Source organism: Sphingomonas sp. IBVSS2, assembly GCF_002127225.1.
Classification (GTDB): Bacteria; Pseudomonadota; Alphaproteobacteria; order Sphingomonadales; family Sphingomonadaceae; genus Sphingomonas.
The window spans coordinates 559741-615437 of record NZ_NFUR01000002.1 but is presented as its reverse complement, the minus strand read 5'-3'; the positions used below and the strand labels follow the sequence as shown (position 1 = coordinate 615437).

Genomic DNA, 55697 nt, shown 5'->3' with positions numbered 1-55697 from the left:
GCCAGGTCGTCCTTGCTCGCCGCCGCCTTCACCGGCGCCAGGCGCTCGACCAGCGGCTGGGCATCGAGCTTCTCGGCCAGCGCCTCGTCCATGAAGCCCGCATAGAGGGTCGCCGCCTTCATCCGGTCCGGGTGCGCGGTGTCGGTGGCGCTATAGCCGGAGATCAGGGTGCGCATGCGCAGCTCGGACAAGTCGCGCAGCACCGCGAAGGCGCCATAGGAGGAGCGGTCGGCGGGGATCGCCGTGCGATCCGTCCAGGCGCCGTTGACGAAGCGATACCAGTCGTCGCCCGGCTTCACGCTCTTGTCCATGCCAGTGAGGTCGAAGCCCCAGGCGCCGTAGCGGGTCGCGCCTGCATCGGCGCCGGTGCCGGCCGCAACGGGCGCCGCGGATTGCTGGCTGAAACCGATCGCAGGCACGGCGAGCACGGCCATAGCCGATGCGAGCAGCAGATATTTCTTCAATGGAGGTCCCCCGATATTGAGACGTTAGGCGCGTCTGGGAATGGTGTGTCACGACACCGGCGGCCGCGCAATATCCTTGCGCGAGCGCATATCATTCGTTCGCCGGGCGATAGCCGATCCGCACGCCCGACACTGTTTCACGCTTCAGGAAGATGCGCGATCCGGGTGCGTATCGGACCTCGAGATGATCCGCGCGCAGCCATCGGATCTCGGCCCATGGGCCGTCCCAGGCACCCCGCCTCGCCGCGCCGTGATCGGCATCCGCGATGAAGGCATTGCCCCTGCCCGCCGGCACCTGGCCCGCGGGCAGGATCGAGACCTGGGTGGAGAAGCCCGTGGTCGCGCCGCAGTCGCGCCGGAACATCACTGCGCTCCGGGCGCCGCCGGGCGCGTCGACCCTGGAGACGACCCGGTTCCCGCAGCCATCGGAACAGGCCGCCAGCGGCACCAGCAGCGCAGCCACCATGACGAAACGGTGAAACATGGACACCCCCTTCCCGGCCGAAAAGGGAATGGCGCGCGCAAATGCAGCCATGATGCAGGCTTCGTCCTCGTTCGGCCGAGGCGAACCAAAAGGCCCGCCGGTCACCGGGACCGACGGGCCTTTGAAATGGTGGGCGCGGTAGGGATTGAACCTACGACCCCACCCGTGTGAAGGGTGTGCTCTACCACTGAGCTACGCGCCCATTGGCCAGGTCCTGAAACCCTTGCGGCCGAAATGGGAAGCGGGCCTTTAGGCGGCGCAGCCCCTGCTGTCCAGCCCCAAAGACCCTTTAAATACGGCTTAGTTCACCGCGTCCTTCAGGCCCTTGCCTGCCTTGAACTTCGGCTGGTTCGACGCCTTGATGGTCATCGGCTCGCGCGTGCGCGGGTTGCGGCCCGTCGATGCCTTGCGCTTGCTGACCGAGAAGGTGCCGAAGCCGACCAGGCGAACTTCGTCGCCCTTCTTGAGCGCGGCCTGGATGGCATCGAACACAGCCTCCACGGCCTTGCTCGCATCGCCCTTGCCCAGCCCGGAGGTGTCGGCGACCTGACCGATCAGCTCTTGCTTGTTCATTTCGTGATTTTCCCCCTCATGAATACGCAGAAATGCGCGAGTCGCGGCGGCGGGCCGAGCGATCACGTCAGCACGCCCCCGCCCGCGCTGTCAAAACGATTCAGCCCGCTTTTCCCTCGAAATGACGAAAAGGTTACGATGACTGGCGCGTTAAGCACGGGCCGCCCATCAATGATGGACGGCCTCTCCCCTGCCCGTGCTGCCCGCGGGAGGCTGGGTAGCCAGCTCGTCGGCCTCGCTCCAGTCGATCGGCGTGAGCGCCTCGGTCAGCGCCAGGCGCAGCACCTCGTCGACATGCTTGACCGGCACGATCTCCAGCCCGTCACGGATGTTCTGGGGGATCTCGGCGAGGTCCTTCTGGTTCTCCTCCGGGATCAGCACCGTCTTGATGCCGCCGCGCAGCGCCGCGAGCAGCTTCTCCTTCAGCCCGCCGATCGGCAGCACCCGCCCGCGGAGCGTGACTTCGCCGGTCATCGCGATGTCGCGCCGCACCGGCACGCCGGTCATCGTCGAGACGATCGCCGTCACCAGGCCGATGCCCGCCGACGGGCCGTCCTTGGGCACCGCGCCCTCGGGCAAGTGGACATGGATGTCCTTGCGTCCGAACAGGCTCGGCTTGATCCCATAAGCGGGGCTGCGCGCCCTGACGAAGCTGAACGCGGCCTCGACCGATTCCTTCATCACGTCGCCCAGCTTGCCGGTCGTCTTGATCATGCCCTTGCCGGGCACGGTGACGCTCTCGATGGTCAGCAGTTCGCCGCCCACCTCGGTCCAGGCCAGGCCGGTGACTGCGCCGATCTGGTTCTCCTCCTCGCCCAGCTCGTGGCGATATTTCGGCACGCCGGCGAACTCGGAGAGATTGTCCGGCGTGATCGTCACGCGCTCGGCCTTGCCTTCCAGGATCTTGCGCAGCGCCTTGCGGGCGAGCTTGGCGATCTCGCGCTCGAGCGTGCGCACGCCCGCCTCGCGCGTGTATTTCTGGATCAGCGCGCGCAGGCCCTCGGGCGTGAGGGTGAATTCGCCCTCCTTCAGGCCATGCGCCTCGATCTGCTTCTCGATCAGGTGGCGCTCGGCGATCTCGACCTTCTCGTCCTCGGTATAGCCTTCGAGCCGGATGATCTCCATGCGGTCGAGCAGCGGCTGCGGCAGGTTCAGCGAGTTCGCGGTGCACACGAACATCACGTCCGAGAGATCGATGTCGATCTCCAGATAATGGTCGTTGAACTTGTTGTTCTGTTCCGGATCGAGCACCTCGAGCAGCGCGCTCGCGGGATCGCCGCGGAAATCCTGGCCAAGCTTGTCGATCTCGTCGAGCAGGAACAACGGGTTCGAGGTGCCGGCCTTTTTCAGGTTCGACACGATCTTGCCCGGCAGCGAGCCGATATAGGTTCGCCTATGGCCGCGGATCTCGGCCTCGTCGCGCACGCCGCCCAGCGACTGGCGGATGAACTCGCGCCCGGTCGCCTTGGCGATGCTCTTGCCCAGCGAGGTCTTGCCCACGCCCGGCGGGCCGACGAGGCACAGGATCGGCCCCTTCAGCTTGTTGGTGCGGGCCTGGACCGCGAGATATTCGACGATCCGGTCCTTGACCTTCTCGAGCGCGTAATGGTCCTCGTCGAGCACGTTCTGCGCCTCGGCGATGTCCTTTTTGAGCTTCGACTTCTTGCCCCAGGGCAGGCCCAGCAGCACGTCGAGATAGTTGCGCACCACCGTCGCCTCGGCGCTCATCGGCGCCATGGTCTTGAGCTTCTTGAGCTCGCCCTGGGCCTTGGCGCGCGCTTCCTTGCTGAGCTTCAGCGTGGCGATCTTCTGGGTCAGCTCGGCGACTTCGTCGCCATCGCCTTCCTCGCCCTCATTGCCCAGCTCGCGCTGGATCGCCTTGAGCTGCTCGTTGAGATAATATTCGCGCTGCGTCTTCTCCATCTGGCGCTTCACGCGGCTGCGGATCTTCTTCTCGACCTGCAGCACGCCCAGCTCGCCCTCCATGAAGGCGAACACCATCTCGAGGCGCTTCATCGGATTGGTCTCGACGAGCAGCGACTGCTTCTCGGCGACCTTGACCGCAATGTTCGCCGCAACCGCGTCGGCAAGGCGCGAGGCGTCCTCCAGCTCGGCGAGCTGCACCGCGGTCTCCGCCGGCAGCTTGCGGTTGAGCTTGGCGTAATTCTCGAACTGGTCGACCACCGAGCGCATCAGCGCCTGGATCTCGGCGCCCTCGGCCGCATCGTCCTCGACCGGCGCGACATTCGCCGTCAGATAGGCACCGCCTTCCTCCATCGAGACGAGCACGCCGCGCTCCTTGCCGGCGACGAGCACGCGCACGGTGCCGTCCGGCAGCTTGAGCAGCTGGAGGACCTCGGCGGAGACGCCGGTGTCGTACAGATCCTCTCGGCCCGGATCGTCCTCGGCCGGATCGAGCTGGGCGACGAGGAAGATCTCCTTGTCGTCGGCCATTGCCGCCTCGAGCGCGGCGACCGACTTGTCGCGGCCCACGAACAGCGGCACGATCATGTGCGGGAAGACGACGATGTCCCGGAGGGGAAGAACGGGGTAGGAATGCTTCATGGATACTCCTGAGCCCGCACAGGGCTCCTCAGCACCATTATATGGGGGCCGGGCTGCCTGCATCAATCGCCGAACGCGGTTAGGTTGTGGAGTGTTGCTTCCCAATGCGGCACGGACAAGGTTTTTTGCGACCGCATCGGTTTGCCGCGCCACGGATTTCCCTTGCCGCCGCGCCCCAAGGCCGGTTCAATTCCGCATCGCGCCCGGCGCGCTCACCGCCTGAAGGAGGCCCGCATCCGCACGTCCCCGTTCCTCGCCGCTTCGGCCCTGGCGCTCGCCACGGCTCCCGCCGCCGCGCAGACGATCAGGCCGGGCGAACCGCCGCTGACCGCGCAGACGAGCAGCTCGGGCGGCCCGCTTGATCCGGTGCAGAAGCTGGTGCGCTTCCAGAGCGCCGACCTCAGGATCGAAGTGCTGCCCGACAGCCAGTCGATCAAGGGCGTGGGCACGCTGCGCTTCGTCGCCACCGCGCCCATCAAGACGCTGGTGATCGACCTCGACCGGAACCTGCCCGTCACCGCGATCGCGATCGACGGCAAGCCGCTCCGGTCCGGGGCCTGGAGCAATCCCGAAGGCCGCATGACCGTCCAGCTCGGCAAGACGGTGCGCGCCGGCGGGACGGTGACTGCCGCGATCACCTATGGCGGCACGCCGCACACGGCCGTGCGCGCGCCCTGGGACGGCGGCTTCGTCTGGGCGAAGACGCCGCAGGGCCAGCCCTGGGTCGCCACCGCGGTGCAGATGGAGGGCTGCGACCTGTTCTGGCCGTGCATCGACTATCCCACCTACGAACCCGACTATGTCGACCTGCACATCACCGTGCCCAAGGGCCTGAAGGCGATCTCGAACGGCGTGCTCAAGGGCACCGACACGCTGGCCGACGGCCGCTCGACCTGGAACTGGCACGTCACCGATCCGACGCTCTACGGCATCGCGCTCAATGTCGGGCCCTATGAGGTGATCTCGGGCGACTATAAGAGCCGCTTCGGCAACACCATCCCGATGTTCTATTGGTACCTGCCCGGCGAGGAGGCGCAGGCCAGGGGCCTGTTCGCGGAATTCGCCCCGACGCTCGACTTTTTCGAGACCATGATCGGCCCCTATCCGTTCGGCGACCAGAAGCTCGGCGTGGTCGAGACGCCGCACAAGGGCATGGAGCACATGACGGTCAACGCCTATGGCAACAAATACGCCAAGACCGTGTGGGGCTATGACGACCTGTTCCAGCACGAATTCGCCCATGAATGGTTCGCCAACCAGCTGACCGCGGGCAACTGGGACGATTTCTGGCTGCACGAGGGCACCGGCACCTATATGCAGCCGCTCTACGGCGAATGGCGCGGCGGCAAGGGCACCTATACCGCGATGATGCTGGAGGAGCGCCCGCGCATCCGCGCCAGGTCGCCGATCGTCACCGGCAAGCCGCAATCGGCCGAGGACGTCTATGAGGACAGGAACGGGCGCGGCGGCGACATCTACACCAAGGGCAGCTGGACGCTGCACACGCTGCGCAACCTGATCGGCGACAAGGCCTTTTTCGACGGCCTGCGGCTGGCGATCTATGGCCGCGCGGATCCCAGGCCCGGCAATTTCAAGCCGCTCTACCGAAGCACGCCCGAGTTCATCGCCTTCATGGAGCAGACTTCCGGCCGCAAGCTGCAATGGTTCTTCGACGTCTATCTCTACCAGGCCGCACTGCCCGAGCTGCTGACCGAACAGAAGGGCGATCGGCTGACGCTCAGGTGGAAGGCGCCAGGCGACAGGCCCTTCCCCATGCCGGTGGAAGTGCAGGTGGACGACCGGCTGGTCACGCTGGCGATGACGGGCGGCAGCGACACGATCGACCTGCCGGCGGGTGCGCATTACGTCGTCGATCCCTGGTCGAAGATCCTGAAGCGCTCTGCCGATATCGACGCGTTCCAGGCGTGGCGCGCGGCCCAGGCATCGCGCTAAGGAGGTTCCGATGCACTCCTATCTCCTCGCCGTCTCCGCACTCGCTCTCGCGGCCACGCCGGCCCAGGCCCAGGTCAAGCCCGGCGAGCCGCCGCTCACCCCCACGACGCAGGAATCGGGCGGCCCGATCAGCCCCGAACGCGCCGCGCTGCACCTCGACCATGCCGACCTCGCGATCGAGGTGTTCCCGGCGACGCAGCGCATCGCCGGCATCGCGACGCTGACCATCACCAGCGCGATCGCGCAGAAGGCGCTCCAGATCGATCTCGACCGCAACCTGCCGGTCACCGCGATCAGCGTCGACGGCAAGGCCCTTGCGCCGGCCGACTGGTCGAACCCCGAGGGCCGGCTGACGGTCACCCTGCCCCGCCCGCTCGCGGCCGGCGGCAAGGCGGTGGTGAAGATCAGCTATGGCGGCACGCCGCACGTCGCGGTCCGCCCGCCCTGGGACGACGGCATGGTCTGGGCCAGGACGCCGGGGCCGGATCGCCAGCCCTGGATCGCCAGCACCGCCGAAGGCTATGGCTGCGACCTGTTCTGGCCCTGCCTCGACTTCCCCAGGGGCGAGCCGGATCTGGTCGACCTGCACGTCACCGTACCCAGGGACCTGAAGGTCGCGGGCAACGGCAAGCTGATCGGCACCGACACGCTGCCCGACGGCCGCTCGACCTGGCATTGGCGCGCGCGCAGCCCCAATCCCTATTCGGTGACGCTGCAGATCGCTCCCTACAAGCTGATCCAGGCCGACTATAAGAGCCGCTTCGGCAACGTGATCCCGATGGAATATTGGTACATTCCGGGCCGCGACGAGAAGGCGAAGACGCTGTTCGCCGAATTCGCCCCCGCGCTCGATTTCTACGAGCGGGCGATCGGGCCCTATCCCTGGGGCGACGAGAAGATGGGCGTGGCCGAGACTCCGCATCTCGGCATGGAGCACCAGACGATCAACGCCTATGGCAACAACTACAGGCAATATCCCTCGGGCTTCGACGAGATCTTCCAGCACGAACTGGGCCATGAATGGTTCGGCAACCAGATGTCCGCCGGCAATTGGGACGATTACTGGCTGCACGAAGGCTTCGCGCAGTACATGCAGCCGCTCTACGGCCGCTGGCGCGAGGGAGAGGCGCGCTATGCGGTGATGATGGACGAGTTCCGCCTCCAGATCACCAACCATGCGCCGATCGTCTCCGGCAAGATCCGCACCGAGGAGCAGGTGTATGAGGAAGCGAATGGCGGGCCGGGCCAGGACATCTACGTCAAGGGCGCCTGGATCCTCCACACGCTGCGCAACCTGATCGGCGACGACAGGTTCTTCGATGCGACGCGCCGGCTGGTCTATGGCCGCCCCGATCCCAGGCCGGGCAATTTCACCCCGCGCTTCGCCACCACGCCGGACTTCATCAAGATCGTGGACGACGTGACCGGCCGCGACATGCAGTGGTTCTTCGACGTCTATCTCTACCAGGCGCCGCTGCCCGAGCTGGTCGAGGCACGCCAGGGCGACACGCTGACGCTGCGCTGGAAGGTGGCGAACGACAAGCCCTTCCCGCTGCCGGTGGAAGTCTCGGTCGACGGCAAGGTGCGCATGGTCGAGATGCCGGGCGGCACCGCGACGCTGAACGTGCCGGCCGACGCGCATGTCGTCGTCGATCCGAATGCGCGGATCCTCAGATATTCCGCTGCCGTCGAGGCCTATCAGGCCAATGCCTATCGGAGGTGATCATGATCGCGCTCGTCCATCCCGAACCCACCAGCGTCTACGCGGTCGCCGCGCTTTGCGGCAGCATGTTCGTCTGGGTCGCAGTGCTGCTCGCCGCCAAGGGCAGGCGCGGCGCGGCAGGCACCGAAGTGACCAGCAAGCGCGATTCGGGCTCGATGATCGGCGTCGCCGTGCAGGCGCTCGGGTTCCTTGCGGTGGGATTCGGCCCGCTCGAGCTGGTCCTGGGCGCACCGGACCTGGCCGCGATCGGCCAATTTGCCGCCGTCCTGGTGCTGATGGCCGGGGTGATCGCGCTGTTCGTCGCCTCTTCACGCGCCATGGGGCGGAACTGGGCGATCGTCGCGCGCACGCGCGAAGACCATCAGCTCGTCACCTGGGGCCCCTTCGCGGTGGTCCGCAATCCGATCTATGTCGCGCTGTTCGTCTGGATACTCGTGATGGCGCTCGCGCTCGGCCATTGGCGCGGGCTGATCCTGGGGATTCCGCTCTACTGGATCGGCACCTGGATGCGCGTCCGCCGCGAGGAGAAGCTCCTCCGCGCGCAGTTCGGCGCCGCCTATGACGCCTATGCCGCGCGCGTGAAGCGCTTCGTGCCGGGGCTGGTCTAGACGTGCCGGGGGTCAATCCCCGGCACGCAGCCCTATTCCGCTTCGATCACCGCGCCGTCCGGCCGCAGCACCTTGGCGAGCACGAAGCCGAAACCGATCTGCCAGGGCGTGTAGATCTTGAGCAGCTGGACCCAGTTGCCCGGGAAGGTCTCGCTGGTCGAACCGGTCGTCATGTAGAGATAGACGACCAGCGCGCCGAGGCCCGCCAGCAGCGCCGTGCCGAACACGGCGAAGATCACCGTCGCGATCCCGCGACGGCCAAGCCCGCTGCCCAGCACGAACAGCAAGGCGAGGCCCGCCCCCACGCCGCCGCCGATCAGGCCGAACCGCATCGGATCAGTGGATGCGTTGACCTGGTTCGCCAGCTGGGCGCCCGCCCAGTGCGCGAAGGTGAGGCCGATGATCAGCACGACGACCTTCATCGCCAGCTTGTGGCCCCGCCCGGCCCAGACCAGGGGCAAGGTGAGCAAGGGTGTGAGCCACACGGCCGCGTTGGCGACATTCGCCAGGGTCAGCACGCACAACCCGGCGATGAAGAACAGGTGGCCAAGGATAAGCCACTTGAATGCCGTGCCCGCGGCGGAATCGAGGGCAAGATTGAACGACGAATGATACTCGCGGGGATCTTCGTCCGCGAGGATAGCAGCATCAGACATAGGAACACTCCTCTATCCGGCCAATACACCTAGGGTGCGCCTCATCTTGAGTCGCGTCAACAAAAGTCGACCTTGCAGCGCAGCGAACTTCGCGCGACATTCCAGCCCGTTGGGCCGGCATCTTGGGGGGAAGCATGGCGGACGAAGCGCTCTGGAACACCGATCTCGCGCCGACCGGGCCCGGGCAACGCAGCTGGGCATGGTATCATTATGCCGCGCTGTGGATCGGCATGATCGTCGCGGTGCCCGCCTGGATGCTCGCCGCGGGGCTGGTCGAACAGGGCATGTCCGCCGGCCAGGCCGCGCTCACGGTGTTGCTGGGCAACGTCATCGTCCTGGTGCCGATGCTGCTGATCGGCCATGCCGGCGCCCGGCACGGCATCCCCTATGCGGTGCTCGTCCGCGCCGCGTTCGGCACCACCGGAGCACGGCTGCCTGCCCTGGCCCGGGCGCTGGTCGCCTGCGGATGGTATGGCATCCAGACCTGGATCGGCGGCGAGGCGCTGCTCACCCTGTCCGGCGTGCTGGTCCGCGCCGATCTGCGCGGCGCCCCGCTTCCCCTGCTCGGCATCGGGATCGGGCAGCTGATCGCCTTCCTCCTCTTCTGGTCGCTCCAGCTCTTCTTCGTGCGCAAGGGGCTGCTCACCATCCGCCGGCTGGAGACCTGGACCGCGCCTGCGAAGATCCTGGTCTGCATCGCGCTGGTCTGGTGGGCGGTGCAGGCGGCGGGCGGGCTCGGCCCCATCTTCCACGCCCCTTCCGCCTTCGTGCAGGGCGGGGCGAAGGCCGGGCAGTTCTGGACCGTGTTCTGGCCCGCGCTCACCGCGATGATCGGCTATTGGGCGACGCTCGCGCTCAACATCCCCGACTTCACGCGCTTCGCCCGCTCGCAGCGCGACCAGCTGATCGGCCAGTCGCTCGGCCTGCCGCCGATGATGGGGCTGATCGCGCTCGCCAGCGTGATCACCACCAGCGCCACCGTGGTGATCTATGGCGAGGCGATCTGGGATCCGGTCGCGCTTTCCGGCCGGTTCGAGGGGCCGCTGGTGCTGCTCGGGCTGATCGTGATCAGCATCGACACCATCTCGTGCAACATCGCGGCGAACCTCGTCTCCGCTTCCTATGACTTCTCCTCGCTCTGGCCGGCGCGGATCAGCTATCGGACCGGCGGCATGATCACCGCGGCGATCGCGATCCTGATGATGCCGTGGAAGCTGCTCGCGTCGACCGGCGGCTATATCTTCGTCTGGCTCGCCGGCTATTCGGCGCTGCTCGGGCCGATCGCCGGCATCCTGATCGCCGATTACTGGCTGATCCGCCGCACGCGATTGCAGGTCGACGACCTCTATCGCGCGGACGGCGCCTATGCCTATCGCCGCGGCTGGAACCCGGCGGCACTGATCGCCTTCGCGGCGGGCGTGCTGCCCAACCTGCCCGGCTTCCTCGCCACCGCCGCGCCCGGGGCCTTCGCCGCCGGGCCGGTGTGGATGGCGATCTACACCTGGGCCTGGTTCACCGGCCTGATCGTCGCGCTGCTGGTCTATCTCGCGCTGATGCGGTTCAGCCCGCGGAGCGCCGCCCCAGCCGCATGAGCCAGGCCAGGAAGAACGCCAGGCACGCCTGCCAGGGCAGATGCACGCATTCCAGCCAGAAGACGAAGCCCGCCGATTTCAACTGATAGCCATGGGCGCCGGTGAGCAGCAGCCCCTGCGCCATGCCGAGCGCGCCGAGCAGGGTGAGCGCGGCGATGCCGACCAGGATGATCGCGCGGCTGCCCGCATGGAAAGGCGCCAGGCGCAGCGGCAGGAGCAGCATCAGCGCCAGCGTGCCGCCGGCAAACCCGCCCACCGCGCCGGTGCCCAGATCCTGGACATAGGCCTGGGGATCGGGCTCGAGCGCGAAGCTGATCGAGGCGTGCCGCCAGGCGAGATAATTGGCCGCGACATGGACGAAGGTGAGCACCGCGGTGAAATAGAACAGCCGGCGCACCCAGCCGCGCTGCCGCGCGCTGGCGAAGAGATAGGGCATGCCGAACAGCGGCGTGAGGTACAGGCTGGGGCCGATCACCGGCGCCAGCACCACTTTCGGATCGGGATGAAGCAGGATCGCAAGGGCCAGCGCCACCGCATAGACCACCGCGCCGATCAGCAGCCAGACGAACGCGTGCCGGAAACGGACATGCCGGCGGCGCATCTGCGCGGCGGCGAGTCTGGCCGCTTTGCTCAACGCCGTCCCCCGATCCCCATCCGCAGCATGATGCCAGAGGTTAGTCGCAGAGCAAGTCTACCGGAGCGACGACGGGGCTAGCGCCTTTCATCCGGCACGCGCCTCACAAATCTTCGTAGTGCGCACGGACCCGAGTGAAATGCTCGAGCGTCTTCGGATTTCGCTGCTGCAGCTCGCCGATCCATCCGGAGCATTTGTCATAGACATATCGGATATTGCCGCGGAGCGTTTTGGCGATGATCCGCTCGTCGAACTCGCCATAGATGATACCGACGGAGATGAACTCGAAGAAATTCACCAGGTATCGCATGCCACGTACAGCATCGATCTTGACCGGATCACGCGAGGTAGCGAATTCGGCGACGAGTGCCTCGGTAATCTTGAGCCCGACAAAGCCCGCATTGAAATCCGCCAGCGCCTGGCTGAATGCCGGCTGCGAAAAACGCGCCGCGACGATGTCCAGCGTGTGCTTCGATCGCGTATTGCGATGTGCGACCCAGCTCGAAACGCCCCAGCCGGCAGCGGCGGCGGTAATCGCGAACAGACCGATGACGCCGTTCAGCGCGGGCGAGGCGACAAGCGCCGTCCACTCGATCGTTTGCAGAAGCGCTATCGCCGCCACGCCCGCCGTCGTCGCGAGCGCCCCCGCGAGCCAGAGGCTCGCACCAAGCGGGTTCTTTATCGAAACACGATAATATTCGGAGAAGGGCGAATGCCGCGCGATGACCCGCTGCACCATCTCATCGGCCATACGCTCATACAGCGCACGATCGATGGTAGAAACACGGTGGAGATCGAACGCCGCCTCGCCTTCTCCGCGCAGGATTGCGAGGCAGATCTGCTTTTGAATGGCGTGGCGATGCACCGGCACCGGGGCTCCATACGAAAACAGCCCCTCGCGGGGCTGTTTGGTTAAGCGTCGGTCTATGCGTCAGCCGCCAGGCACGTCTTCCATAGCAGGCTTCGCGTTCATGGTGCCACCAGCCATATGCGTCATCATATCACCTTCCCACCAAGCGCAATGCTTCAACGCCGATATAGTGCAGAGTTTCCTAACCCGCAATTATCAGCCCGCCTTTTCCTTCTTGGCATAGACGCGCACCGGCTCCTTGGTGCCGCCGACCACGTCCTTGTCGACCACGACCTCGTCCACCCCGTCCATCGACGGCAGGTCGAACATCGTGTCGAGCAGAATGCCCTCGAGGATCGAACGGAGGCCGCGCGCGCCGGTCTTGCGCTCGATCGCCTTCTTCGAGACCGCGGTGAGCGCGTCGTCGTTGAAGCCCAGCTTCACGCCCTCCATGTCGAACAGCTTCTGATACTGCTTGACCAGCGCGTTCTTCGGCTCGGTGAGGATCTTGATCAGCGCCTCGACGTCGAGATCCTCGAGCGTCGCGATGACCGGCAGACGGCCGACGAACTCCGGGATCAGACCGAACTTGAGGAGATCCTCCGGCTCGACCTGCTTGAGCATCTCGCCCGTGCGGCGCTCGTCCGGCGCGGCGACATGCGCGCCGAAGCCGATCGACTTGCCCTGCAGGCGATCGCCGATGATCTTTTCCAGCCCCGCGAACGCGCCGCCGCAGATGAACAGGATGTTGGTCGTGTCGACCTGCAGGAATTCCTGCTGCGGATGCTTGCGGCCGCCCTGGGGCGGAACGCTGGCGGTGGTGCCTTCCATCAGCTTGAGCAGCGCCTGCTGCACGCCTTCGCCCGACACGTCGCGGGTGATCGAGGGATTCTCGGCCTTGCGGCTGATCTTGTCGATCTCGTCGATATAGACGATGCCGCGCTGCGCCCGCTCGACATTATAGTCCGAGGCCTGGAGCAGCTTGAGGATGATGTTCTCCACGTCCTCGCCGACATAGCCGGCTTCGGTAAGCGTGGTGGCGTCCGCCATGGTGAACGGCACGTCGAGGATGCGCGCCAGCGTCTGCGCGAGCAGCGTCTTGCCGCAGCCGGTGGGGCCGACGAGCAGGATGTTCGACTTCGAAAGCTCGACGTCCGCGCCCTTGGCGCCGTGGTTCAGCCGCTTGTAGTGGTTGTGCACCGCCACCGACAGCACGCGCTTGGCGCGCTTCTGGCCGATCACATAATCGTCGAGGACGTCGCAGATTTCCTGCGGCGTCGGGACCCCGCCGTCCTTCTTGCTGACGAGCGCGGACTTGGTCTCTTCGCGAATGATGTCGTTGCAGAGCTCCACGCACTCGTCGCAGATGAACACGGTCGGGCCCGCGATGAGCTTGCGCACTTCGTGCTGCGACTTGCCGCAGAACGAACAATAGAGCGTGCTCTTCGAGTCACCGCCGCTGAGCTTGGTCATTCAATCCATCCTTGGTGCGCCGCGCGCACGTTACGCCACCCGCCATCCTACACGCGGGAGATTATCCGGCAAACCCGGAATCTGGCTATTACGCCAGACTCCTTAAACAGCTCCTGACGATCAGGCGGCCGCAGCCTCGCCGTCGGTCGGCATCGGCCGCTTCTCGTACACTTCGTCGACCAGGCCGAATTCCTTGGCCTCGTTCGCCTCCAGGAAGGTGTCGCGGTCCATCGCGCGCTCGATCTTGTCGAGCGGCTGGCCGGTGTACTTCACGTAGAGATCGTTCATCCGCGCACGGATCCGCAGGATCTCCTTGGCCTGGATCTCGATGTCCGAGGCCATGCCCTGGGCGCCGCCCGAAGGCTGGTGGATCATGATCCGCGCATTGGTGAGCGCCACGCGCAGGCCCGGCTCGCCCGAGGCGAGCAGGAAGCTGCCCATCGAGGCCGCCTGGCCGATGCAGACCGTGCCCACGCGCGGGCGGATGTACTGCATGGTGTCGTGGATCGCCATGCCGGCCGTCACCACGCCGCCCGGCGAGTTGATGTACATCCAGATGTCCTTCTTCGGGTTCTCGGACTCGAGGAAGAGCAGCTGGGCGGTGATCAGCGAGGCCATATGGTCCTCGACAGGGCCGGTCACGAAAACGATGCGCTCGCGCAGCAGGCGCGAATAGATGTCGAAGCTGCGCTCGCCGCGGCTCGACTGCTCGATGACGATGGGAACGAGACCGCCGGTGACGGGGTCAATGGTCATCTGACCGGAAAGCGGATGCATGGGTGAAAATCTCGTTATGTCTGTTTGCCCGGCCCAACATCGGCGCTTGGCGAGCGGAGTTCAAGCCTTGGTTATGGTTAGTCGCCACAAGGACTTTCACGGAGGGCCGCCGCGACCCGGGAATGGCGGATGCCCCGCCGGGAGCCCATGCCCCTCGACGCCCGCACTGCCTTGAAGGCGCAACGGTGCTGCCCCATGATGGCACCATGACGACACACAAGGTCCTGGTCACCGGCGGCTCCGGCTTCGTGGGCAGCCATGTCATCCTCCAGCTGCTGGCGGCGGGGCATGATGTCCGCACCACGGTCCGCAGCCTCGCCCGCGAGCCACAGGTCCGCGCGACGCTCGAGCGGGCCGGCGCCGATACCCGCCGCCTGAGCTTCGTCGCCGCGGACCTGGAGAAGGACGAAGGCTGGGCCGAGGCCGTGGCCGGCTGCGACCATGTCCAGCACGTCGCCTCCCCCTTTCCGCAGAGCCAGCCCGCGGACGAACAGGAACTGATCCGCCCGGCGGTGGACGGCACGCTCCGGGTGCTGCGGGCGGCGCGTGACGCGGGCGTGAAGCGCGTGGTGCTCACGTCCAGCTTCGCCGCGATCGGCTATGGCCATGGCCAGCGCCACAGCGACTATACCGAGGCCGACTGGACCGACGTGAACGGCCCCGCCGTCCAGCCCTATATGAAGTCCAAGACCCTCGCCGAGCGCGCGGCGTGGGACTTCATCGCGGCCGAGGGCAACGGGCTCGAACTGGCGGTGGTCAATCCCGTCGGCATCTTCGGTCCGGCGCTCAACGACGATCTTTCGACTTCGATCTGGCTGGTGAAGTCGATGATCGAGGGCAGGATGCCCGGCCTGCCCGACCTGTGGTTCGGCGTGGTCGATGTGCGCGACGTGGCCAGCCTGCAGATCGAGGCGATGACGCATGAGGGCGCGGCGGGCGAGCGGTTCCTCGCCGTCGCGGGCAAGGCGGTCTCGATTCCCGAGATGGCCGATATCCTGCGCGCCGATCTCGGCGATGCGGCCCGCAACATCACCCGCCGCCGCATCCCGAGCTGGCTGGTGCGAATCCTCGCCCTTTTCAATCCGATGGCGCGTGAAGCGGCGCCGCGGCTCGGCATCCGGGCCAATGCCAGCAACGTCAAGGCACGCAAGCTGCTCGACTGGCAGCCGCGCGGCAATGCGGAGGCGATTCTCGCCACCGCGCACAGCCTGATCGCGCTGGGACTGGTGGAAACCCGCGCCTGAGCGCTCCGGGCCGGGCCCGAGCGCGTTCGGCCCCATTGTTTCGGATCGACCTTTGCCCGCCTTCCCCTTACACGGGCACGAACCTTGCCTGGATGCGAGCCTTGGCCAGCCAATCGATGTCCGACGATCCCGTGCGCCTCCTCCTCGTCGAGGATGACGAGCCCCTGCGCCGCCTGCTGAGCGACCAGCTGAACGAGCGAGGCTATGCCGTCCAGGCGGTTGCCGACGGGCGCGCGGCGATCGGGGCGATAGGCGACGATCCGTTCGACATCGTGATCCTCGATCGGATGCTCCCCTTCGTCGACGGAGTCGACGTGCTGCGCTGGCTGCGCGAGCAGGAGGTGCTGACGCCGGTGATCCTGCTGACCGCGCTGGGCCGTCTCCCCGAGCGGGTGGAAGGGCTGGAGGCCGGCGCCGACGACTATGTCGTCAAGCCGTTCGAGACCGACGAGCTCCATGCCCGCATCCGCGCCCTGCTCCGCCGCCGCCAGGCCAATGGCGCCGACAGCGCGACGGTGACGGCGGGCGACGTCACGGTGAGCGTCGCGCGGCACCGGGTCACCCGTGCGGGCCGGCCGATCGAGCTGCACAAGACCGAGATCAAGCTGCTCGCCGAGCTCGTCCGCGAGGCGGGCACGGTGCTCACCCGGCCGCTGCTGCTCGAGCGCGTCTGGGGCTATGATTTCGTCCCCACCACCAACATCGTCGACGCCTATATCCGCCGCCTGCGCCAGCGGCTCGAACTGCCGGGCCTGCCCGATCCGATCGTGACCGTGCGCGGGGTCGGCTACATGTTCCGCGCCTGAGCCATGGCGCCGCCTCGCTCGCTACGGGCGATCGCGCTCACCTTCCTCACCGCCATAGCGCTCGCGACGATATTGACCTGCCTGGGGGTCTATCTGGCCCTTGTCGGCGCGATCGACCGGCAAGTGGACAAGCGGCTGCAGGGCCAAGCCGCCGAACTGCTCGCCGACAATCCGGACCAGCCGCTGCTGATGCACCGGATCGCGCAGGAAACGCGGCGGCGCGACAGCGGCGACATCGGCTTCCTGCTGATCGATGCGCGAGGCAGGCATCTCGCCGGCAACATCACGCCCGCGCACGGCTTCCCCCAGGGCCTCTCGACCATCGATCGCAGTGCCGGCATCCATGGCCTCACGCGCGGACGGGCGCTGGTGCACGCATTGCCGAATGGCCTGACGCTGGCATTGGCGGCAGAGAGCGAGCCGATCGATCATCACGATTCGCATCGCATGCTGATCCTCGCATCGGGCTTCGGCACGATCCTGCTGCTCGTGGCGCTGGGCACCCTCGCCCTCGGCCTCGCCATCCGGCGCAACATCGACGCGGTGCGCCATGCGGCGGAGGCGATCGTCGACGGCGATCTGCGCGCGCGCGTGCCGGTCGAGCGGGCGGGCTCCGCCTTCGGCCGGCAGGCGGAGGCCTTCAATCACATGCTCGATCGGATCGAGGCGCTGATGACCAGCCTCTCCCAGATCTCCAACGACATCGCGCACGACCTGCGCACGCCGCTGGCCCGGCTCCATGGCCAGCTGGCCCGGCTCGCCACCGAGCCCGGCGCCGATACGCTCCGCCCCAAGGTCGAGGAAGCGATGGCGCAGAGCGAGGAGATATTGGCGATGTTCGCCGCGATCCTGCGCATCACCGAAGTGGAGGGCGGCGATCGCCGGGCGATGTTCCGCCGGCTCGACTTGGCCGGGATCGCCGCCGGCGCCGCCGAAGCGATCGAGGCCCTGGCGGACGAGAAGGGGCAGACGCTGCGCCTCGGCCCCTGGGACTCCGCGCCGATCGAGGGGGACGCGCGGCTGCTCACCCAACTCGTCGTCAACCTGATCGAGAATGCGGTCAACCATACGCCGCCGGGCGCGATCCTCGCGGTATCGGTGACGCGAGAGGGCGACGGCGCCGTCCTCACCGTCGCCGATGATGGCCCCGGCATCGCCCCGGCCGAGCATCCGCTCGCGCTTCGCCGCTTCGGCCGGCTCGAGCATAGCCGGAACCGTCCGGGGCACGGCCTCGGCCTGCCCCTGGTCCAGGCGATCGCCGCGCTCCATCGCGGCACGCTCGAATTGGCGGACAACCGGCCGGGCCTGCGCGTCCGTGTCCGCCTGCCGCTCGCTCAATGAGAAACGGCCCGGACGGATAACCGTCCGGGCCGCCATTCCCGCGATCCGCTCCCCGGCTCGCCGCCGGGGACCGGGGATCAGAACTTGACGCTGGCTTCCGCGCCGAAGGTGCGCGGCGGGTTGAAATTGGCATAGTCGCCCAGGATGCCGCCATAGTTGGTCGAGACCAGGGTCGAGCCATTATAGTTGTACACCGGCGACGAGTTCGCATTCGACCGGCGATAGATATAGGTGTTGTCGAACAGGTTGCGCGCCCAAAGCGACAGGGTCACCTGCGCGCTGTCGTTCATCTTGATGTCCGCCAGCGCGATGCGGCCGTTCACGACGAAGCTCGGATCGGTCTTGGTCGGCTCGAGCTGGAAGCTGTACTGGCTGCTGGCATAGTTGGCATCGAGGTGCAGGCGCAGATTGGCGCCGTTCGCGATGGTGAGCGGCAGCACATAGTCGATCGCGCCCGACGCCGCGTTCTTCGGCGTGTAGACGATGTAGAGCTGCTGCGGCAGGCCGCCGGTGAGCGGGTTCACTGCCGAAGGCGCCTTCCAATAGGTATAGGCATAGGAAGCCGACAGCGTTAGCCCGGCCATCGGCTTCACCGTCAGATCGGCTTCGATGCCGCGGATCTTGGTGTTGCCGGCATTCTGGGTCTGTTCGATGTGCGCGCCGTTGGTCGGGTTGGGAACCGCGGTGCCGTTGGGCAGCGTGATGGTCGCGGCAGTGTCGAACAGGTCGAAGTCGAACTGCGTGTTGCTGCGGTCCATGATGTAGCCGGCGATATTGAAGCGAGCATGATGGTCGAAGAAGTCCATCTTCGCGCCGATCTCGTACGACTTCACCGATTCCGGACCGAAGGCGTTGAAGCTCTGCGAACGGTCATTGGCGCCGCCGGCGCGGAAGCCGGTCGAATATTTGGCGTAGAGATGGACGTCCTGAGTCGCATCGTACGAGATGTTGAACATCGGATCGAAGCGGCTGATGCTGTTCTCGAAGGTGAAGCCCTGCACCGCGTTGTTCACCACATAGAGCGCGCCGCGGCGCTTGTCCTTGGTGAAGCGGCCGCCGGCGGTGAAGTGCAGCCCGGTGCCTTCCGGCGAGAAGGTCAGGTTGCCGAACGCCGAGTAATTATGGTCCCAGGCCTTGCTGGCGCGGGTGATGAACTGGCAGCTGTTGGTGAACTGCGGAACGGTCGCGGCCAGGGTGTTGTTGCACGACGGCGCATAGGGCTGGTAGCCCGAATTGGCCGAGCTGATGTTCCCCGTCACCGAGCTGTCGATGATCGGGCTGCGGATGGTGTAGGCCGTGCCGGCGGCGTTCCACTGGTTGCTGAGCGGCGTCGCGGCATATTCGGTCGCGTGCTCGGTGAAATAATAGGCGCCGAGGACGAAATCGAACTGGTCGAAGCTACCGACCGCCTGGAATTCCTGGCTGAACTGGTGCTGCTTCAGGAACGAGAGGCTGTAGCGGCTGAAATTGGCGTTCGGCGCATAGGTGCTGCGCTCCGGACCGCCCGAATTGTCCCATTGATCGGTGCTGACGCCGCGCCAGGCGGTGATCGAGCGCAGCTCGAGGCCCGGGGCGACCTTGTACTTCAGGTTCGAAGTGAAGCCGTGCGTGATGTCGACGCTCGGCTGCTGCGGCACGCCGACATCGGCGACCTTCTGGCGCCCCGGGTGCACCCCGACCGCGGGCGCGAGCGGCGCGACGCAGGGGAGACGGCCGGCCGCGGCCTGGGCCACGGTGATGGTGCCGCCGCAGGCGGTGGCGGTGCCCGGCAGATACAGGGTGGTGCCGAGCGCGCCACCCGCCGGCGTATAGCTGCCGACGGTGTAGTTGTTCGGATTATAGTTGATCAGCTGGCTGAACTGCGGGGTGTTGTCGTCCTTCGCATAGTCATAGGAGAAGTCCGCGGTCAGGCCGTCGAACGGCGTCCAGCGCGCAGCGGCGCGGCCGCCCTTGCGGTCGTAATAGTTCCAGCCGACCGAGCCCGCGAGCGGGTCCTTCACCGTCGCATCCTGGTGCTGGTACACGCCGTCGAACTTCAGCGCGATGTTGAAGAACGCCGGCAGGTCGAGATGGATGTCCGCGTTGCGGCTGCCATAATTGCCGATACCGGCAGTCATGCGCGCGCCGAACTCGCCGGTGGGCGCCTTGGTGACCATCGAGAGCGCGCCGCCTTCGGTGTTGCGGCCGAACAGCGTGCCCTGCGGGCCCTTCAGCACTTCGATGCGCTCGATATCGAACAGCGCGGCGTTGAGGCCCTGGGTCTTACCGAGCGCGACGCCATCGATATAGACGCTGACGCCGCCGTCGCGGGCCGTCTGGTTCTGGTCGTAGGGGACGATGCCGCGGATGCCGATGGTCAGCGCCGACTGGCGCGCCTCGAACGTGGCGACGCGCAGCGACGGCACCGTGCCGTCGGCCAGGTTGAACAGGCTCTGGACGTGGCGATCCTGCAGCGCCTCGGTGCTGAGCACCGAAATCGAGATCGGCGTTTGCTGCAGGTTGGTCTCGCGGCGCTGCGCCGTGACGATGATCTCGCCTAGGCCGCCCTGGTCATTGCTATCGGCCTGGGCGGACGTCGTCGTCGCCGTCTGGTCCTGCGCCAGCGCGGGCATTGCGGACAGCGCGAACAAGGTCGCACCCGCGAGCAGCGACAGACGGAAGCGGGAAACATTCTGCATATGGGTAACCCCCTTCAGGTTTATTCCTGATCGAGGCGCCCCTACGCATTGCAGTTGGCATTATTGTTACATTGACAGCAGTATATAAGTAATGCTCTTTTCATTTTCGTTTCATTTAACGAAAATCAAACAATAAATTCAGTAAAATCTACAATAAATTCAATAATAATATCTACGCAGCAGGCGGCGATGGCCGAAGTTTCTTTTCCGATCAGGCGAATATTTGGAAATGTGCCCCATGGAAAACCAATCCGATAAGGAACAACCTTATCGGGTCAAATATTCAAAAAATCCTGCAAGCCTCGACTCGCCGAGAACGCCTATTTGAGCGGCCCAGGTTGCGCCAGATAGGCGAGCCGCCGCACCTCGCGCCGTCCACGCACCACCGTATCGAGGATCAGCCCGGTGAACAGGTTCAGGAAGGAGAGGATCATCAATCCCGTGGCCAGGATCGCCGTGGGGAAACGCGGCACGAGGCCGGTCTCGAACCAGGTGACGGCGAGCGGGATGCTGAGCCCCACCGCCAGCGCAGCGAACACGGTGGCGATCCAGCCGAAGAACAGCATCGGCCGCTCGATCCGGTACAGCACCGCGATCGTCTTCAGGATACGCCAGCCGTCGCGATAGGTGCTGAGCTTGGACTCCGATCCCTCGGGCCTGGCGAAGTAGCGCGTCTCCATCTCGCCCACGGGCATCTTCAGCTCCAGCGCATGGACGCTGATCTCGGTCTCGATCTCGAAACCGGCGGAAAGCACCGGGAAGCTCTTCACGAAGCGGCGCGAGAAGACGCGATAGCCCGAGAAGATGTCCGTGAAGCTGCGGCCGAACAGCTTGGCGAGGATGCCGGTCATCATCCGGTTGCCGAGCACATGCCCGCGGCGATAGGCCTCGGCCGCCTCGTGCACGCGGGTGCCGACGATCATGTCGAGCCCCTCCTCCGCCACCCGCGCCACCATGGCGGGGGCCGCGGCCGGATCATAGGTCGCATCGCCGTCCGCCATCACATAGATGTCGGCCTCGACATCGGCGAACATCCGGCGGACGACATTGCCCTTGCCCTGCATCCGCTCGCTGCGGACCACGGCCCCGGCCGCTCGCGCGACTTCGATCGTCCGGTCGCGGCTGTTGTTGTCATAGACGTAGATGGCCGCATCCGGCAGCACCTTGCGGAACCCCTCGATCGTCTGCGCGATCGCGGCTTCTTCATTGTAGCAGGGCAGGATCACGGCGACGGTCGGCTTGCTCATGCGCCCAGCCATAGGGCGGAAATGGTTACCGTTCGACAATTTTGTCCTTGCAACGGCCGCATCCGCTGACAGCCTCTCCCCAACAGGGGGAAATATGGAAATCCGCAGTCTCAAGCCTTTGATGATGCTCGTCATCATCCTGGTGGTGATCAATGCGCTCCGCACGCCCGCGATCCTGGCGCTGGTAGAACTGGCGCCCGCCTTCTTCAACGCCAACATCACGCCGATAGCGAACGACGTCGACCTCGCTGCCCGACTGTTCAAGATCGTGACGATGATCGTGTTCTCGGTGTGGATCTACCAAGCGGGTCGCAACCTGATCGCACTCGGCTACGAAGATCTGTCCTTCACTCCAGGCGCCCGCATCTGGTGGTTCGCGATCCCCTTTGCCAATCTGGTCCAACCCTATCTCGGCATGCGCGAGTTGTGGAACGCCAGTCAGGGCAACGACCAGTATGACGATACCGTGCCGCTCGTCGCCATCTGGTGGGGACTGTGGCTCGCCCACGGCTTCATGGGCATCATCCTGCAATTCTTCGTCGGCGCGGATGCACTGACAAGCCTATGGCTCCAGTCCGCGCTCGACTTCGGCCTAGCCGGCGTCGCCATTCAACTCCTGCGCGGCATCACCAACGCGCAATCGCGCCTGCGTGGCCCCGAACTCAGCCAGGTCTTCGCCTGATCCCGAAAGCAAAGGCCCCCGCTCCGCCGGGGAGCGAGGGCCTTGCATTCCTCACGAAGGAAAAGAGCCTCAGTCGGCCTTCTTCTTCGCCGGCGCTTTCTTGGCGGGCTTGGCCTCGGCCTCACCCTCGGCGTCGTCCGCCTTCTTCGCAGCAGCCTTCTTGGCGGCCGGTTTCTTGGCGGGCTCGGCCTCGGCTTCCGCCGGCTCGGCCTCGGCCTTCTTCGCCTTGGCGGCGGGCTTCTTCTCGGCCTTGGCCTCACCCTCGCCGGCTTCCGCCTTCTTCGACTTGCGCGGCTTGTGGTTGTCGTGGTCGTGCGTGTGCGTGCCGGTGTCGAAGCCGTCATCGCTCTCGATCGCGGCTTCCAGCTCTTCGCGAGTCACTTCGCGGTCCGAGATGTCGGCCTTGTCGAACAGGAAGTCGACCACCTTGTCCTCGAACAGCGGCGCGCGCAGCTGGGCGGCGGCCATCGGCTCGTTGCGGACATACTGGTAGAAGCGCTCGCGATCGTTCGGCGAATATTGCGCCGCCGCCTGGGTGATCAGCTGGTTCATCTCGTTCGGCGTGACCTCGACGCCGTTGGCGGTGCCGATCTCCGAGAGCAGCAGGCCCAGGCGCACACGGCGCTCGGCGATCTTCACATAGTCGGCGCGCTCGGCCTCGAGCTCGGCCTTGGCCGCCTCGGGGTCCGCTTCATGCTCGGCCTCGTGCTGGAGCTGGTGCCAGATCTGGTCGAACTCGGCATCGACCATCGAAGGCGGCACTTCGAAATCATGGCCGGCGGCGAGCTGATCGAGCAGCTTGCGCTTCATATAGGTGCGGGTCAGGCCGTTCAGCTGCTGCTCGAGCTGGCCCTTGAGCAGGCCGGTGAGCTGCTCGAGGCTCTGCAGGCCCAGCGTCTTGGCGAAATCATCGTCGATCACGGTCTCGCCCGCGGTCTTCACCGCGGTGATCTTGAGCGCGAACTGCGCCGGCTTGCCGGCCAGGTCGGGCACGCCGTAATCGGCCGGGAAGGCGACGTCGATCGTCTTCTCGTCGCCGGTCTTCACGCCGACGAGCTGGTCCTCGAAGCCCGGGATCAGGCGGCCGGTGCCGATCTCGACCGACATGTCGGTGCCGGTGCCGCCGTCAAAGGCGACGCCGTCGACGGTGCCGGCGAAGTCCATGGTCACCTGGTCGCCCTCGGCGGCCTTGTGCTTGGCCGGCGCATCGTTCCAGGCCTTTTGCTGGCCGGCGAGCTGCTTGAGCTGGACGTTCAGTTCGTCGTCGCTCACCGGCACGGTCAGGCGCTCGAGCTTCAGGCCGTCGATCGCGGGAGTCGGGACGTCCGGCAGGACTTCCAGCTCGACCTTGATCTCGGCATCGCCGCCGGGCGCATATTCGCCTTCCAGGCTCACCGACGGCGACACGGCCGGGCGCAGCTTGTGATCGGCGATCAGCTTCTGCACGCCTTCCTGGATCGAGCTGTTGAGCGCGTCCTGCGCGATCGCCTCGCCATGCATCTTGCGGATCAGGTTGGTCGGCACCTTGCCCGGGCGGAAGCCCGGCATGCGGACCTGCGGGGCAACCCGCTTGACCTCGGCATCGACCTTCTTGTCGATGTCCTTGGCAGTGATCTTGAGCGTGTAGGCGCGCTTCAGGCCCTCGTTCAACGTCTCGACAGTCTGCATTTTTCTCAGGCTTCCAAACTTCAAGAAAAGGAATTGGCAGGCGTCCGGTGACGCGGGAAACGAGCGGCGATGCTGGTGCGGGCGAAGGGACTCGAACCCCCACACCTTTCGATACCAGAACCTAAATCTGGCGCGTCTACCAGTTCCGCCACGCCCGCACAGGGCACCGCCGGTCGGCGGGCTCTATAACAGTCGGGGCCTTCATCGCAAGGGCGCAGGCAACTTCATCGCGACACGAAGCGTTGGTCTACCGAAACAAGGAGACCGTTCGTGCCCGTTGCGCCGCCCGTCCAGCCCACCGTGCCGCCTGCCGAGCAGCCTCCGGCGCCGCATCCGGGCCAGCCGACGAGTCCGCCGCCTGAACTCGATCCGCCGGCGCCGGACATCGACGTGCCCGCGCCGCAACCGGCCACGCCGGCGGTGCCCGCGCCCGGCCAGCCGATTGCCCGACAGGGAGAGAGAGGATGAACGACAATGATCGTGAAGACCAGCGTTCCGATCGCCCACGGATCGCCGAAACCCGCGCCGATGCCGTCAAACGGGGCGAAGCCGGCGGCAGTCATGCGCCGCCAGGGCCCCTAGCGGTATCGAGCCCTACCGGCGACGTGCGGCACCAGGATTTGGATCAGCAGTAAACCCCGGCCATCCATGATCGACAAACATTTGAAAAGGCTCCGGCTGCGCTGCGAAATCAGCGTTCCGGAGGAGGAAGCGCTGCGTGCAGCGGTGCAGGGCCCGTTCGTCCATGCGGCGGAGCAGGTGATCGTGCGCCGCGGCGAGCGGCTGAACAGCGCGATCCTGCTGCTCGACGGCCTGCTCGCGCGCTACAAGGACCTCAGCAACGGCCAGCGGCAGATCACGCACCTGCACGTGCCCGGCGATTTCGCCGACCTGCACGGCTACACGCTGGGTTATCTCGATCACAATGTGATCACCCTCACCCCCTGCCGGATCGCCCGTGCGCCGCATGCCAGGGTGACGGAGATCACCGGCCGCTTCCCGAACCTTACCCGCGCCTTCTGGTTCTCGACCAATCTCGACGCGAGCATCCACCGCGAGTGGGAAGTGTCGCTCGGCCGGCGCAACGCCATCGAGCGCGCCGCGCACCTGCTCTGCGAGCTGCAATCGCGGCTGCTCGCCGTCGGCGCGGCGGAAGGCAATGGCTTCGGCCTGCCGATCACGCAGAACCAGTTCGCCGAATGCCTCGGCCTCACCGGGGTGCATGTGAACCGCGTGCTGCGCGAGCTGCGCGAGGCAGGCCTGGCCGATTTTCGCGGCGGCCGGGTGACGATCCACGACCGGCCGGGGCTGGAATCGCTTGCCGAGTTCGACCCGCTCTACCTGTATCTCGACCGGCCGGCGAACTAGGACCCGTCTCTAGTTCGCCACCCGTCGCGCCGTCAGGATCTTCACCGGCGCCGCTGGAATCTCGCCCTTGAAATAGCCCCCCAGCGTGGCCGTGGGCGAGTTGGGGGCGTCGAAGATCTTGAGCACCACGTCCTTGCCGTCGACGACATGGGCAAAGGCCGCATAGCCGAGATTGTCGCCCGGCTTGCTCGGATCGGCGTCGAACGAAGGCTGGTCGCCCAGCAGGATGGTGAAGTCCCCGGCGGCGGTGCCGGGCGCGCGGCGCGGAGTCGAAAGCGTGAAATCCGTGTGCTTGATGCCGGTGAGCGTGGTCGGCTCATGCTTGATCGGCGGCAGCACCTTGCCCCGCGCATTGTTCACGCCGAACTGCACGAAGCCGAAATGGTCCTGCACCTTCACCACCCGGTAGAAGGGGGCGCCGTCGAGCCGCTTCTGATCGACATAGCGCAGGAAGTTGCTGCCGCTGATCGGCGCGTGGACGGTGTCGACCTCGACGACGACCGTGCCCGCGGCGGTGGTGAGTGCAACGCGCGGCAGCGCCGCCGCGGGTCTCGGCGCGGGCGCCGGAGCCGGCGCGGTCTGCGCAAGGACGGGCAGGGCGAGCAGGCTCAGCAGGCAAGCGGCGATCCAGCGCATCCTATTCCTTCTCCTCCGAACCCTCTCCCCGCGCCGCGCTCTCCCGCTTCAGCGGGCGCGACACCGGGCAGACTTCCTGCACATAGTCGTTCAGCACATTGGCCAGATGCTCGCGCACCAGCCGGTAATGGACATATTGTCCGCGCTTCTCGCTGGTGACCAGCCCCGCATTCTCCAGCACCGCGAGATGCTGCGACACCGCCGGCTTGGATATCTCGAACCGCGCCGCGATCTCGCCGGCGGTCAGTTCGGCATGGGCCAGATAGGCCAGGATCTTGCGGCGCACGGTGGACGACAGGGCTTCGAAGACGCGTTGCATGAAAAGGTATTTAAGAAATTTCTTCATTGCCTGCCAGCCCAAAGGAAGCAATAAAGTAATTGCTTAAATACCTATGAGTCGCGCCATGACGGATCCGCATGCAGTGAACCATCTCGTCGAGACGCCGGGGGCCGATCCCGTGAAGGGGCGCGTGCGCTGGGCGCCGGTCCAGTCGCTGTGGAACGGCGGCATGGCGGCGGCGACGCTCCTCCTCGCGCCCCTCACCTTCTCGCCCGCCGCGCTGGCGGTGTTCATCGGCACCACCGGCGCCACGCTGCTGCTCGGCCATTCGGTCGGCTATCACCGGCGGCTGATCCACAAGAGCTTCGGCTGCCCGACCTGGCTGGAGCGCCTGCTCGTCTGGTTCGGCGCGCTGGTCGGCATGAGCGGCCCCTTCGCGATCATCCGCACGCACGATCTGCGCGACTGGGCGCAGCGCCGTGCCGATTGCCACCCCTATCTCAGCCACGCCAACCGCCCGGCAACCGATGCCTGGTGGCAGCTCCATTGCCGCCTGGAGCTCGATTCGCCGCCGCGCTTCGACCTGGGCCGTATCGGCCGCGATCCCTTCTATCGCTTCCTGGAAGCCAGCTGGATGGCGCAGCAACTGCCGGTCGCGGCCTTGCTCTATGGGGCGGGCGGCTGGAGTTTCGTGGTGTGGGGCGTCTGCGCCCGCGTCTTCGTGTGCGTGCACGGCCATTGGCTGGTCGGCCATCTGGCCCATAATCGCGGGCCGCAGAGCTGGATAGTCGCGGATGCCGGCGTCCAGGCGCACGACGTGCCCTGGGCGGGGCTGATCACCATGGGCGAGGCCTGGCACAACAACCACCACGCCTTCCCCGGCTCGGCGAAGATCGGGCTCTATCCCGGCCAGAGCGATCTGGGCTACGCTTTCATCCGCCTGCTGGAGCGCGCCGGCCTGGCCTGGGACGTGCGGACGCCCGAATTCTCGCCCGAACGCAACCACAAGCTGCTGCGCCGGGAGAGGCCGCATGCGTAACGTCATGTCGCTCTTCCTGGCGTGCACCGCCTGCGGCACTGCGCCCCAGCCCGAAAGCAGGCGCACCGTCGCGGCATTCGAGGTCCCGCTGCACGATGCCGCCGAACGAGATGCATTCCTGGCGCTGCTGCGCCACGAGGCCGAGGCAAGCGGGTTTCACCTCGACGCCGCCACGCCGGAAGAGCTTCGCATCCTGTCCGAAATATCCCCGATCACCCTGAATGCGACGATCTGGCGAGGAAAGGCGGACAACGAGATCGTTGCCTCAGCCATGGACTATCGCGACAATCTCGGCCGCATCTGGATCAGCTTCGCCAAAGGCGAAGACCCGGAACGTTTCGCCCGGTTCCGACAGCACCTGATGCGAAGCGTGGCTCGGCGTTGGCCGGGAACGCTATCGCTGCCGATCATGCCGACGGGAGCGATCCCGCTTCCCGCCGACCTGATCCGCACGCCGTCGGGCTATGTGGTCAATCCCGCCGAGAGGGCGAGATACGACCTCCCATCTAACCGGCCAGCGCCTTCTTCAGCAGTTCGTTGACCACCGCCGGATTGGCCTTGCCGCCCATCGCCTTCATCGTCTGGCCGACGAAGAAGCCGAACAGGGCCTCCTTGCCGCCGCGATACTGCTCGAGCTGGCCGGGGTTCTTCGCGAGCACTTCGGCGATCACCGCCTCGATCGCGCCGGTGTCGCTGGTCTGCTTGAGCCCGCGCTCCTCGACGATCCTGCCCGCCGGCTCGCCCGTCTCCAGCATGATCTCGAACACCTGCTTGGCGAGCGGCCCGGAAAGCGTGCCGTCCGCGGCGAGCGCGAGCAGCTCGGCGCCCTGTTCGGGGCTGACCGGGCTCGCGTCCAGGTCCTTGCCGAGCCGGTTGAGCGCACCGTAAAGGTCCGAGAGCAGCCAGTTGGCCGCGGCACGGGCGACTTCGTTCTCGCCCTTCTTCTGCACCCGCACGCTCTCGGCGAGCAGCGCCTCGAACCAGCGCGCAGTGTCCGCATCGGCAGTCAGCGTCGCGGCATTATAGGCGCTCAGCCCCAGCGCCTGCTCGTAGCGACGGCGCTTGGCGTCGGGCAGTTCGGGCAGGCTGGCGCGGCATTCCTCCAGGAACGCATCGTCCAGCTCGAGCGGCAGCAGGTCGGGATCGGGGAAATAGCGATAGTCGTGCGCATCTTCCTTCGAGCGCATCGAACGGGTCTCGCCGCGATCGGGATCGAACAGCCGGGTCTCCTGGACGATCCGGCCGCCGCTCTCCAGCACTTCGACCTGGCGGCGCGCCTCGACTTCCACCGTCTGCATGACGAAGCGGACCGAGTTGACGTTCTTGGTCTCGGTGCGCGTGCCGAACTCGGCGCCCGGCTTGCGGACGCTGACGTTCACATCGGCGCGCATCGAGCCCTGGTCCATGTTGCCGTCGCACGAGCCTACATAGCGCAGGATCGCGCGCAGCTTGCTCAGATACGCCCCGGCTTCCTGCGGCGAGCGAATGTCGGGCTTGGACACGATCTCCATCAGCGCCACGCCGGCACGGTTGAGATCGACATAGGAGCGCGACGGATGCTGGTCGTGCATCAGCTTGCCGGCGTCCTGCTCGACATGGATGCGCTCGATGCCGATCGTCTTGACCGCGGCCTCGGGATCCTTGTCGTCCAGGCTGATCTCGATCTGCCCCTCGCCCACCAGCGGATGGAAGAGCTGGCTGATCTGATAGCCCTGCGGCAGATCGGCGTAGAAATAGTTCTTGCGGTCGAAGCGCGACCATTTGTTGATCACCGCCCCGATCGCCATGCCGGTGCGCACCGCCTGGCGGATACACTCCCTGTTCGGCATGGGCAGCATGCCCGGCATCGCCGCGTCGATCAGGCTCACCTGGCTGTTCGGCTCCGCACCAAACGTGGTCGCCGCGCCCGAGAAGAGCTTGGCGTTGGAAGTGACCTGCGCATGGACTTCGAGGCCGATCACGACCTCCCATTCGCCGGTTTCGCCCTGGATGCGGTATGTGGACTCAGTCATTCCGTGTCTTTCCAGACGGAGCGTTTCTCAACTGCTCCTTTTCGCGTTCCTTGCGCATGCGCCGACGCTCCAGCACAGGCGCGGCAAACTCGATCACCCTACCCATCAATTCGGCCAGGGGATCGAGCGCGCTCATTTCACCACCATTGCTCCGGCCGCGCCGCGAATCCCGCGCGCTGCTCGATCGCCAGGCCCGCATTCAGCACGCCCTGCTCGTCGAGCGGACGCCCGATGACCTGCAGCCCGAGTGGCAGGCCACCGGCGTCCAGCCCCGCGGGTACGCTCATCGCCGGCAGGCCGGCCAGGCTCGAAGGCACGGTGAAGACGTCGTTCAGATACATCGCCAGCGGGTCGTCCGACTTTTCCCCAAGCGCGAAGGCCGAGCTCGGCGCCGTCGGCGTCAACAGCAGGTCGCACATCGAGAAGACATTCTCGAAGTCGCGCGCGATCAGGCTGCGCACCTTCGATGCCTGGGTGAAATAGGCGTCGTAGAAGCCCGCGGAGAGCACATAGGTGCCGATCAGAATGCGCCGCTTCACTTCGTCGCCGAAGCCGGCCGCACGGGTCGCCGCGTACATTTCCTGCAGGTTCTGGCCCTCGGCCAGTTCGCGCAGGCCATAGCGCACGCCGTCATAGCGGGCGAGATTCGACGAAGCCTCGGCCGGCGCGATGATGTAATAGGCCGGCAGCGCATATTTGGTGTGGGGCAGCGACACCTCCACCACCTCGGCGCCGGCATCCTTCACCCAGGCGATGCCCGCTTCCCACAGCTTGGCGATCTCGGTGGGGATGCCGTCGATGAGATATTCGGCCGGGATACCGATCCTCTTGCCGGTCAGGTCGCCCGAAAGCGCCTCTTCCCATCTCGGCACCGGCAGGTTGAGCGAAGTCGAGTCCTTGGGATCGAAGCCCGCCATGTTCTCGAGCAGGATCGCGCAGTCGCGCACGTCGCGCGCCATCGGCCCGGCCTGATCGAGGCTGGAGGCGAAGGCGACCACACCGTAGCGCGAGCAGCGGCCATAAGTGGGCTTGATGCCGGCGATGCCGGTGAAGGCGGCAGGCTGGCGGATCGAGCCGCCGGTATCGGTGCCGGTCGCGCCGGGCACGAGCCGGGCGGAGATCGCCGCCGAGCTGCCACCCGAGGAACCGCCGGGAGCCAGCGGGGCATTGTCGCCGCCGCCGCGCCGCCAGGGCGAGATCACGTTGCCGAAATAGCTCGTCTCGTTCGACGAACCCATGGCGAACTGGTCCATGTTGAGCTTGCCGAGCATGCCGGCGCCCGCGTCCCACAATTTCTGCGAGACCGTCGACTCATAGACCGGTTCGAAGCCTTCCAGGATGTGGCTGGCGGCCGTGGTCTGCACGCCCTTGGTCGCGAACAGGTCCTTCATGCCCAGCGGCACACCGGAAAGCGGCTTGAGCGGTTCGCCCCTGGCGATCGCATCGTCGGCGGCCTTGGCGGCAGCCAGCGCGTGCTCGGGCGTCTCGACGATGAAGGCATTGAGCGCCTTGCCCTTGCTCACCTTGACGATGAACGCATCGGCGACTTCGCGTGCCGAGAACTTGCCGGTGCGAATGCCGTCGCGAAGGCTCGCGACGCCCAGATCGGTGATGTCGCTCATTCGACCACCTTCGGCACGGTGAAGAAGCCATGCTCGCCCTGCGGCGCGTTCCGGAGCACGGCCTCGCGCTGGTTGCCCTCGGTCACCACATCCTCGCGGAGGCGCAGCGTATTGGGGATGACGGCGGTCATCGGCTCGACCGACGAAGTGTCGACCTCGCCGAGCTGCTCGATCCAGCCCAGGATATTGTTGAGCTCGGGCGCAAGGCGCTCGGCATCGGCATCGCTGATCGCGATGCGTGCGAGGCTCGCCACCTTCTTCACGGTTGCGGTATCGACGGACATGGGAGGCGCCTAACAGCCGCGCCTCCCGCCATCAAGCACCGCTTATTCGAAGGGCTCGCCCACGGGGACGCCCCCGACGAAGACCTGGCGCCGCTCGACGGGGCGAATCTCCACGCGCCCCGCCGGATAGCCGGCCGCGATCTGCGCGCGCTGCTCCGCGCTCGGCACGAAGCGATCGCCGGCATCCTTCCATGCGCCGTCCGCCAGCACGAAACGATCGCCGCCGCCGCAATAGGTGGCGATTCTCCGGGCCTTGCCGTCCTTGTCCAGCATCCCCGCATAGCAACTATCGGCGAACACCACGGCCTCGGCCGGATTGGCAAGGAATATCGTGCACAGATTGCCCTGACGGCATTGATATTTATCGGCGAGCAGATCGATCAGCCCCTGGGGCGCGCTCGCCCCCTCCGGCAAGACGCGGGCATTGTCGAGCACTCCGGATTTCGGCCCCGAACGCGACGGACTCTTCTTGTCACTCACCTCGACATCCCAGCGGCTCTCCGCCTTGGCGGCTTCCGCCGCCTTGCCCCGGATCTCGGCATTCCTCGACCTGCGCAACCGTTCCAGCGCATCGCGCCCCGGCTTGCCGAAGTCGAACGCCAGCGCCCGCCAGTCGAACTTCGCCGCCGAGATCCTGCCCGATTCGAGCCGCCCCACCTGGTCATCGGTCGATATCCGGTTGAAGTTGATCAGCGGCGTGGCAAGCAGCAGCCCCAGGCCGCAGAGCAGGAAGGCGAGCGCCAGGTTCGCCGGCCGGACGCGCAGGGTCCAGGCCAGGCGCCCCAGCACCAGCGACCCCAGATAGGCCGCGCCATAGAGGGTCGCGATCCCCACGAACACGATCGCCCAGAGCCGTTCGGGCGTATAGCCATATTGGCCGACGCGCAGTCCCGTCGCCACCGCCGCCAACACCGCCAGCGGCAGGATCACCACCGCCAGCAGCATCGCGCCGTAGCGGAGCAGCGGGTTGCGCCGTTCCTCCTCCGGTCGGTTGCCGATCACTGCGTTGGCGAGGATCAGCGCCCCCACCGCGCAGCTCAGCAGCAGCGGCGTGGTCGCCGAAGTCGCGTCCCACAGTGCCTGGAGGCCGGTAAAGGGCAATGCGAGCAGGAACAGCCCCAGCCCGATCGCGAGCACCGGCGCCAGCACCGCGAGCACCGTGGCGACGACGCGCTGGAGCAGCCGCACCACGGCGTCATGCTCGCGCAGCAGCCCCAGCGCCGCTCCAAAAGCCAGGCCGATCAGTGCGCGGGCGAACCAATTTTTCATCAGCAGGTCGTGGAGCAGCTCGATCTTGATGAGCTGGAACAGGCTGGCGAGGAGCCAAGCCATGACCCACACGATCGCCACGAACAGCCAGCAGGCGCACCACAGCACCACATTCTGCCAGGCATAGTCATGGACCGCGGCATAGGGGGTGCGTGGCACGCCCTCATCGCGCGCGGCCTGGAACAGCGGCGCGGCGACGGCCACGGCGAGCAACAGGCTCACCGTGCGCCAGCCCTCGCTCGCGCTCCACCCGCCAGGCGCGCCGTTCCACCAGGTGACGAAACCCGCCGCCACGCCGATCGCCGCCCCGAACGCGATCGAGGCCCACCACAGCCGCCGCTCGATCGTGAAGCCGATCATCGCCGCAAACAGCGTCACGCCCATCAGCGCCGCCGCCTGCAGCGCGCTCCATTCCATGCGATAGTTCAGGCTGTCGCCCAGGATCAGGTGCGCGGCGACACCGGTCGCCAGCCCCAGCCCGGCCAGCAGCAAGGGCCGCGCCGCCCAGCCTTCCGGCTCCGCGGCCGCCCCGATATCCATCCGCGTCTCGATCTCGTCCATGCACCCTCTCCCCTCGCCGGCGATGCTCCCGCATCCGGCGGAGGCGGTAAAGTGGATTTCCGGTGCAGAATGGCTGCATCGCGCATGCGAGGTTGCATCCCCGGCAATCGTGCCCCACGGGAATGCGATTGCAACAAATCGGCTCTATGCTGCATTGCACAATGGAGATGGGCTTGGCCCGGAAGTTTCTCTATCTCGTAGTAGGACTCATCGTGCTCGCACTGGCCGCCACCTTCGCCTATCGATTCTGGGGGATCGAGCTGCTCCGCCAGGCACTGGTGCCGAGCGCGGAAGTGGCGCGGCTCTCCGCGCCCGGCGACTATGGCAAGGCCGATCTCTGGCTCGCCCGGCCGGACAAGCCCGGCAATCCGGCGCTATGGACCCCGGACGGCTTCCAGCCGGCGGAGAACCCGCCCGCCGCGGTGTTCTTCGTCCACCCGACTTCGTTCCTCGATCGCACGCAGTGGAACGCCCCGCTGAACGACGTCGCCGCCAATGCCCGGGCCGAGCTGTTCCTGCGCGGCCAGGCGAGCGCCTTCAATTCCTCCGGCCTGGTCTGGGCGCCGCGATACCGCCAGGCGACCTTCGGCGCCTTCCTCACCAGCAAGGCCCAGGCGCAGCAGGCGCTCGACTTCGCCTATCGCGACGTGCTGGCGGCGTTCGACCAGTTCCTCAAGGAAGCCGGCAACCGCCCGATCATCCTCGCCGGCCACAGCCAGGGCGCGCTCCACCTCAGCCGCCTGCTGGTCGACCGCGTCGCCGGCAAGCCGCTCGCGAAGCGAATCGTCGCCGCCTATGTGGTCGGCTGGCCGGTCTCGATCACCGCCGACCTGCCGAAGATGGGCCTCCCCGCCTGTTCCGGCCCGGACGAGACCGGCTGCATCCTCTCCTGGCAGAGCTTCGCCGAACCCGCCGATCCCTCGCTGATCGTGGACACTTTCGACCAGACGAACGGCTTCACCGGCCAGCCGCGCAAGGGCACGCCGATGGTCTGCACCAATCCCCTAACCGGCAAGCCCAACGACGCCGCATCCATGGAGGCCAATCTGGGCGGCCTGCTGCCGAGCCGGGACCTGAGCAGCGCCGTGCTCCAGAAGAACCTCGTTCCCGCGCGCTGCGACGGGCGCGGCTTCCTGATGATCGGCAACAGCCCGCCCGACCTGGGCCCCTATGTGCTGCCGGGCAACAATTATCACGTGTTCGACTACAGCCTGTTCTGGGCGAACGTCCGCGCCGATGCCGAGCGACGATTGAAGGCCCGGCGCAAGTTCTGGCCGTTCTGAAAATTCCACGTCATCCCGGCGAAAGCCGGGATCTCGGGCAATTCCTTCCCGCCAGCGCCCGAGATCCCGGCTTTCGCCGGGATGACGATTGGGGCTACAGGGAGCGCGTGATCACCACCGCCCCCGCCGACTTCCGCGCCGCCCTCCCCGCCGGCGGCCGCCTGATCGGTCTCGACGTCGGCACCAAGACGATCGGCACCGCCCTGTGCGATGCCGGCTGGAGCTTCGCGAGCCCGGCGGAGCTGGTCCGCCGCACGAAATTCTCCAAGGACAAGGCCGCGCTCCAGGCGCTGATCGCCGCGCAGCAGGTGAAGGGTATCGTCATCGGCCTGCCCCTCAACCTCGACGGCACCGACAGCCCCCGCACCCAGTCCACCCGCGCCTTTGCCCGCAACATGGACGATCTGGGCTTCCCCATCCTGCTCTGGGACGAGCGTTGGTCCACCGTCGCCGTGGAGCGCACACTGATCGAGCAGGATTTCAGCCGCGCCCGCCGTGCGGAAATGATCGACAACATGGCCGCCGCCCATATCCTGCAAGCGGCGATCGACGCGCTGGTGAACGCCTGACCGATTTCCCCGCTCCGCGAGGGAGGGAGACTCAGCCCCGGTCGAACCGCGCGATCAGCCCGTCCAGCGTGCGTGGGCCGCGCTCGCCGCGTTCGCGCGTCTTGTAGGTCGAATCCCCGGCGTCCGCCGCCTGCAGCTTGCCGCAGAACCGGCGCACGTCCGCGCCCAGCATCGCCACGTCCGCGCCGATCCGGTCGAGATCCGCGCGGGCCGCCTTGCGTGCCTTGCGGCCGAGTGCGCCTTCCATCCGCCCGCGATGCTCCGCCGCCGCATCGGCAAAGCCGTCCGCCAGCGCCTCCATCTCGGCGACATAGGATAGCGAGACGAGCTGCGCGGGCGCATAGCCGAGCTGATCGTCGCCGTGCACGGCATTGGCGCCCACCCGCACCGTCGCCTGGCCGAGATAGAGCCGGGCCAACCCGGAGAGCGTGCGCTCGGCCAACTCGGCCAGCGCCGCGGTATCGGCGAGCAGCGCGGCGTGGCGCGCATCCACTGCCGGCGCATAGACCGACACCACCCGGGCGAAACGCGCCCCGTCCGATTGCTGCCGTTCGATCGCCCGCCGTGCGCGGATCAGCCGGTCGAGCGGCGCGCCGGCATTTTCGCGGAAGAACTGACGGGACAGCGCCACGACATTCTCCCCGCAATCGCGATGCGCCTGCAACGCGGCCAGCGCCAGCATCCGCCGCAGCGGCCGCCAGCGCGCGCGCTCCACCTGCGCCAGCCACCATGGCAGCAGCACGAGGACGAGCACCAGCCCCAGCACGAAGAAGAACGCCCCGGCCTGGAACGCCGCCAGCCACGCGGGATCGCGCGTCATCCAACCAACAAAGACAGCCCACCAGCCCTGCACGAACGCTCCCCCCGAAACGCAACGCGGCGGACTTCCTATCCGGCATTTGCGGCAGATGCGAGACTCCGCCGCCTCGCGGCTTGCCTCGCCGGCCCGGCGGGTCTAGGCGACGGCTTTAATGCAGGCCTCCGATCATCGCCCCGCAGCCCAGATAAAGGGCCGCGCCGTCTTCCCGCACCGGCACCTCACCGGGATTGCGGGCCTCCAGCCCCATGAGATCATGTTCCTGCTCGACGAGGCCGAGCAATGGATCGAGGCGAACCGCACCCGCGCCAGGAGCGACCGGCGGCTCGAGGGCATCACCCAGATCAACGCGTTCTTCGAGAACTCGACCCGCACGCTCCTCTCCTTCGAGATCGCCGGCAAGCGCCTGGGGGCGGACGTGGTCAACATGCACGCCGCCCAGTCGAGCGTGAAGAAGGGCGAGACGCTGATCGACACCGCCGTGACGCTCAACGCGATGCGCGCCGATGTGATCGTGATCCGCCACATGGCCTCGGGCGCGGTGCAACTGATCGCCGACAAGGTCGATTGCCCGGTGCTCAACGCCGGCGACGGCTGGCACGAGCACCCGACCCAGGCGCTGCTCGACGCGCTTACCATCCGCCGCCGCCGCGGCGCGGTCGCGGGCCAGCGCGTGGTGATCTGCGGCGACCTGCTCCACAGCCGCGTCGCCCGCTCGAACATGCTGGCGCTGACCGCATTGGGCGCGGAGGTCCGTGTGGTCGCGCCTTCCACGCTGATGCCCCCGGCGATCGAGGGACTCTATGTCACGCCCTTCATCGATTTCGACGCCGCGCTGGAAGGGGCCGACGTCGTGATGATGCTCCGCGTCCAGAACGAGCGGATGGCCGGCGGCTTCATCCCTTCCACCCGCGAGTTCCATGCCCGCTATGGCCTCACGCCCGAGCGGCTCGCCCTTGCCAGGCCCGATGCGCTGGTAATGCATCCGGGCCCGATGAACCGCGGCGTAGAGATCGACAGCGCGATCGCCGACCATCCGGAGCGCAGCGCGATCACCGAACAGGTGGAGATGGGCGTGGCCGTCCGCATGGCCTGCCTCGACGTGCTCACCAGGGCCGAGCGCGGCGTGGAGGGCTGGGCATGAGCCGTGTGTTCGAAAACGTCAAAGTCCTTGGCGGCGGCGCCAGCTTCGCCTTTGACGGCGAAACCATCGCCAGCGACGCTGCCGGCGCCGAGACCATCGACGGCAAGGGCCTCACCCTCGCCCCCGGCATCGTCGACCTGGGCGTGTTCGCCGTGGACCGCGCCGCCTGCCGGGCCGGCGGCATCACGCGAGTCGGGCTGATGCCCGATCAGTCGCCGATCCTCGACGATCCCGGCATCATCCGCCGCGCCGCGCTGATGGGGAAGCCCGACCTATGGGTCCATCCGCTCGCCGCCGCCACGCGCGGCCTCCAGGGTGCCGACCTGGCCGAGATGGCGATCAACGCGTCGGCGGGTGCCAGGGCCGTCGCCACCGGCCGCCGCTGGATCGCGGACGCGGGCGTGATGCGCAAGGTGCTCGCCTATGCCCGCGATTGCGGCCTTACCGTCATCGCCCATGCCGAGGATGGCGGGCTCGCGGGCGACGCGGTCGCGACCGAAGGCCTCACCGCCACGCTTCTGGGCCTCGCCGCCGCCCCCGCGATTGCCGAGGCGCTGGCGATCGCGCGCGACACGATGCTCGCCGAGGATACCGGCGCCCGCGTCCATTTCCGCCAGGTCACCACCGCCGCCGGGCTCGACCTGGTCCGCCAGGCCAAGCGCCGCGGCGTGCAGGTCACCTGTGGCGTCACGCCGGCGCATTGGCTGCTCTCCGACATCGACGTCAGCGACTATCGCACCTATGCCCGCCTCTCGCCGCCGCTGCGCGGCGATGGCGACCGCCAGGCGGTCCGCGCCGCGCTCGCCGACGGCACGATCGACGTCATCGCCTCGGGCCATGATCCGCGCGGGCCCGAGGGCAAGCGCCTGCCCTTCGCCGATGCCGAGGAAGGCATGTCGGGTGCCGAGACGCTGCTCGCCCTGTCGCTCGGCCTGGTCCGCGACGGCGTGCTGACGCTGGAGCGCCTTTTCGAACTGCTCGCCGCCAACCCGGCGCGCATCCTCGGCCTGGATGCCGGCACGCTGGAAGCCGGCAGGCCCGCCGACTTCATCCTGTTCGATCCCGAAGCACCCTGGGCGATCGACGCCACGAAGATGAAGGCGCGCGCCGGCAACACGCCGTTCGACGGGCTGCCGGTGCAGGGCAAGGTCCACCGCGTCTTCAAGGGTGGCCGGGAGATCGAATAAGGCGCCGGCGCCCGCTCCTAGACCGTCATCTCCGCGCCGGCTTGGCCAGGTTCGCCGCCACCGCCTCGCGGATCAGCGCCTTGAGCGCCTCCACATCGATCGCCTCGCCCTCGTGGATGTCGATCGCGCGGCGGACATTCCCGTCGAGGCTCGAATTGAACAGCCCCTTGGGATCCGCCAGGGCCGCGCCCTTGGCGAAGGTCAGCTTCACCGCCGCCTTGTAGGTCTCGCCGGTGCAGAGAATGCCGGCATGTTCCCACACCGGCACGCCGCGCCACTTCCACGTCTCCGCCACCTCGGGATCGGCTTCGTGGATGATCGCCCGCACCCGTGCCAGTGCCTCGCCGCGCCAGTCGTCCAAGGCGGCGATGCGGGCGTCGATCTGCTCGGCGGCGGTCTTGTCTTCGCTCATGCGTTCCTCGCGAGATAGGGCCGGGCGAACATGTAGAGCCCCGTCGGCAGCAGCACCAGCAGCGGGATCACCGCAACCAGCCCGAGCCACATCGCATTGCTCCCCGTGATCACCGCGACGATGTTCACGATCGCAGCGATGCTGAAGACGATACCGGTCCAACGATGAATCTGGCGGATCATGACTGCCTCCCCGAAAATACATAACCATATGGCTATGCATTTCTCATAACCAGCAGGTTATCTGTTCGTCAAGCGCCAGAAAAAGGCCGAGGCGTTGCCGCCCCGGCCTCTCTTTTCCCGATGGGAGAGGGAAACTTGTTCAGCGCGAAGCCAGGCGCACGCCCGGCCTGGCCCAGGCCGCCAGCGCGTCGCCCGCGCCGGCGCGCACGAAGCAGGTCTGGCCGCTCGCCTTCACCTGGCGGCACAGCGCCTCGGCGTCGCCGCGGCCATAGCCGCCCACCGACAGGCGATAGAAGCTGCCCGCCCGGGTCGAGACCTTGGCGCCATAGGGCGTCTGGCCCGAAAGCGCCGACACCCGGTGCCCGAAGCGGCTCCATGCGTCGCGGGCCACCGCCGGGCTCGCATAGGCGCCGAGCTGGACGTAGAAATTGCCGCGCGACGGCCTGGCCGACGCGACCTTCTCGATCGCCGGTGCGCGCGCACTCAACGATGCGGTGGCGACGGGCGCCCGGGCCGCGGCGGCGGGAACAGCCTGCACCACTTCCTCGCGCGGGCCGAACACGACACCGCCATTGGTGCCGGCGACCGGCGCGACCTCGACGGCGGCCGTCGCAGTGACGGAAGCGGCCGCGGCGGCGCCGCCGGTCTCGACCGCGACTGCCTGGGCGTTGGCCGGAACGCCCGGCATGTAGCTGTCGACCGCGTCCTGCGCCGGCACGGTCTGTACCGGCTGGGTCGCGGCGGCAGCGAGCATCACGTTCTGCTGGGCCAGCGCGAGGCGGACCGGCTGGCCGGCGTCCTGCACCGGCGTCACGCCGAGCAGCGAGGCAACCTGGTCATAAGCGTTGGTCGGGCGAGCGAAATTCACCCATTGCAGCATGCGCGCGCCGATCTGGTCGGGCGCGACGTCGACGGCGGCGACCTGCTTGGCTTCGGCCCAGCGGCCCGAGAGCGCAAGCGCGAGCGCGAGGTTCTGGCGGGTCTTGGCGGTGGCGTCCTCGGCCCGGGCGGCGGGGCCCAGTATCTCGACGGCCTTCACCGGATCGCCGGCCAGCGCGAAGGCCAGGCCGCGATCGGCGGCGGGGATCGTGTCTTCATGCGACTGCAGCATCGCGCGCGCGCCCGGCCAGTCGCCGCCCGCGATCTTGGCGAGGACCAGGTTGAGCGCCACGCGCCCGTCGCCGGGATTGAGCGTCAGGGCATCGCCCAGCGCCTGGTTGGCCGAGGCGAAGCGGCCGGAGAGCAGATAGGCCTGGCCCAGCAGCGCGCGATATTCGGCGTTCTGCGGATCATTGGCCACTGCCGCCTCGGCATGCGCAACCGCGTCGGCGGCCTTGCGCCGGGCGATCGCCTTGTGCGCCTGGCCGGCTTCCTGCGCCGCCTTCTTCGCATTGGGCGCATCGGTCGCGAAGGCCGAGAGCGCGAAGCCCTGGGTCGCGATGCCGGCTGCCAGCGTGCCGCCGGCCGCGAGCGCCGAGAGGCCGATCACGAGCTTGCTACGGGTCTTCATCATCCGTTCCTTCAACGGTTCCCGGCCGGGCCGACCTGACGCGCGAGCGTCTCGACCTCGGTCAGCGATTCGAGAAAGGCGTCGAGCGCCTCGGTCACGAGTTGTTGCGCCGAACGATTGGTGACCGCCGATGCGAGGCGCAGGCGCAGATGCCGGTCATTGTCGAGGCGAAGCGTGAACGCCGCCTTGGATTTCCTTGCCACTTCGCGGGCCAGCCGTTCGGCGGCGGCCGGGGCCAGCGCGGCGCGCGGCGCGACCGGAGCGGACGGCGGCGCGGTCACCGCCACGGGTGCCGGCGGCACGGCCACCGGCTCGGGCGCGCTGAACCGCTCGTCGAGCTGTTCGATCTGGCGCAGCACCTGGGGCTTGGGTGCCGGTATCGGCGCCGGCTCGGGCGCGAATTGCTGGGCATGGTGCGCATGGGCGTGATCGTCGCCCATGTCGTTCCAGCCGAGATCCTCCTGGGCGGTCGCCGGATTGAGGCCGACGAAACCCTGCGGGCGCATCGCCGGGCGCGCCTGGCCCTTGCGGGCGAGCAGGCTCGAGGAGAGCGAGGCGGTGGGCTTGGGGGTGCCGAACATCAGCTCACCACCCTGCGGCCGAAGCCACCAGCCGGGCGCGGCGCGCCGAATTGATTGACCGCGGTCGGCGCGGCGAAGACGGTACGGCGGAAGTTCTTCTCCAGCCGGTCGTTGATATAGGTCCACAGCGCCGCGACCTCGCCGGCCGAGCGGCCGTTCGGATCGACTTCCATCACGGTGCGGCCGTCGATCATCGAGGCGGCGAAATCGGTGCGGTGATGCAGCGTGATCGGCGCGACGGTGCCGTGCTGCGACAGCGCCACCGCGGCCTCGCTGGTGATCCGGGCCTTGGGCGTGGCGGCGTTGACGACGAAGATCAGCGGCTTGCCCGCGCGATCGCACAGATCGACCGTGGCGCCCACGGCGCGCAGGTCGTGCGGCGACGGGCGCGTCGGGATCACGATCAGCTCGGCCACCGCGATCACGCTCTGGATCGCCATGGTGATGGCCGGCGGCGTGTCGATAACCGCGAGCTTGAAGCCCTGCTGGCGCAGGATCTCGAGGTCCGAGGCCAGCCGCGCGACCGTGGTCTGCGCAAAGGCCGGAAGATCCGTCTCGCGCTCGTTCCACCAATCGGCGAGCGAGCCCTGCGGATCGATGTCGATCAGCACGACCGGGCCACACCCGGCCCGTTCCGCCTGCACGGCGAGATGGCCCGACAAGGTCGTCTTGCCGGATCCGCCCTTCTGCGATGCCATCGCGAGAACGCGCATGAACCCCCTCGAAATACCAGTTACCCGAGAGTGGGGATGCCATGGCGGCGTCTAAGAATGCGTTAACGGCGTTCCGCCCCGGGATTCTCCGTACGTGCGGCCGGGTAAGGATTTCTTTCACAAACGATGGTTAACTGGCATTTATCCAATCTTGCCGGGACGGGAGTCGAAAGGTCGCATGAAGCTTCTCGGGTTGATCGCTGTTGCCGGGATGGCGCTCGCCGCCCCGCTGGCGCTCGCGCAGGAGAATCCGGTCAAGGCCGGGGTCGAGGCATGGGAGCGCGGCGACTACAAGGGCGCCGTCGATCGCTGGCGCAGCCCGGCGATGAAGGGCGATGCCGACGCGCAGTTCAATCTCGGCCAGGCCTATAAGCTCGGCCGCGGCGTCACCGCCGACCTGAACCAGGCCGAGCTCTGGTACGGCAAGGCCGCCGCGCAGGGCCATGAGCAGGCCGAGGCGAGCTACGGCCTCGCCCTCTTCGCCAACGGCAAGCGCGACAAGGCGGCACCCTGGCTCCAGCGCGCCGCCGGCCGCGGCGATCCGCGCGCGCAATACGTGCTCGGCACGATGTATTTCAACGGCGACGCGGTCCAGAAGGACTGGGTGCGCGCCTATGCGCTGGTCACCCGTGCCTCGCAGTCCGGCCTGGCCGAAGCCTCGAGCGCCCTCGCGCAGATGGACAAGTACATGACGGTGCAGGACCGCCAGGCGGGCCTGACCCTGGCGCGCAAATATGAGGAAGAGGCGAACCGCGCGCCCCTGCCCGGCGCGGCATCGCCCCCGGTGGAAGTCGCCGGTACGCCGCCGCCCCGCACCACGCCCGTCCGCACGCCGCCGCCGCGCGTCACCGCCACCCCGGCGCCCGCGCCGGTCAAGGTCGCGGCGACCCCGCCGGCGCCCGCCGCGATCCGCGACGGCGGCTGGCGGCTCCAGCTCGGCGCATTCGGCGAACCCGCCAATGCCCGCAAGCTCTGGGGCCAGGTCGGCGCCCGTTTCCCGGGCCGGCAGGTTTCCTATGTGAAGGCGGGCACCCTCACCAAGGTGCTGGTCGGCCCCTTTGCCAGCCGCGGCGAGGCCGCGAGCGCCTGTCGCGGCGTGAGCCCTTGCGTGCCGGTCGGCCAATAGTCATATCGCACCTGCAACAGAGCTGTGTGTAGGGCGTTCGAGCATGATGATCCGTTTCCTCGCGCTCGCGCCCCTGCTCGCCATCGCCCTGCCCGCGCATGCACAGGATGACGAACCCAGGCCGCCACGGCGCTACCGCGTCTCGCTCGGCCCCCAGCTCACCCCCAATTATCCCGGGGCGGACAAGCTGCAGCTCACCCCGATGCTCGATGTCGCCACCGCGCGCGGCGACGACCCCTTCCCCTTCGTGGCCGCGGACGACAGCTTCGGCTTCGCGCTGATCGACAAAAGCGGGTTCGAGTTCGGCCCCGCCGCCAATTTCCAGGGCTCGCGCCGCCGGAGCGAGGCCGGCGCCCCGGTCGACGAGGTCGGCACCACGATCGAACTGGGCGGCTATGCGCAATATTGGCTTGCCAGGCCGCTGCGCCTCCATGCCGAACTGCGCAAGGGCATCAACGGCCATGGCGGGCTGATCGGCGGCGTCGGGCTCGACTATGTCGCCCGCGACGGCGACAAATGGGTGATCTCGATCGGCCCGCGCGTCTCGCTGTCGGACGCGAAATATCGCCGCGCCTATTTCGAAGTAACGCCCGCCGTCGCCGCCCGCACGGGCCTGCCGGTCTACCGCGCCGATGGCAGCGCGGTCCATGCGCTGGGCGTGAGCAGCACCGCCACCTGGCAATTTTCCCGTCGCTGGGGCCTGTACGGCTACACCCGCTACGATCGGCTGGTGGGCGACGGCGCCGATTCCCCCCTTTCGCGCGGGCCGATCGGCAGCCGCAATCAGCTTTCCGGCGGCCTTGGCCTCAGCTTCACCTTCGGCAAGGGCGTGCGCTGAGCCCGGGACGCATCGACGGGGAGTCCGCAGCGATGGAAGCCATGCTGAGACCCTTCGGCACGGAAATCTGGCTGGCGGACGGCCCCGTCGTGTCGGTCGCGGGCTTTCGCTACCCCACGCGGATGGCAGTGATGCGGTTGCGCGACGGCACGCTCTTCCTCTGGTCGCCGATCGCGCTTTCGGATGGCTTGCGCGGCGCGGTCGCGGCGCTCGGCGCGGTGCGGCACCTCATCGCGCCCAACGGCCTGCACGATCGCTTCCTGGGAGAATGGCAACGCGCCTTCCCACAGGCGACGCTCCACGCCCCGCCCGGCCTTGCCACGCGACATCCCGATCTGCGTTTCGGCCGCGACCTGGCGGACGGGCCAGGCTTTGCCTGGGACGACGAGATCGACCAGATCACCCTATCGGGCAATCGGATCACGACCGAGCTGGCCTTCTTCCACCACGCCAGCCGCACGCTGCTGTTCACCGACCTGATCCAGCATTTCCCGCGCGGATGGTTCGCCGGCTGGCGCGCGATCGTCGCCCGGCTCGACGGGATGACGGCGCGCGAACCCCAGGTCCCCCGCAAGTTCCGCTATGCCTTTTCCGACCGCCCCGCCGCCCGATTGGCGGTACGACGCATCCTCGACTGGCCGGCGGAGAAGCTCGTGATCGCGCATGGGCCGCCGGTCGAACGGGATGCTCGCGCGGTCGTCGCAAACGCCTTTCGCTGGCTGGGAGCGTAGCCAGCGCGCTTGCAATGTTGGAGAATACAATGTTCCCGTTTTGTTCGGAGGGCAATCCTGGCCCGTCGGCAAGCGAGGACGACAATCATGACAGTCAATGTGAAGGAAGCCCCCTATTTCGCGGGCACTGGCGGAGTCGACGATACCGCCGCTATCCAGGCGGCACTGAACGACCACTATCGGATCTTCATTCCCGCCGGCATCTACCGGATCGATCCGTCGGTCGGCCTGGTGCTGCGGACGGGCAACCAGATCGTCGGCGAAGGACGCGGCGCCACCATCCTGCATGCCTTGCCGGGGGGCGGCTCCATCGCGCAGCTCGCAGCCTATGGCGGCGGATCGATCCTCCGCCGCGCCTTCGATCCGAACGACTCGAACGCCTATGTCACCGATGTGGTGCTCCGCGACTTCGGCGTGGTCCTGACGCATCCGACCGACAGCATCACCGCCACCGCGATCCAGATCGGCATCGATCTGCGCAACATCACTCGCTCGATCGTCGAGCGCGTGCACGTCGGCAATATCGCGCCCGAAAACGTCATTCTGGACAAGCCCAAGGCCATCAGCCGCGAATATGAAGTCCAAGGCTATGGCATCGTGATCGGCAACGTCAGCAGCGGCACCAAGCTGCCCAACGAAAAGACGCCCTATGCCGGCGGCGAGGTGAACACGATCCGCAACTGCGCGGTCTGGGGTGCGTACAAGCTGATCACCCAGGACGACGGCGATCTCAGCCCGCTCTCCGGGGCGCATGCGACGACGATCGACACTTGCGACCTTCAGCTGGGCCACCACATCCTCGTCCAGGAGAGCCGCTATGCCACCGGCAATGCATGGCGCGGCAACACATTGCAGGCCGTGCTAAAGCAGCCCGGCAACCCCAACCGCAGCTTCCTGCTCCGGGTCGAAGGCTATAACAATCACATGGCCGACGGCTATATCGAGGGCCAGGACCGGACGGGTGGCGTGCCCCAGCTCGACTATTTCCTCTATCTCGGCAACAGCTCGCAGAACAACCGGATCGCGCTTCCCTATTTCGCCTATTCGTCGCTCGCCGCGCAGATGGTGGACAATGGGCGGCGGAACATCGTGACCGGATATGAAGCCGAACCGCAGTTCACCGACCATGACGGCAATCCGGCCACCCCGCCGGTGGAAACGTCCAAGGCTTCGTTCGGCCCGGCCTTCACGCTCTATGACGGGGCGCATGCCGAACCCTGGGTGAAGTTCCATTGGGATGGCGCCCAGGTCGTGATCGATGGCGGCCAGGGCGCGTCGGTGGTCCGCGTCGGCGTGGGCGACTATCTGGTCAACTGGGACAAGCCGTTCCGCAGCAACGATTATGCGCTGTCGGCATCGCTCAACACCAATACGTCCGGCCATCCGGGTTCGATCACGCTCGGCAGCCAGACCGAAGCGAATGCCCGCTTCTATACCTATATCGACGCCGGCGGCCCGCTCGCGCAGGCCGATCCGCAGTTCCTGTACGTATCGGCCAAGAACGGCTGATCCCGCTCCGCTCCTGCGCGTTCCCGCGCAGGAGCCTCAGCTCTCCGCCCAATCCTTCGCCGCGATCCCCTGCGCGTAGAGCAGCGCGCTCAGGTCGCCATGGTCGATCCGCACGCCCGCCGCCGCCGCGACGATCGGCTTGGCGTGATAGGCCACGCCCAGCCCGGCCGCGCGGATCATCGCCAGGTCGTTGGCGCCGTCGCCCACCGCCAGCGTGCCGTCCACCGCCAGCCCCAGTTCGCCCCGCACCGCCACCAGTGTCTCGAGCTTGGTGTTGCTGTCGACGATCGGCCGCTCGACCGTCCCGTCCAGCGCACCGTCCGCGATCACCAGCCGGTTGGCGATCACCCGGTGGAAGCCGATCTCCGCACCCACCGGTTCGGCGAAGCGCGTGAACCCGCCCGATACCAGCACGCAGGTCGCCCCCCGTGCCCGCATCGTGCGCACCAGTGCCTTCGCGCCCGGCATCAGCTGCACCCGCTCGGCCAGGCACTGCGCGATCGCACCCTCCGGCAGGCCCTTCAGCAACGCTACCCGCGCGTCGAGCGCCGCGCCGAAATCCAGCTCGCCGCGCATCGCCCGCTCGGTCACTTCGGCGATCTGCGGCTTGATCCCGGCATAGTCTGCCAGTTCGTCGATGCACTCCACGGTGATCATCGTCGAATCCATGTCGGCGACGAGCAGCTTCTTCTCCCGCCCCGCCATCGGCTGCACCGCCACGTCGCAAGCGGGGAACGCGCCTTCCAGCGCGGCACGCGCGGCATCGGGATGCTGGACGAATTCGAGGTCCGCCGCGCGCCCCGCGTCGATCCAGCGCGACGCTCCCGGGGCGCAGCCCGCCGCCGCCAGCCGGTCACCCGCCTCGGAAAGCTGCCCTGCGGTCAAACCCTCTGTTATAAGCGTCGCAATGAACATCGGATCCCCTGACCTGCCTTTGGTGGCGCTCATCGCAGGGCCGACCGCGAGCGGCAAGTCCGCGCTCGCGCTCGCGCTGGCCGAAAAGCATCGCGGCATCGTGATCAACGCGGATTCGATGCAGGTCTATGCCGACCTCCGAATACTCACCGCCCGCCCCACAGCCGAGGAGGAGAAGCGCGCCCCGCACCGCCTGTTCGGCCATGTCGATGGCGCCGATGCCTATTCCGCCGCGCGCTGGGCGGCCGAGGCCCGCGGCGCCATCGCAGAGGCGCATGCGGCGGGCCGCCTCCCCATCCTCGTCGGCGGCACCGGCATGTATCTGCGCACCCTGATCGAGGGGATCGCCCCGGTGCCCGAGATCGATCCGGAAGTCCGCGCCGCGGTCCGCGCCATGGCGGTCGCCGATGCGCATGCCGAGCTGTCCCGGCTCGATCCCGAAACCGCCGCCCGGCTCAAGCCCGCCGATACCGCCCGCGTGTCCCGCGCGCTCGAAGTCGTCCGCTCCACCGGCAAGTCGCTCGGCGCCTGGCAGGCGGAACGTCATGGCGGCATCGGCGGCGAGGTGCGCATCGCCGCGCTGATCCTGTTGCCCGACAAGACCTGGCTCGCCGACCGGATCGACCGCCGCTTCCGCCACATGGTCAAGGTTGCCCAGAAAGAGGTCGAGGCGCTGCTCGCCCGCACCGACGTGCCGGACGACGCCCCGGTGCTGCGCGCGATCGGAGTGCGCGAGATCGGCCTGGCGCTTCAGGGCGAGAGCGACATGGACGAGGCGCATTTCGCCGGCTCGCTCGCCACCCGCCAGTACGCCAAGCGCCAGTACACCTGGTTCCGCCGCCAGCCCTCGCCCGAATGGGAGCGCACGGACGAGACACAAACGAACAGACTCATTGAGATATTCGAAACAAAATTACTATAATGCGGCTTGACGCGTAGTTTTCGTGCAGGTAGCAGCGCCCTTCGGCGGTGCGTTTTGCACTGCAACCAACGGAGGCCGATGTGACCGAGAAGAGTGGAGCAGACATCCTGATCGAGACGCTGTGCGATCTCGGTGTGGAAGTCGTGTTCGGCTATCCCGGCGGCGCGGTGCTTCCGATCTACGATGCCATCTTCAAGCAGGATCGCATCAAACATATTCTTGTCCGCCACGAGCAGGCGGCGACGCACGCGGCCGAGGGCTATGCCCGCGCCACGGGCAAGCCGGGGGTCGTCCTCGTCACGTCGGGCCCGGGCGCGACCAACGCAGTCACCGGCATCACCGATGCGCTGATGGATTCGATCCCGATGGTCGTCATCACCGGCCAGGTCCCCACCGGCCTGATCGGCACCGATGCCTTCCAGGAGGCGGACACGGTCGGCATCACGCGCCACTGCTCGAAGCACAATTATCTGGTGAAGGACCCCGCCCGGCTCGAACCGACGATTCGCGAGGCCTTCTACATCGCCACTTCGGGCCGGCCGGGCCCGGTGGTGATCGACATCCCCAAGGACGTCCAGGTCGCGACCGCGCGGCGCGGCGAGAACGCCCCGATCTCGCACAAGACCTATCGCCCGCAGGTCGAGCCCGATGCGGCGGCGATCGAGAGGGCGGTCGACATGCTGGCCGCGGCCGAGCGACCGATCTTCTACACCGGCGGCGGGGTCATCAATTCGGGTCCCGACGCCGCGCGCCTGCTGCGCCAGCTCGCGGAGATCACCGGCGCGCCGGTCACCTCGACCCTGATGGGCCTCGGCGCCTTCCCCGCCTCTGACGACAAGTGGCTGGGCATGCTGGGGATGCACGGCACCTACGAAGCAAATATGGCGATGAACAAGGCCGATCTGATCATCGCCCTGGGTGCCCGGTTCGACGATCGCGTCACCGGCCGCCTGGATGCCTTTTCGCCGAACAGCGCGAAGATCCATGTCGATATCGACCGGTCGAGCATCAACAAGAACGTCCGCGTCGACCTGCCCATCGTGGCGGACGTCGGCCGGGCGATCCAGGCGATGATCGATGCGTATCAACGCCGGAAGCACCCCCGTCCGGACCTGTCCGAATGGTGGAACCGCATCCAGGGCTGGCGCCAGACCCGCTGCCTGGATTTCCAGGAGGCCGATCCCCAGGTCATCATGCCGCAACGCGCCATCAGGGCCTTGTGGGAGGCGACCAAGGACAAGGCCCCGATCATCACCACCGAAGTCGGCCAGCACCAGATGTGGGCCGCCCAGCATTTCGACTTCGAGGACCCCAACAAATGGCTGACTTCGGGCGGCCTGGGGACGATGGGCTATGGCCTGCCGGCCGCGATCGGCGCCCAGCTGGGCAATCCGGACGCGCTGGTGATCGACATCGCCGGCGAAGCCTCGATCCAGATGAACATCCAGGAACTGGCGACGGCGACCCAATATCGCCTGCCGGTCAAGATCTTCATCCTGAACAACGAATATATGGGCATGGTCCGCCAGTGGCAGCAGCTGACCTATCAGTCGCGCTATTCGGAGAGCTACAGCGACGCGCTGCCCGATTTCGTGAAGCTAGCCGAGGCCTATGGCTGGAAGGGCATCCGCATCGAGACGCGCGACCAGCTCGACACCGGCATCGCCGAGATGCTCGCGCATGACGGGCCGGTGCTGGTGGATTGCATGGTGGCCAAGCTCGCCAACTGCTTCCCGATGATCCCGTCGGGCGCCGCCCATACCGAAATGCTGCTCCAATCGGCCGAAGTCTCGGGCGAGATGGACGACGAAGCCAAGGCGCTGGTCTGATCCCATGCACATCAAGGAAGAAGCAGTCGAGCGGCACACGCTCGCCGTCATCGTCGACAACGAGCCGGGCATCCTTGCCCGGATCGCGGGCCTGTTCACGGCGCGGGGCTACAACATCTCCTCGCTCACCGTGTCGGAGATCAGCGACGACGACCTGATCAGCCGCATCACCATCGTCACCGAGGCCTCGGCCCCGGTGATGGAGCAGATCATCGCCCAGCTCGAGCGGCTGGTGCCGGTGCACAAGGTGACCGATCTCACCGCTTTCGGCCCGCATGTCGAGCGCGAGCTGGCGCTGGTGAAGGTGGCAGGCACCGGCGAGCACCGGATCGAGGCGCTGCGTCTCGCCGAGGTGTACCGCGCCCGGGTGGTCGACGCGACCACGTCGAGCTTCGTCTTCGAAGTGACGGGCGGTTCCGAGAAGCTGGACAAGTTCGTCGAGCTGATGCGCGATCTCGGTCTGGTCGAGGTGGCGCGCACCGGCATCGTGGCGATTGCGAGAGGGGCCGAGGCGGCCTGAGAAACAACAACCAACCGTCACCCTGAGTTTGTTTCAGGGTCCAACCCTCCACGAGCGACACCGTCGCCAGTTGCACGTTGGATGCTGAAACAAGTTCAGCATGACGATCACATTGCGGAAAGGGACTGGAATATCATGCGTGTCTATTATGATCGCGACGCCGATCTGAACCTGATCTCGGGCAAGAAAATCGCCATCCTCGGCTATGGCTCGCAGGGCCATGCCCATGCGCAGAACCTGCGCGACAGCGGCGTGAAGGAAGTCGCCATCGCGCTCCGCCCCGGCTCGGCTTCGGCCGCCAAGGCGGAAGGCGCCGGCTTCAAGGTGCTGCCGAACAAGGAAGCCGCCGCCTGGGCCGACATCCTGATGATCCTCGCGCCCGACGAGCACCAGGCCGCGATCTGGGAGAACGACATCAAGGGCAATCTGCGTCCCGGCGCCGCCCTCGCCTTCGCCCATGGCCTCAACATCCATTTCGGCCTGATCGAGGCCCCGGCGGACATCGACGTGATCATGATCGCGCCCAAGGGGCCGGGCCACACGGTGCGCAGCGAATATGTCCGCGGCGGCGGCGTCCCCTGCCTGATCGCGATCCACCAGGATGCCAGCGGCAACGCGCACGACCTCGCGCTCGCCTATGCCTCGGGCGTGGGCGGCGGCCGCTCGGGCATCATCGAGACGAATTTCCGCGAGGAATGCGAGACCGACCTGTTCGGCGAGCAGGCGGTGCTCTGCGGCGGTGCCACCGCGCTGGTCCAGGCCGGCTTCGAGACGCTGGTCGAGGCCGGCTATGCGCCGGAAATGGCCTATTTCGAGTGCCTCCACGAACTCAAGCTGATCGTCGACCTGATGTATGAGGGCGGCATCGCCAACATGCGCTACTCGATCTCGAACACCGCCGAATATGGGGACATCAAGACCGGCCCGCGCATCATCACCGAAGAGACCAAGAAGGAGATGAAGCGCGTGCTGGCCGACATCCAGTCGGGCCGCTTCGTCAAGGACTTCGTGCTCGACAACCGCGCCGGCCAGCCCGAGCTCAAGGCCAGCCGCATCGCCGCCAAGCGCCACCCGATCGAGCAGGTCGGCAGCGAGCTGCGCGCGATGATGCCCTGGATCGGCGCCAACAAGCTGGTCGACAAGGAAAAGAATTAAGGAGAGGGCGTGCGGCGCCGGGCTTCAATAGGGGCCCGGCGCCAGCCGCTGCGACAGCCACCAGATATTGCCCGCGGGATCGCGAAGCCCGCCCTGCCGGTCGCCATAGACGCGGTCGCCCACTTCGCTCTCCGTCGTCCCGCCCGCTTCCACGCCGCGCGCCATCGCCGCATCGGCGCCCTCGACATAGAGATAATTAGGTGCCGCGCGGCGGCTCCCGCCCCTCGCCCGCCTCGCTCACCATGATGGTGGTGTCGCCGAAACGCAGCTGGGCGTTGCGCACCACGCCGTCCGGCGTCTGGTGCACGCCGACGATCTCGCCGCCCAGGCCCCGCACCAGAAAGTCGAGATAGGCATGCGCCCCGCCGACGAAGAGATAGGGGAAGAGCGTGGTGAAGCTGGGCGGAACATGCATCGCTTCCTCCTTCGGAACGGTTCCCGCAGCTCGATATCGAACTATAAGCATCGCAACTGCAGCGAGCAAAGGGGGCTGACTTGAACGAGACCGACGAGGGCCGGGGCGGCGTCAATCGCGTGGAAGCCTTTTCCGACGGCGTGATCGCGATCATCATCACGATCATGGTGCTCGAGATGAAGGCGCCGGAGGAACCTGGCCTGCAACATCTCTGGGCATTGTGGCCGGTCTTCACCGCCTATGTGCTCAGCTATGCCTATGTCGCGATCTACTGGGTGAACCACCACCGCATGTTCGCCCATGCCACGCGGATCACCAATGATCTGCTCTGGGCCAATATCGCCCTGCTCTTCACCCTGTCCCTGGTGCCCTTCGCCACCGCCTATCTGGGCGAGCAGCATTTCACGCACGATGCGGCGCTCGTCTATATGTGCGTCATGATGCTGCCGAGCTTTGCCTATGTCTGGCTCCAGGCAGTGATCCGCCGCACCGGCCGGCAGGACGCGGCGGCGCAAGCCTATCACCACCGCACCTTGCGCAAGGGCGCGGTGGCCTCCGCCATCTATGCGAGCGGCATCGCGCTCACCTTCGTCTCTCCCTGGGCGGGGCTCGCCTGCGCGGCGCTGGTGGCGGTGCTGTGGTTCCTGCCGAAGAGCCCGATCGACGCGCTGTTCGGGGAGTGACGCCCTTGCGCCAAGGCTTCACCTGGGCTCGTTCTTCCTGCTAGGGGCCTGCCCCGGGGGGCTGATGACAGTACAAACGAACAAGCGGCGAGCCGTGTCTCCAAAAGTCCGGCAAGAGGATATCGAGGCGCGGCATTTGCCCGGCGCCGAGCCCCCTCGACCCGGCAGGATCGGGCTGGGCAAAAGGCTGACGGAGTATTTTTCCGTCGTGACCGCCGCCTCCTTCGCTCTGTCGATCCTCGCCAACCAGGCGGTCTTCGATCGCTGGGGTTTGAATTTCCTTCAGCTCGCGACATTCGCCGATGTGGCGATGTCGGGGCTATCGCTTCTGTTCTTCACCATCCCTCTCGCCATCCTGTTTCTGGCGGCTTGGCTTGTCGGAGGCTTCGAGAGCCGACTGGCCTGGCTGAAGCGCATCGCGCTTGGCATTGCCGGTCTCATATTCGCCCTGGGCATATGGGGCCTGTTCCGTGGACAGGCAGAAGCCGGGGCGGCTGCGGCGGTTTCGACGAGCGGCGTCGCCATTGTCGGCCTGCTCGGCCAGGCCGCGCTGCGTTTTCGACGACATCGTACTCCCGGCACCGGCGTCACCGCCGCAACCACGCTCGCCCTGGCCGGGTTCACGCTCTTCCAGACCATTGCCTATACCGTGCAGAAATATCAGGTCGGCGGCTATTCCGGGGACGTACCGCTCTACCTCGTGCCCGCCGCGCCGGATTGCATCGGACGGGCTCTCTGGACCGGCGAGCGCGCGGCGGTGCTGGATTGTGGCGGCAAGGGTGCTCCGCAGGATATCCGGGTGGTCTTTGGGCAGGACAACCGCCTGTACAGCACGGTCAGGCCGCGCGGCGTCCGCTGAGCCATCCGTTCGGGGTTCCGGTTCGCCAAAGGCACTGGCCTTCCTCCCGCCGGGCGGAGCCGGCACTCCCTCCCAACGAAAAGGGCGCCCCGGTCTCCCGGAGCGCCCCCATCCCTGGCCGAAGCCTGTTTTAGAAGCCGAACCGCAGCCGCGCGCCGTAGAAGCGCGGATAGCCCGGATAGCCGTTATAGTTGCCGGTCTGCTCCGGCACCGCAAAGCCCGAGATGAAGTAGAAAGTATTGGTGAGGTTCTCGACGAACACCTCGCCGCGGATCTTCCCGTCGTTCGACTGCAGGCCGATCGAGCCGTTGATCAGCCCATAGCCTTCGTTCCGGATCGCAGTGTGGCCGGTCACCGGATCGGGGTTGCTCGAGGGGATGTCGACTTCGCTGTTGTAGCGGGCATCCATATGGATCAGGCCCTTGAGGCCCCTCGTGATCTGCGGCTCCCAGGTCACCGAGCCGGTCACGGTGTGCTTCGGCTGGTTCTGGAACTGGCGGCCTTCCTGGCCCTGCAGCGGCGTGCCGGTGAAGTTGTTCGACTTGGAATATTGGGCGTCGATATAGCTGTAGCCCAGCTGGAAGGTCAGGTTCTTGGACGGCCGGATCGTCGATTCGATCTCCACGCCCTTCGAAACGCTCTTGGGGACGTTCTGGACGACGAAGTTATTGCCCGAGAACACCAGCGACTGCAGGTTGTAGAAGTTCATGTAGAAGGCGGCGATGTTCAGCGAGAAGGCACGGTTCGGGCTGAACTTGGTACCGATCTCGAACGCGTCGTTGGTCTCCGCGCCGAAGCGCAGGTCGCGGCCCTGCGGGCCGTTGCCGCCGAGCAGCACCGAGTCGAAGGTCGCCTGGTCGAGATTATAGCCGCCCGACTTGTAGCCGTGATCATAGCTTCCGTAGATCAGCAGCTTGTTCGAAAGCTTGTAGGCGAGCTTCACGGTGCCGGTGATCTTATCATCGGTGAAGCTGTCGGCGTAGTTGCCGTTGAACTCGGTGTTGATCGCCGGATTGCAACTCAGCAGGTACAGGTTGTTGAAGATACCGAGCTGCTTGAGCAGGTTGGCATAGGCGGTAGCCGCCGGATTGCCCGCGCGCACCTGGTTGAAGAAGGTGCAGCTGCCGGTATTGTTGTTGATCGACGCGTTCATCGCCTTGCGCTCATGGTTCCAGCGCGCACCGAGGGTCAGCGAGAACTTGTCGGTGATGTTGACGATATTGTGCGTGAACAGCGCGAAGGCATCGGTCTTCACGCCGAACTGGTCGTTGTTGTTGCCCTGGCCGGCGACGGCGCCCGGCAGCGGCGACGCGGCCAGCGCGGCGAGGCCCGGGATCGGCGTGGCGGGGAAGCCCGGAATCACGCAGAGGCTTCCCGGCGCCGTGCCCGCCTGGGCGCGGAAGCAGCCGACCAGCGGCGCGAGCGTGGCGCCATAAACGGCCTGGAGCGCCGGCAGCGAATTGGGCACCGCCGGATTGAGGAACACCGCGCCCGGCGTCGGCACCGTCGGGCCGAGCGAGCCGTAGAACTGCACCCTGCCGCCGAAGGACGGGCCGGCGAGCGCATTGAACACCGAATCGACGTACAGATTGGCGTCGTTGCCAACGCGCACCGTGTCGGTCAGGTCGTTCTGCTCGTGCAGGTAGAAGCCGCCGACGAGCCAGTCGAGCACGCCGCCGAACGCCGAGCCCTGGAGGCGGACTTCCTGGGTGAAATCCTTCAGCCGGGTCTTGTAGCCGTCGCGATAGGCGCGATCGATGCCCGAGAAGTCGATGTCCTGGCTGCGGAGCGCGCGCCAGTCGCGATAGGCGGTGATCGAAGTCAGCTTGGCGCCGCCCAGATCCCAGTTGAGCTCGCCCGAAAGGCCCCAGTCCTTCACCTTCTCGCCATAGTTGCGATTGGGCGAAGCGGCCTGGATGCGGTCGCTGGGCTGGCCGGTGTAGATGCCGACCCGCCCCTGCGACGCCGCGATGCCGTTGATCACCTGGGCAAGGCCGCCGCGCACCACCGAGACGGTGGCGCAGCAGACTTCGTCGGTCTGGTAATAGTCGGCGATCAGGCGGAAGGTCACGTCGCCCTTGTCGAGCAGCGCCTGGCCACGCAGCGCCCAGCGATCGATGTCGTTGAAGCGGCGGTCGCTGTTGGCGTCCTTGATGTAGCCGTCCCGCTTCCGGTAGCTGCCGTCGAGGCGCAGCGCGAGGCCTTCGCTCACCGGGCCGGTGATCGCGCCCCTGACGCCATAGGCGTTGTAGTTGCCGTAGGTGCCCTCGACATAGCCATGGGTCTCGAACTGCGGCAGCGCGGTGTAGATGCTGAGCGCGCCGGCCGAGGTGTTGCGGCCGAACAGCGTGCCCTGCGGGCCGCGCAGCACTTCGACGCGCTCCAGCTCGGGCAGCTCGGAGATGGCGACGCCGGCACGGGCGCGGAACACGCCGTCGATGAACACGCCGACCGCGGGCTCGAAGCCCGGATTGTCGCCGCCCGTGGTGATGCCGCGCAGATAGATGGTGGTGCCGGTGGCCGAGGACTGGCCGGTCGAGCTCTGGATCGACGGCGCGAGCTGCTCAAGGTCGCGAATATTGTCCACGCCGGCATTCTGCAGTTCCGCGGCGCCGATGGCGGTGATCGCGATCGGCACGTCCTGCACGGTCTCGTTACGGCGGGTTGCCGTGACGACGATCTCGTTGGCGGAGGTATATTCCTGGCTG

Annotated in this window: 55 protein-coding genes and 2 tRNA genes (2 of these 57 only partly in view); 25 read left to right on the top strand and 32 right to left on the bottom strand. The window is 67.0% G+C overall.

Features of this window, described 5'->3' with window-relative positions:
* The 5 genes from CAP40_RS08945 to lon form a co-directional block, all read right to left on the bottom strand.
* Positions 1–434 carry the 5' end (the start) of a M13 family metallopeptidase gene (locus CAP40_RS08945; RefSeq protein WP_086129390.1) on the bottom strand. 1609 nt of this gene lie to the left of the window's left edge, so the window shows 434 of its 2043 coding nt (coding positions 1–434); its start codon is at positions 432–434; its stop codon lies beyond the left edge, outside the window.
* A gap of 121 nt (positions 435–555) precedes the next feature.
* A complete protein-coding gene (locus CAP40_RS08940; protein ID WP_086129016.1) occupies positions 556–948 on the bottom strand; it encodes a hypothetical protein in 393 nt (130 codons plus the stop codon).
* Between the two features lie 127 nt (positions 949–1075).
* Positions 1076–1150: transfer RNA gene (locus CAP40_RS08935), tRNA-Val, on the bottom strand.
* 98 nt (positions 1151–1248) lie between these two features.
* Positions 1249–1521: an HU family DNA-binding protein gene (locus CAP40_RS08930; protein ID WP_086129015.1), complete on the bottom strand. Its 273-nt coding sequence runs from the start codon at positions 1519–1521 to the stop codon at positions 1249–1251.
* A 168-nt stretch (positions 1522–1689) separates the two neighbouring features.
* Entirely contained in the window at positions 1690–4086 is a 2397-nt protein-coding gene (lon, locus tag CAP40_RS08925) for an endopeptidase La (protein WP_086129014.1), read from the bottom strand.
* Positions 4087–4320: 234 nt separating this feature from the next.
* On the opposite strand from lon, the gene CAP40_RS08920 reads away from it, so the two are divergent.
* Genes CAP40_RS08920 through CAP40_RS08910 form a run of 3 tightly spaced genes read left to right on the top strand, consistent with a single transcriptional unit; the run spans position 4321 to position 8370 of the window.
* Positions 4321–6039: a M1 family metallopeptidase gene (locus CAP40_RS08920; protein ID WP_086129389.1), complete on the top strand. Its 1719-nt coding sequence runs from the start codon at positions 4321–4323 to the stop codon at positions 6037–6039.
* 10 nt (positions 6040–6049) lie between these two features.
* On the top strand, positions 6050–7762 hold the full coding sequence (locus tag CAP40_RS08915) for a M1 family metallopeptidase (protein WP_086129013.1): 1713 nt from the start codon (positions 6050–6052) through the stop codon (positions 7760–7762).
* Between the two features lie 2 nt (positions 7763–7764).
* Complete coding sequence (locus CAP40_RS08910) at positions 7765–8370, top strand: isoprenylcysteine carboxylmethyltransferase family protein (RefSeq protein ID WP_256924092.1); 606 nt, start codon at positions 7765–7767, stop codon at positions 8368–8370.
* Positions 8371–8402: 32 nt separating this feature from the next.
* Here the strand turns inward: CAP40_RS08910 and CAP40_RS08905 are convergent, their stop codons facing one another.
* Positions 8403–9026: a hypothetical protein gene (locus tag CAP40_RS08905; protein ID WP_086129012.1), complete on the bottom strand. Its 624-nt coding sequence runs from the start codon at positions 9024–9026 to the stop codon at positions 8403–8405.
* 134 nt (positions 9027–9160) lie between these two features.
* On the opposite strand from CAP40_RS08905, the gene CAP40_RS08900 reads away from it, so the two are divergent.
* Complete coding sequence (locus tag CAP40_RS08900) at positions 9161–10618, top strand: NCS1 family nucleobase:cation symporter-1 (protein WP_086129011.1); 1458 nt, start codon at positions 9161–9163, stop codon at positions 10616–10618.
* Here the strand turns inward: CAP40_RS08900 and CAP40_RS08895 are convergent.
* The 4 genes from CAP40_RS08895 to CAP40_RS08880 all read right to left on the bottom strand — a co-directional run bounded on the left by CAP40_RS08895 (position 10587) and on the right by CAP40_RS08880 (position 14331).
* On the bottom strand, positions 10587–11252 hold the full coding sequence (locus tag CAP40_RS08895; RefSeq protein ID WP_086129010.1) for a hypothetical protein: 666 nt from the start codon (positions 11250–11252) through the stop codon (positions 10587–10589). The genes CAP40_RS08900 and CAP40_RS08895 overlap by 32 nt on opposite strands.
* A 103-nt stretch (positions 11253–11355) precedes the next feature.
* Positions 11356–12123 carry a DUF4760 domain-containing protein gene (locus CAP40_RS08890; RefSeq protein ID WP_144034292.1) on the bottom strand — a complete coding sequence of 256 codons (768 nt, stop codon included), beginning with the start codon at positions 12121–12123 and terminating at the stop codon, positions 11356–11358.
* A gap of 195 nt (positions 12124–12318) precedes the next feature.
* A complete protein-coding gene (clpX, locus tag CAP40_RS08885; RefSeq protein ID WP_086129008.1) occupies positions 12319–13575 on the bottom strand; it encodes an ATP-dependent Clp protease ATP-binding subunit ClpX in 1257 nt (418 codons plus the stop codon).
* Between the two features lie 120 nt (positions 13576–13695).
* A complete protein-coding gene (locus tag CAP40_RS08880) occupies positions 13696–14331 on the bottom strand; it encodes an ATP-dependent Clp protease proteolytic subunit (protein WP_218822123.1) in 636 nt (211 codons plus the stop codon).
* A 227-nt stretch (positions 14332–14558) separates the two neighbouring features.
* Here CAP40_RS08880 and CAP40_RS08875 point away from each other — a divergent pair, with 227 nt between their 5' ends.
* The 3 genes from CAP40_RS08875 to CAP40_RS08865 all read left to right on the top strand — a co-directional run bounded on the left by CAP40_RS08875 (position 14559) and on the right by CAP40_RS08865 (position 17743).
* Entirely contained in the window at positions 14559–15596 is a 1038-nt protein-coding gene (locus tag CAP40_RS08875) for an aldehyde reductase (protein WP_086129387.1), read from the top strand.
* A 116-nt stretch (positions 15597–15712) separates the two neighbouring features.
* Positions 15713–16402 (top strand): response regulator transcription factor, encoded by a 690-nt coding sequence (locus tag CAP40_RS08870; RefSeq protein ID WP_179188004.1) that lies wholly within the window; start codon positions 15713–15715, stop codon positions 16400–16402.
* 3 nt (positions 16403–16405) lie between these two features.
* Positions 16406–17743: an ATP-binding protein gene (locus CAP40_RS08865; RefSeq protein ID WP_086129006.1), complete on the top strand. Its 1338-nt coding sequence runs from the start codon at positions 16406–16408 to the stop codon at positions 17741–17743.
* A gap of 77 nt (positions 17744–17820) precedes the next feature.
* On the opposite strand, the gene CAP40_RS08860 is transcribed toward CAP40_RS08865, so the two are convergent.
* Positions 17821–20421 carry a TonB-dependent receptor gene (locus tag CAP40_RS08860; RefSeq protein WP_179188002.1) on the bottom strand — a complete coding sequence of 867 codons (2601 nt, stop codon included), beginning with the start codon at positions 20419–20421 and terminating at the stop codon, positions 17821–17823.
* Between the two features lie 320 nt (positions 20422–20741).
* A complete protein-coding gene (locus tag CAP40_RS08855) occupies positions 20742–21668 on the bottom strand; it encodes a glycosyltransferase family 2 protein (RefSeq protein ID WP_086129005.1) in 927 nt (308 codons plus the stop codon).
* A 94-nt stretch (positions 21669–21762) separates the two neighbouring features.
* On the opposite strand from CAP40_RS08855, the gene CAP40_RS08850 reads away from it, so the two are divergent.
* Positions 21763–22350 carry a DUF4328 domain-containing protein gene (locus CAP40_RS08850; protein WP_179188000.1) on the top strand — a complete coding sequence of 196 codons (588 nt, stop codon included), beginning with the start codon at positions 21763–21765 and terminating at the stop codon, positions 22348–22350.
* A 69-nt stretch (positions 22351–22419) separates the two neighbouring features.
* Here CAP40_RS08850 and tig read toward each other — a convergent pair whose 3' ends face one another.
* The 3 genes from tig to CAP40_RS20150 all read right to left on the bottom strand — a co-directional run bounded on the left by tig (position 22420) and on the right by CAP40_RS20150 (position 24581).
* Positions 22420–24018, bottom strand: a complete 1599-nt coding sequence (tig, locus tag CAP40_RS08845; RefSeq protein ID WP_086129003.1) for a trigger factor — start codon at positions 24016–24018, stop codon at positions 22420–22422.
* 73 nt (positions 24019–24091) lie between these two features.
* Positions 24092–24176 (bottom strand) — tRNA-Leu (locus tag CAP40_RS08840).
* 66 nt (positions 24177–24242) lie between these two features.
* Complete coding sequence (locus CAP40_RS20150; protein WP_144034290.1) at positions 24243–24581, bottom strand: hypothetical protein; 339 nt, start codon at positions 24579–24581, stop codon at positions 24243–24245.
* A gap of 85 nt (positions 24582–24666) precedes the next feature.
* Here CAP40_RS20150 and CAP40_RS08835 point away from each other — a divergent pair, with 85 nt between their 5' ends.
* Positions 24667–25386 (top strand): Crp/Fnr family transcriptional regulator, encoded by a 720-nt coding sequence (locus tag CAP40_RS08835; RefSeq protein ID WP_086129002.1) that lies wholly within the window; start codon positions 24667–24669, stop codon positions 25384–25386.
* 9 nt (positions 25387–25395) lie between these two features.
* Here the strand turns inward: CAP40_RS08835 and CAP40_RS08830 are convergent, their stop codons facing one another.
* Together CAP40_RS08830 and CAP40_RS08825 are read right to left on the bottom strand one after the other, a co-directional pair.
* Complete coding sequence (locus CAP40_RS08830) at positions 25396–26022, bottom strand: peptidylprolyl isomerase (protein ID WP_086129001.1); 627 nt, start codon at positions 26020–26022, stop codon at positions 25396–25398.
* Between the two features lies 1 nt (position 26023).
* Complete coding sequence (locus CAP40_RS08825; RefSeq protein ID WP_086129000.1) at positions 26024–26341, bottom strand: metalloregulator ArsR/SmtB family transcription factor; 318 nt, start codon at positions 26339–26341, stop codon at positions 26024–26026.
* An 85-nt stretch (positions 26342–26426) separates the two neighbouring features.
* Here CAP40_RS08825 and CAP40_RS08820 point away from each other — a divergent pair, with 85 nt between their 5' ends.
* Positions 26427–27341 carry an acyl-CoA desaturase gene (locus tag CAP40_RS08820; RefSeq protein WP_086128999.1) on the top strand — a complete coding sequence of 305 codons (915 nt, stop codon included), beginning with the start codon at positions 26427–26429 and terminating at the stop codon, positions 27339–27341.
* Positions 27334–27882 carry a hypothetical protein gene (locus CAP40_RS08815; protein WP_144034288.1) on the top strand — a complete coding sequence of 183 codons (549 nt, stop codon included), beginning with the start codon at positions 27334–27336 and terminating at the stop codon, positions 27880–27882. Before CAP40_RS08820 ends, CAP40_RS08815 begins: the two co-directional genes overlap by 8 nt.
* Here CAP40_RS08815 and gatB read toward each other — a convergent pair.
* From gatB to CAP40_RS08795, 5 genes are read right to left on the bottom strand one after another with little or no spacing between them, the layout of a single operon-like run.
* A complete protein-coding gene (gene gatB / locus CAP40_RS08810; protein WP_086128997.1) occupies positions 27848–29353 on the bottom strand; it encodes an Asp-tRNA(Asn)/Glu-tRNA(Gln) amidotransferase subunit GatB in 1506 nt (501 codons plus the stop codon). The two genes, CAP40_RS08815 and gatB, sit on opposite strands and share 35 nt — an antisense overlap.
* Complete coding sequence (locus tag CAP40_RS20425; RefSeq protein ID WP_179187998.1) at positions 29346–29489, bottom strand: hypothetical protein; 144 nt, start codon at positions 29487–29489, stop codon at positions 29346–29348. The genes gatB and CAP40_RS20425 overlap by 8 nt, the downstream gene beginning before the upstream one ends.
* A 1-nt stretch (position 29490) precedes the next feature.
* A complete protein-coding gene (gatA, locus tag CAP40_RS08805; protein WP_086128996.1) occupies positions 29491–30975 on the bottom strand; it encodes an Asp-tRNA(Asn)/Glu-tRNA(Gln) amidotransferase subunit GatA in 1485 nt (494 codons plus the stop codon).
* Positions 30972–31259, bottom strand: a complete 288-nt coding sequence (gene gatC / locus CAP40_RS08800) for an Asp-tRNA(Asn)/Glu-tRNA(Gln) amidotransferase subunit GatC (protein ID WP_086128995.1) — start codon at positions 31257–31259, stop codon at positions 30972–30974. The genes gatA and gatC overlap by 4 nt, the downstream gene beginning before the upstream one ends.
* Before the next feature lie 42 nt (positions 31260–31301).
* Complete coding sequence (locus CAP40_RS08795) at positions 31302–33089, bottom strand: DUF4153 domain-containing protein (RefSeq protein WP_086128994.1); 1788 nt, start codon at positions 33087–33089, stop codon at positions 31302–31304.
* Positions 33090–33262: 173 nt separating this feature from the next.
* On the opposite strand from CAP40_RS08795, the gene CAP40_RS08790 reads away from it, so the two are divergent.
* Both CAP40_RS08790 and ruvX read left to right on the top strand, forming a co-directional pair.
* Complete coding sequence (locus tag CAP40_RS08790; RefSeq protein ID WP_086129384.1) at positions 33263–34372, top strand: DUF3089 domain-containing protein; 1110 nt, start codon at positions 33263–33265, stop codon at positions 34370–34372.
* A gap of 107 nt (positions 34373–34479) precedes the next feature.
* Entirely contained in the window at positions 34480–34941 is a 462-nt protein-coding gene (gene ruvX, locus CAP40_RS08785) for a Holliday junction resolvase RuvX (protein ID WP_086128993.1), read from the top strand.
* Positions 34942–34972: 31 nt separating this feature from the next.
* On the opposite strand, the gene CAP40_RS08780 is transcribed toward ruvX, so the two are convergent.
* Positions 34973–35761: a hypothetical protein gene (locus tag CAP40_RS08780; RefSeq protein ID WP_086128992.1), complete on the bottom strand. Its 789-nt coding sequence runs from the start codon at positions 35759–35761 to the stop codon at positions 34973–34975.
* Between the two features lie 151 nt (positions 35762–35912).
* Here CAP40_RS08780 and CAP40_RS08775 point away from each other — a divergent pair, with 151 nt between their 5' ends.
* A complete protein-coding gene (locus CAP40_RS08775; RefSeq protein ID WP_086128991.1) occupies positions 35913–36902 on the top strand; it encodes an aspartate carbamoyltransferase catalytic subunit in 990 nt (329 codons plus the stop codon).
* Positions 36899–38089 (top strand): dihydroorotase, encoded by a 1191-nt coding sequence (locus CAP40_RS08770; RefSeq protein ID WP_086128990.1) that lies wholly within the window; start codon positions 36899–36901, stop codon positions 38087–38089. Before CAP40_RS08775 ends, CAP40_RS08770 begins: the two co-directional genes overlap by 4 nt.
* Positions 38090–38114: 25 nt before the next feature.
* On the opposite strand, the gene CAP40_RS08765 is transcribed toward CAP40_RS08770, so the two are convergent.
* The 5 genes from CAP40_RS08765 to CAP40_RS08745 all read right to left on the bottom strand — a co-directional run bounded on the left by CAP40_RS08765 (position 38115) and on the right by CAP40_RS08745 (position 41487).
* Positions 38115–38501, bottom strand: coding sequence for a DUF1801 domain-containing protein (locus CAP40_RS08765; protein WP_086128989.1), 387 nt, complete (start codon positions 38499–38501; stop codon positions 38115–38117).
* On the bottom strand, positions 38498–38683 hold the full coding sequence (locus tag CAP40_RS08760; RefSeq protein WP_086128988.1) for a hypothetical protein: 186 nt from the start codon (positions 38681–38683) through the stop codon (positions 38498–38500). The genes CAP40_RS08765 and CAP40_RS08760 overlap by 4 nt, the downstream gene beginning before the upstream one ends.
* 139 nt (positions 38684–38822) lie before the next feature.
* Positions 38823–40193: an SPOR domain-containing protein gene (locus CAP40_RS08755; protein WP_256924089.1), complete on the bottom strand. Its 1371-nt coding sequence runs from the start codon at positions 40191–40193 to the stop codon at positions 38823–38825.
* An 11-nt stretch (positions 40194–40204) separates the two neighbouring features.
* Positions 40205–40774, bottom strand: coding sequence for a hypothetical protein (locus CAP40_RS08750; RefSeq protein ID WP_086128986.1), 570 nt, complete (start codon positions 40772–40774; stop codon positions 40205–40207).
* On the bottom strand, positions 40774–41487 hold the full coding sequence (locus tag CAP40_RS08745; RefSeq protein ID WP_086128985.1) for a ParA family protein: 714 nt from the start codon (positions 41485–41487) through the stop codon (positions 40774–40776). The genes CAP40_RS08750 and CAP40_RS08745 overlap by 1 nt, the downstream gene beginning before the upstream one ends.
* 178 nt (positions 41488–41665) lie before the next feature.
* Here CAP40_RS08745 and CAP40_RS08740 point away from each other — a divergent pair, with 178 nt between their 5' ends.
* The 4 genes from CAP40_RS08740 (at position 41666) to CAP40_RS08725 (ending at position 45691) form a co-directional block, all read left to right on the top strand.
* Entirely contained in the window at positions 41666–42613 is a 948-nt protein-coding gene (locus CAP40_RS08740; RefSeq protein ID WP_086128984.1) for an SPOR domain-containing protein, read from the top strand.
* Between the two features lie 43 nt (positions 42614–42656).
* Positions 42657–43451, top strand: coding sequence for a MipA/OmpV family protein (locus tag CAP40_RS08735; RefSeq protein WP_086128983.1), 795 nt, complete (start codon positions 42657–42659; stop codon positions 43449–43451).
* 41 nt (positions 43452–43492) lie between these two features.
* Positions 43493–44182 carry a DUF4336 domain-containing protein gene (locus CAP40_RS08730; protein WP_086129383.1) on the top strand — a complete coding sequence of 230 codons (690 nt, stop codon included), beginning with the start codon at positions 43493–43495 and terminating at the stop codon, positions 44180–44182.
* Positions 44183–44269: 87 nt separating this feature from the next.
* Positions 44270–45691 carry a glycosyl hydrolase family 28-related protein gene (locus CAP40_RS08725; protein ID WP_086128982.1) on the top strand — a complete coding sequence of 474 codons (1422 nt, stop codon included), beginning with the start codon at positions 44270–44272 and terminating at the stop codon, positions 45689–45691.
* Positions 45692–45727: 36 nt separating this feature from the next.
* Here CAP40_RS08725 and serB read toward each other — a convergent pair whose 3' ends face one another.
* Positions 45728–46606 (bottom strand): phosphoserine phosphatase SerB, encoded by an 879-nt coding sequence (serB, locus tag CAP40_RS08720; RefSeq protein WP_086129382.1) that lies wholly within the window; start codon positions 46604–46606, stop codon positions 45728–45730.
* Between serB and miaA the strand changes: the two genes are divergently transcribed.
* The 4 genes from miaA to ilvC all read left to right on the top strand — a co-directional run bounded on the left by miaA (position 46599) and on the right by ilvC (position 51032).
* Positions 46599–47528 carry a tRNA (adenosine(37)-N6)-dimethylallyltransferase MiaA gene (miaA, locus tag CAP40_RS08715; RefSeq protein WP_086128981.1) on the top strand — a complete coding sequence of 310 codons (930 nt, stop codon included), beginning with the start codon at positions 46599–46601 and terminating at the stop codon, positions 47526–47528. The two genes, serB and miaA, sit on opposite strands and share 8 nt — an antisense overlap.
* Before the next feature lie 80 nt (positions 47529–47608).
* On the top strand, positions 47609–49357 hold the full coding sequence (gene ilvB / locus CAP40_RS08710; RefSeq protein ID WP_086128980.1) for a biosynthetic-type acetolactate synthase large subunit: 1749 nt from the start codon (positions 47609–47611) through the stop codon (positions 49355–49357).
* Positions 49358–49361: 4 nt separating this feature from the next.
* Positions 49362–49877 carry an acetolactate synthase small subunit gene (gene ilvN / locus CAP40_RS08705; protein WP_086128979.1) on the top strand — a complete coding sequence of 172 codons (516 nt, stop codon included), beginning with the start codon at positions 49362–49364 and terminating at the stop codon, positions 49875–49877.
* Positions 49878–49958: 81 nt separating this feature from the next.
* Complete coding sequence (gene ilvC / locus CAP40_RS08700) at positions 49959–51032, top strand: ketol-acid reductoisomerase (RefSeq protein WP_144034287.1); 1074 nt, start codon at positions 49959–49961, stop codon at positions 51030–51032.
* A 24-nt stretch (positions 51033–51056) separates the two neighbouring features.
* Here ilvC and CAP40_RS20420 read toward each other — a convergent pair whose 3' ends face one another.
* A complete protein-coding gene (locus CAP40_RS20420; RefSeq protein ID WP_179187997.1) occupies positions 51057–51197 on the bottom strand; it encodes a hypothetical protein in 141 nt (46 codons plus the stop codon).
* Positions 51198–51228: 31 nt separating this feature from the next.
* Entirely contained in the window at positions 51229–51447 is a 219-nt protein-coding gene (locus tag CAP40_RS08695) for a glyoxalase/bleomycin resistance/extradiol dioxygenase family protein (RefSeq protein WP_086128977.1), read from the bottom strand.
* 80 nt (positions 51448–51527) lie between these two features.
* On the opposite strand from CAP40_RS08695, the gene CAP40_RS08690 reads away from it, so the two are divergent.
* Together CAP40_RS08690 and CAP40_RS08685 are read left to right on the top strand one after the other, a co-directional pair.
* On the top strand, positions 51528–52130 hold the full coding sequence (locus CAP40_RS08690) for a TMEM175 family protein (protein ID WP_086128976.1): 603 nt from the start codon (positions 51528–51530) through the stop codon (positions 52128–52130).
* A gap of 64 nt (positions 52131–52194) precedes the next feature.
* Entirely contained in the window at positions 52195–52989 is a 795-nt protein-coding gene (locus CAP40_RS08685) for a hypothetical protein (protein ID WP_086128975.1), read from the top strand.
* Positions 52990–53119: 130 nt separating this feature from the next.
* Here CAP40_RS08685 and CAP40_RS08680 read toward each other — a convergent pair whose 3' ends face one another.
* Positions 53120–55697 carry the 3' portion of a TonB-dependent receptor domain-containing protein gene (locus CAP40_RS08680; protein ID WP_086128974.1) on the bottom strand. It continues 101 nt past the right edge of the window, so the window shows 2578 of its 2679 coding nt (coding positions 102–2679); the start codon falls outside the window, past its right edge — the gene reads right to left on this strand; the stop codon is at positions 53120–53122.

Coding starts and splice junctions, on each gene's coding strand:
- CAP40_RS08940 (WP_086129016.1), bottom strand. CDS start 948: ATGTTTCACCGTTTCGTCATGGTGGCTGCGCTGCTGGTGCCGCTGGCG.
- CAP40_RS08930 (WP_086129015.1), bottom strand. CDS start 1,521: ATGAACAAGCAAGAGCTGATCGGTCAGGTCGCCGACACCTCCGGGCTG.
- lon (WP_086129014.1), bottom strand. CDS start 4,086: ATGAAGCATTCCTACCCCGTTCTTCCCCTCCGGGACATCGTCGTCTTC.
- CAP40_RS08915 (WP_086129013.1), top strand. CDS start 6,050: ATGCACTCCTATCTCCTCGCCGTCTCCGCACTCGCTCTCGCGGCCACG.
- CAP40_RS08910 (WP_256924092.1), top strand. CDS start 7,765: ATGATCGCGCTCGTCCATCCCGAACCCACCAGCGTCTACGCGGTCGCC.
- CAP40_RS08905 (WP_086129012.1), bottom strand. CDS start 9,026: ATGTCTGATGCTGCTATCCTCGCGGACGAAGATCCCCGCGAGTATCAT.
- CAP40_RS08900 (WP_086129011.1), top strand. CDS start 9,161: ATGGCGGACGAAGCGCTCTGGAACACCGATCTCGCGCCGACCGGGCCC.
- clpX (WP_086129008.1), bottom strand. CDS start 13,575: ATGACCAAGCTCAGCGGCGGTGACTCGAAGAGCACGCTCTATTGTTCG.
- CAP40_RS08880 (WP_218822123.1), bottom strand. CDS start 14,331: ATGACCATTGACCCCGTCACCGGCGGTCTCGTTCCCATCGTCATCGAG.
- CAP40_RS08875 (WP_086129387.1), top strand. CDS start 14,559: ATGACGACACACAAGGTCCTGGTCACCGGCGGCTCCGGCTTCGTGGGC.
- CAP40_RS08870 (WP_179188004.1), top strand. CDS start 15,713: ATGTCCGACGATCCCGTGCGCCTCCTCCTCGTCGAGGATGACGAGCCC.
- CAP40_RS08865 (WP_086129006.1), top strand. CDS start 16,406: ATGGCGCCGCCTCGCTCGCTACGGGCGATCGCGCTCACCTTCCTCACC.
- CAP40_RS08860 (WP_179188002.1), bottom strand. CDS start 20,421: ATGCAGAATGTTTCCCGCTTCCGTCTGTCGCTGCTCGCGGGTGCGACC.
- CAP40_RS08855 (WP_086129005.1), bottom strand. CDS start 21,668: ATGAGCAAGCCGACCGTCGCCGTGATCCTGCCCTGCTACAATGAAGAA.
- CAP40_RS08850 (WP_179188000.1), top strand. CDS start 21,763: ATGGAAATCCGCAGTCTCAAGCCTTTGATGATGCTCGTCATCATCCTG.
- tig (WP_086129003.1), bottom strand. CDS start 24,018: ATGCAGACTGTCGAGACGTTGAACGAGGGCCTGAAGCGCGCCTACACG.
- CAP40_RS20150 (WP_144034290.1), bottom strand. CDS start 24,581: ATGACTGCCGCCGGCTTCGCCCCGTTTGACGGCATCGGCGCGGGTTTC.
- CAP40_RS08835 (WP_086129002.1), top strand. CDS start 24,667: ATGATCGACAAACATTTGAAAAGGCTCCGGCTGCGCTGCGAAATCAGC.
- CAP40_RS08830 (WP_086129001.1), bottom strand. CDS start 26,022: ATGCGCTGGATCGCCGCTTGCCTGCTGAGCCTGCTCGCCCTGCCCGTC.
- CAP40_RS08825 (WP_086129000.1), bottom strand. CDS start 26,341: ATGCAACGCGTCTTCGAAGCCCTGTCGTCCACCGTGCGCCGCAAGATC.
- CAP40_RS08820 (WP_086128999.1), top strand. CDS start 26,427: ATGACGGATCCGCATGCAGTGAACCATCTCGTCGAGACGCCGGGGGCC.
- CAP40_RS08815 (WP_144034288.1), top strand. CDS start 27,334: ATGCGTAACGTCATGTCGCTCTTCCTGGCGTGCACCGCCTGCGGCACT.
- gatB (WP_086128997.1), bottom strand. CDS start 29,353: ATGACTGAGTCCACATACCGCATCCAGGGCGAAACCGGCGAATGGGAG.
- CAP40_RS20425 (WP_179187998.1), bottom strand. CDS start 29,489: ATGAGCGCGCTCGATCCCCTGGCCGAATTGATGGGTAGGGTGATCGAG.
- gatA (WP_086128996.1), bottom strand. CDS start 30,975: ATGAGCGACATCACCGATCTGGGCGTCGCGAGCCTTCGCGACGGCATT.
- gatC (WP_086128995.1), bottom strand. CDS start 31,259: ATGTCCGTCGATACCGCAACCGTGAAGAAGGTGGCGAGCCTCGCACGC.
- CAP40_RS08795 (WP_086128994.1), bottom strand. CDS start 33,089: ATGGACGAGATCGAGACGCGGATGGATATCGGGGCGGCCGCGGAGCCG.
- CAP40_RS08780 (WP_086128992.1), bottom strand. CDS start 35,761: ATGACGCGCGATCCCGCGTGGCTGGCGGCGTTCCAGGCCGGGGCGTTC.
- CAP40_RS08775 (WP_086128991.1), top strand. CDS start 35,913: ATGCAGGCCTCCGATCATCGCCCCGCAGCCCAGATAAAGGGCCGCGCC.
- CAP40_RS08770 (WP_086128990.1), top strand. CDS start 36,899: ATGAGCCGTGTGTTCGAAAACGTCAAAGTCCTTGGCGGCGGCGCCAGC.
- CAP40_RS08765 (WP_086128989.1), bottom strand. CDS start 38,501: ATGAGCGAAGACAAGACCGCCGCCGAGCAGATCGACGCCCGCATCGCC.
- CAP40_RS08760 (WP_086128988.1), bottom strand. CDS start 38,683: ATGATCCGCCAGATTCATCGTTGGACCGGTATCGTCTTCAGCATCGCT.
- CAP40_RS08755 (WP_256924089.1), bottom strand. CDS start 40,193: ATGAAGACCCGTAGCAAGCTCGTGATCGGCCTCTCGGCGCTCGCGGCC.
- CAP40_RS08750 (WP_086128986.1), bottom strand. CDS start 40,774: ATGTTCGGCACCCCCAAGCCCACCGCCTCGCTCTCCTCGAGCCTGCTC.
- CAP40_RS08745 (WP_086128985.1), bottom strand. CDS start 41,487: ATGCGCGTTCTCGCGATGGCATCGCAGAAGGGCGGATCCGGCAAGACG.
- CAP40_RS08740 (WP_086128984.1), top strand. CDS start 41,666: ATGAAGCTTCTCGGGTTGATCGCTGTTGCCGGGATGGCGCTCGCCGCC.
- CAP40_RS08735 (WP_086128983.1), top strand. CDS start 42,657: ATGATGATCCGTTTCCTCGCGCTCGCGCCCCTGCTCGCCATCGCCCTG.
- CAP40_RS08730 (WP_086129383.1), top strand. CDS start 43,493: ATGCTGAGACCCTTCGGCACGGAAATCTGGCTGGCGGACGGCCCCGTC.
- CAP40_RS08725 (WP_086128982.1), top strand. CDS start 44,270: ATGACAGTCAATGTGAAGGAAGCCCCCTATTTCGCGGGCACTGGCGGA.
- miaA (WP_086128981.1), top strand. CDS start 46,599: ATGAACATCGGATCCCCTGACCTGCCTTTGGTGGCGCTCATCGCAGGG.
- serB (WP_086129382.1), bottom strand. CDS start 46,606: ATGTTCATTGCGACGCTTATAACAGAGGGTTTGACCGCAGGGCAGCTT.
- ilvN (WP_086128979.1), top strand. CDS start 49,362: ATGCACATCAAGGAAGAAGCAGTCGAGCGGCACACGCTCGCCGTCATC.
- ilvC (WP_144034287.1), top strand. CDS start 49,959: ATGCTGAAACAAGTTCAGCATGACGATCACATTGCGGAAAGGGACTGG.
- CAP40_RS20420 (WP_179187997.1), bottom strand. CDS start 51,197: ATGGCGCGCGGCGTGGAAGCGGGCGGGACGACGGAGAGCGAAGTGGGC.
- CAP40_RS08695 (WP_086128977.1), bottom strand. CDS start 51,447: ATGCATGTTCCGCCCAGCTTCACCACGCTCTTCCCCTATCTCTTCGTC.
- CAP40_RS08685 (WP_086128975.1), top strand. CDS start 52,195: ATGACAGTACAAACGAACAAGCGGCGAGCCGTGTCTCCAAAAGTCCGG.